Source organism: Nostoc sp. LEGE 06077 (genome assembly GCF_015207705.1).
GTDB lineage: Bacteria > Cyanobacteriota > Cyanobacteriia > Cyanobacteriales > Nostocaceae > Nostoc_B.
Window position 1 is genome coordinate 1 of the sequence record NZ_JADEWI010000018.1, and the last position, 57671, is coordinate 57671.

Genomic DNA, 57671 nt, shown 5'->3' on the forward strand with positions numbered 1-57671 from the left:
GACGATCATTTAATGTTGACTGCTGCTGGATTATGGAACTTCTACTTGATGGCAGCATAAAAATTACATCAAAAACCACAGGGATCAGAATTTCAACGCAACTCTCAGTTATTTCCCAACAACTCTATAGTCCTAACTTTTGGGAGCGGCTTTCTTTCAGCACTATTTCTCAATGATACGATCGCCCTCATCCTCACACCTCTGGTAGTCGGTATCACGCAATTACTCAATCTCAACCCTGTTCCCTACGTATTAGCATTGGCTGGTGCAACAAATCTTGGTTCTGTTGCTACCCTCAGCGGCAATCCGCAGAATATTTTAATCGGTTCTTTTTCTGGTATTGGTTATCTGGATTTTGCCAAAGCTTTGACACCACTAGCGTTTGTCAGTTTGGCAATCCAAGTAGTTTGGTTATGGTGTTTGTATCCAGAGGTGCGATCGCTGCGTCCCTATTTGAAAGTAGAATTACCCCGTTACCATATTTTCAAACCTTTGTTAGCCAAGAGTCTGCTGATTACTACAGGCTTGCTAGGAGCATTTTTGTTGGGAATTCCCACTGCGGAGGCTACCCTAGTTGCTGCTGGACTATTACTAGTCACACGTCGGCTCAAGCCAGAGCGAATTTTGCAAAAGGTGGATTGGGATTTACTACTGATGTTTTGTGGGCTGTTTATCTTGACGGAGGGTGTGCAGAAACTTGGTGCGCTGGAATCGTTTGCCCGTTTCGTTCATGATCCCTTAAGCATTCTGGGAGTAACAGTATTGTTGTCGAATCTGGTATCTAATGTGCCGGCTGTACTGCTGCTACATCACCTCATTCCTCATCCCAGTATGCAAACTTGGCTACTACTGGCGGCGGCTTCTACACTGGCAGGAAATTTGACGCTGTTGGGTTCTGTCGCCAATTTGATTGTAGCGGAGGCCGTTGCTAAAAAAGGATATCGGTTGACCTTTGGGGAGCATTTGCGATTTGGTCTCCCGTTAACTGTTGTGACTCTGGCGCTGACATATTTCTGGATTTTTTAAGCCCTAAGTAACGCAGAGGTTTTAGTTAATCAAGTTTCTGTGGTCTGCTGTAGTTCCTCAGATTGGCTGATACTGCAATATCAGGAGCTAATTGAGCATCGTTTATGGGTACAGATGCCGTTAATTTTAAAGGTATTTCGCCTGCCCATACTGGTATTTGATAATCAACTTCATCATCAATCGGCCCACCAGCGCGAATTTTAGCACTGGCTTCTGTGAGTGGGAGAGATAGTACTATTGTTTTGGCTAATTCCTGATGATTTGGCGATCGCACTTCTTGCCATCTGCCCAAAATTACGTGTTCTGTAAATGCTTGCAACGCCGCTAATTTCTGTTCTGTATCCCTGACTAGAGTTGCTTTACCAAAGATGACGACTGAGCGATAATTCATGGAGTGGTGAAACGCTGATCGCGCTAATACTAACCCATCAATTAAAGTCACTGTTACGCAGACATCAATACCTTGTTGCAGCGATCGCAACATTCGACTTGCAGGTGAACCATGAATATACAATGTATCTTCAACCCGTCCATAGGCTGTAGGAATTACAAAAGGCTGTCCGTTGGCAATAAAACCTATATGACAGACTAATCCTTCATCTAATATTTGATAAATGGTTTCGCTTTCGTAGTTAGCTCTTTGGGGTGTGCGTTTAACTGTGCTTCTTGGGCTGGGAGCTTGTGGTTGAGGCATGAATGGAACTTTCAACTCTATATCGTTAGAGTAATCAGGTAAGTGGAATGATACAAGAGCCACTTTTTAATTAAATTATCAGTCCACTTATCTTTGGCACTCGAATGGATTTTGTGATTAATATCGACCCCAAAGCCGCTTTATCTTTGCATCGTCAAGTTTACACAGAAATTCGTCAAGCAATTCTTAGCGGAAGGTTAACCCCAGGAGAAAAATTGCCTTCAACCCGTGTACTGGCTCAATTGCTTACTATTTCCCGCGCCACTGTCACCCAAAGTTATGAGATGCTCCTGAGTGAAGGCTATCTAGAAACAATTCTTGGTTCAGGTACATTTGTCTGTCGTCAACTTCCTGATGAATTACTCAACACCACACCAATTCAGGCAAAATCACAACAAATTTATGATTCCATATCTTTATCAACCTATGGCAAAAGTTTAAGTCAGGGCAAATATTTACACCTACCAGAAGCAGATGTAAGTATTAGCTTTAGTTATGGACGACCAGCTTTTGATCAGTTTCCCATCAAGTTGTGGCGTAAGCTTTTGTCTCGCCATTGTCAAGCTAATAAATATGTTCTTGATTATACTTACGACTCTCAAGGTTATCTACTTCTGCGGGAGGCGATCGCTTCTTATTTATCTCGATCCAGAGCCGTGAAATGTAATTCAGGGCAAATCATTATTGTTGGTGGTTCACAACAGGGTATTGACTTAATTACTCGGATATTAATTGATCGGGGTGATTGGGTAGCGGTGGAAGACCCTGGTTATTTAAGTGCTAGACGAGCTTTTTTAGCGCAGGGAGCTAATTTATTCCCTGTAAGTGTAGATAAATCAGGGTTAATCGTCAATCATTTAACAACAGCTATAATTCCTAAAGTTAAGCTGGTTTATGTCACGCCATCACACCAATTTCCGACAGGTGCGACATTATCTCTGGCTCGTAGATTAGAGTTATTAGCTTGGGCGCAAAAATCAAGGGTAATGATTATTGAAGATGACTATGACAGTGAGTATCGTTATGGTGAGCGACCCATACCAGCATTGCAAGGATTAGACCAAGGTAACTCAGTCATCTATGTGGGGACATTCTCTAAAGTACTCTTTCCGGCTTTGCGTCTGGGTTATTTAGTTTTACCAGCAAATTTAGTCCCAATATTTGCCCGTGGGAAATGGTTAGCAGATCGGCAATGTAATTTATTAGAACAGTATGCCTTGACTGATTTTATTAGCGAAGGACATTTAGAACGACATATTAGAAGGATGCGATCGCTTTACGATGGGCGCAGGCAAACTTTAGTGCAGTCTTTATTTCAGTATTTTGGCGAAAAAATCGAAATTCTGGGAGAAAATGCCGGAATGCACTTAATGGTAAAATTCAATACCCAACTCAGCGATGATGAAATAGTTCAGCGTGCGGCGCTTGCTGGAGTAAATATTGGGGCAGCTTATCCTCAATATTTAAAAGATAGTCCTGGTAGCGAATTTATATTTGGATATGCTGAACTCAGCAATCAGAAAATACAAGAAGGAGTACGTCGATTAGCTGAATTCATACCAATCCAAAATTAAACAGGATGTCCGCAAACATCAAACAAAAGTTACTTTTCAGCCCGTTCAAAAACTACTGAGAGATTATTGGCAGGCATTTTGTCAATCTGCTTCACAACAAGACGTTCTGCTTTAGCTACGGCTATGACATCATCTAAGTTACGCACCCCCCATTCTGGGTTTTGGGCGCGTAAATATTCATCAAAAACTGCATTACTTGGTGCTGTATGTTCTCCACCTTGTTTAAAAGGCCCATATAAATAGAGGATGCCACCAACAGGTAAGATGCGACCAGCCCCTGCCATTAATCCTAAACAAGCTGACCACGGTGAAATGTGAATCATATTAATATTGACGATCGCAGTAATTGGTGACGTATTCAGCCACTGGGTTGCTGTCTGTTTCTCAACTACCCAGACTGGTTCTTTTACATCAAGCTCCAGTGGTGAATAAATGTTTTTACACTCATAATGTTCAGTCCAGGCAACGATGCTGGCTCTGGCTTGTGGACTAACATCTGTTGGCAGCCACAGACAATTTTTGAGTTTGGATGCAAAATATACTGCGTGTTCACCTGTACCACTGGCAATTTCCAAGACTGTACCACTCCCAGGCAAGACTTTTAAAAGCACTTCGAGAATTGGTTCTCGATTGCGATCGGTGGCTGGGGCATATTGTCGTGCATCTTGTATTGTCATTTGTGTGATTTGACTAGTTTATTTCTTAAGTTCATTACATCATGTTGGATAATTTTCTTAAAATCGCTTTCCATATTCCAACGCTGAGAAAGTCAAACGAAATAGAGTGCCACTAGTACGCTCAAGCTCTAGTTTGCCCTCCAGTTGCAGAGCTAAATCGTAGGCAATCTTCAGCCCTAAAGATTTCAGTTGCTTGAGATTTAAAGATTCGGGAATACCAGCCCCATTGTCTTGAATCGTGAGAATATACTGTGAGCGAGCTTGAGATGGCGTTTTTTGAGGACGCGGTGCCTCTTGAAATGTCAATGTAGTGGCCACAGTATGTTGGGCTGCTGCGGGGAATATTTGTTTTAGAGTAATGCAAATTTCTCCTTTGCGCCCATCCGAAAAGCCATGCTTAATAGCATTGGTAATCAGTTCATTCAGCAATAACCCACAAGGCATTGCAGTTTCTAAATTGAAGACAACTGGTTGCAGGTGAAAGCGCAATTTAATTTGCTCTGGATGAATGCTACAAAATGCTAAGATACTTCTGGCTAAACGCCGGATGTAGTTATTGAAATTACTCTGCCCAATGTTGTCTTGTTGGTAAAGGGTTTCGTGAATCAGCGACATAGCTCGAAGACGATGGCGTGTGTCTTCTAAGGCCTGGGAAACTGCTGGATGATTAGTGGCCTCTGTTTGTAACCACAGCATCGATGAGATGACTTGTAGATTATTTTTGACTCTGTGGTGAATTTCTTTGAGCAGAATTTCTTTTTGAGCTAACTGATTTTCTAGTTGTCTATAAAGGCTGGCTTTTTGACTGGCAATACCGATTTGTAACCCTAGTTGTTTGAGGAGATTAATTTCATCAGGTTGCCATTGCTGGGGTGTATGACAATTATGAACCATCAGCAATCCCCACATTTGCTCGGCTTGCAAAATCGACACTCCTATATTTGCTCGCACCTGCATTTGGGCTAGAAGTTTAGCATAGCAAGGTGGGATGTCTGGAGATTGGGCATCATGGCAAACAGTAATATAACCTTGGTGATAGCGTTCCACCCAATCTTGATCAAAACAAGGATCGGCGATCGCTTGTCCGAAAAGAGACAACTCAGGTAAAGAAACAGCTTCTAGCTCCACCAAGATGTTGTAATTACTAGCAAAGCGGCAAACAAGCACCCGATCGCATTGCAAAAATTGCCGAATCTGCTCTAAGCAAGTTGCCAGAACTTCGTCTAACTTGATAGATTGATTCATCATTTGGGCGATAGTTGCTAAAAGTTGGTCGGCTTCGGCCTGACGTTGCAATCGTAGTTGCGCCTGTTTGCGATGAGTAATATCTTCGGCAAGTCCAGCAATGCGGTAAATCTCGCCTTGGGGATTGTGAATGGGAAAGTAGCGATCGCTAATCCAGCGAATTTCGCCATTGGGACGGATAATGCGATATTCTATTTCCCCTCGATGGTATTTGCGGAGAATAACTCTTTCGGCGATGATGCGATCAAGGTCTTCTGGATGCACTGCATCTAACCAGCTGTTGGAGTTTTGGTAAAGTGTATCGACAGTTTGTCCCCAAATATCTGCATAGCTAGGACTGGCATAAATAATCTGTTCGTTTTTATCTTCAATATAAAAGACATGATTGATGTTTTCGGCAATCTGGCGGAATTTTTCTTCGCTCTCTTGTAACGCCGCCGTGCGTTCTTGCACCCGTAGTTCCAATTCCCGATTTAACTGTTGCACTTGTTGATAAAGATTTGCCTGCTGAATAGCGATCGCCAATTGATCAGCAAACCAACGCGCTAAACGAATTTCATCTTCTGTTAACAGTAATGGTGGTGGTGATTTATGGGCGGAAATCGATCCCCAAACTATCCCATTCACTTCTAAAGGCAGAATGAACCAACCACAGGAAACTTGAGAAACCTCTTGAGCCACTTTTGGATTTACTCGATCAGTAAAGGTGCGTGTGTCTTCAATGATTAAGATTTCTCGTTGTTTCAACCGTTCCGCAACGGGATTATCGCGATCGCTAATCTCTAGTTCAAAGGTGGATAAACTTTCTGGACTTTGGAGATATTCTGCCAAACTTTTCCAGTACTGTTGCTCTGGTAGATATTGAATGATGGCGGCTCCATCCATTTGCAATAGTTCAGTAAATTCTTTGACAGCAGTTGTAAAAATTATCTTGATGTCAAGGGAGTTGCGAATTGTTTGAATGACTCGGTTAAATGCTAGTTCTTGGAGAGTTTGTCGTTGAAGGGTGGCTTGGATAAATTTGCGATCGCTAATATCGATCACGGTTCCAGTCATACGTACAGGCTGATTGTTATTGTCATATACAACTTGCCCGTTACTCTCAATCCAGTGAATGCTGCCGTTTGCCCAGATAATGCGATATTCATGTTGATAGAGTTTGTGTTCCTGGATGGCTTTTTGAACCACCTGCTCTAGCAATTCTCGGTCATCAGGATGGACACAATTCAAAAAGGTTTCATGTCTGCCATCAAATGTACCGGGAGTCATGCCAAAAAGGTGTTCTGTTTCCTGTGTCCAGTTTGTTTCTCCGGTCAGCATATTCCAGTTCCAGATACCCATGTGAGCAGCTTTAAGTGCTAGTTGTAGTCTGGCTTCACTTTCCTGGATTTGACATAAGTTTGTGTCACAAACAGCATTTTTTTGCCTTATCCGTTCCCAGACTATGCCCAGCCCAAAAGCGATCGCTATACCGAAGAAATATAGTCCCCGTTGCCACAGATTCTCTGATAACATTTCCCGCAAGGCTTAATACCAAGATTAACGGTTGTAAAAAGTCAAAGACAAGAATCTTTTACCTTTTGTCTTTTTTTAAAAGTGACGAAATTGTTTGGGTGCAACCCCGACAATTCGTTTGAAATGAAGTGCGAGGTGACTGGGATTGGCGAATCCGCATTCTAGGGCAATGTCAGCAATAGTGAGACTACTTGCCCTTAATAGATGTCTTGCTCGTTCCACACGCTGCTGAATTATATACTGGTGAACTGATTTTCCTGTGGATAGTTTAAACAGTCGCGCAAAGTAGTCACTTTTCATCCCAACTTGAGTTGCCAGCGTCTCCAGACTCAATTCTTGGTTGAGGTTTTCTTGAATATAGCCCAGGATGATTTTCAGTTTAGTGGGAGGTAGTCCACTTACCCCATCTGTGGACAAAATATCTGTTGGGGTGATTGATAACTCCTGTTTACCAGTCTGCTGTCGGAACAGTGCCAGTTCAATAGCCACACGCAAATCTTGTGGCGTAAAGGGTTTTAGTACATAGCCAAAGGGGTTAGTCAGTTTTGCCCGTTCTAAAGTGCTGTCATCAGCATAAGCAGTAATATAAATCACTGGAATCTGGAAGCGATCGCTAATTTCTCCCGCCAGCTTGATTCCATCTTGACTCCCTTGCAGGTTAATATCCATCAGCACTAAGTCGGGCATACTTTCTGTAACTTGCTGGATAACTGTATTGCTTGTCACAGCAATGCTGACCACTTCATATCCCATCTTGTGTAAGTGGCTTTCAATTTCCCTGGCGACTAGGATTTCATCTTCTACTATCAAAATCCTGGCACTTGCCATTCACTCTGCTCCTACTCAATAAAACCGCTGACTTCATCTTTCTTCATTATCTTCCCTAACAGTTGTATGTAGGTCAAATTAATTTGTTAAAGCAGTAATTGACTATGAAATTCCAGCACAAATTTTCCTAAAAGCTCTATTATTTTATATTTTTTGCTTAATTGATTATCGGATTATTAAACATATTCTCGACTAATGTTTGAATTCTATTTGAGCAATCTTTAGATCCAGTATATTTTCACTCAGGCAAGCACCAGATTTAATCCTCAAATTTAGTTGTATAGACGATTTTAATTCTACCAGATGCCGAATTATGGCTCCTGAATTATCTTGTCAAAATGACAAGATAATTCACACAGCTAAATTATAGTTTTGGGTTAACAACTATATTATTAGCAGAGCTTTTGAATTCATGCACTTTCTATTTTTAGATATGTGAAACTGGATTTTTTCTGGGAACAATATGTGGAAAAGCAATTCAAAGCAATTTTCCTAAAATATGTTTTAAATTGCGAGAATCTATTTTCTGTATTAAACAAATAGGAGATTCATCTGCAATATGACTACTACACTGAATTTTTCCGCGAACGCAATTGACGCATTAGAGGAATCGAATCACGGACGTAGTTTTGATGAGATTCAAGCTCATCCTAACTGCATTACAATTACAACTTCAACAGTAAATAATGTAGTTAAAATCGTTATTGCTGATAATGGTAAGGGCATGAGTGAAGAAATAAAACAAAAAATATTTGACCATTTATTTACGACAAAAGCTGTAGGTAAAGGTACAGGTTTAGGGTTGGCTATAGCTAAACAAATTGTCGAACAAACCCACGGTGGCAACTTGAAATGTAACTCAGCTTTAGGAGAAGGTACTGAATTTATAATTAAGATTCCTGTGTAAATTTTAGCTTTAACTTACAGATAAGTTCATCTATCTGGGAATACTAGATCCAGAAATTATGAAAATGAGCGCAATATGGTGAGCAATCTTGTTAGTATTCCCGGATATCACATTAGAGAAGAACTCTACAATGGTTCGAGAACACTGGTTTATCGCGCAGTCAGAGAAAGCGACTCAGTACCAGTAGTTATAAAATTGCTGAAAAATCCCTATCCCAGCTTTAGCGAACTCTTGTTGTTTCGCAATCAATACACCATTGGGAAAAATCTCAACTCACCTTTGATTATCCAAACTTATAGCCTTGAACCCGTACATAATGGCTATATGTTAGTTATGGAAGATTTTGGCGGAATTTCGCTGAAGGAGTGGAGAATTGGAAAAACCTTACCATCTCTACAAGAGTTTTTAGTTTTAGCGATCGCTATCTGCAACATCCTAGACTTACTGTACCATGAGCGGATTATTCATAAAGATATCAAACCCAGCAATATCTTAATTAATCCCGAAACCAAGCAAGTTAAATTAATTGACTTTAGCATCGCATCATTACTCCCTAGAGAAACCCAAACCCTGGTTAACCCCAATGTCTTAGAAGGAACACTCGCTTATATATCTCCAGAACAAACCGGGAGAATGAATCGCGGGATTGACTACCGGACAGATTTTTATTCTCTGGGTGTGACTTTCTTTGAATTACTCACAGGTGAGTTACCATTTTTATCAAATGATGCAATGGAATTGGTACATTGTCACATTGCTAAAGCACCACCACTAGTAAATGAGATTAATCCGCAAATCCCATCTGTACTGTCGGAAATAGTTAGCAAGTTGATAGCCAAAAATGCCGAAGACCGCTATCAAAGTGCATCAGGATTAAGATTTGATTTAGAAACCTGTTTACATCAGTTAATAGAAACTGCTGAGATTAAATCTTTTGCAATTGCCAAAAATGATGTGTGCGATCGCTTTATCATTCCCGATAAACTCTATGGTAGAGAAGCCGAAGTAGAAACCTTACTCCAAGCATTTGAGCGCGTCAGTCTTGGTGCAACAGAAATGATGTTAGTGGCTGGGTTTTCTGGAATTGGGAAAACTGCTGTCATCAACGAAGTGCATAAACCAATTGTACAGCAACGGGGTTATTTTATTAAAGGTAAATTTGATCAGTTTAATCGCAATATTCCTTACAGTGCCTTTGTGCAAGCCTTCCGCGATTTAATTGGACAATTGTTATCAGAAAGTGACTTACAGATTCAGCAATGGAAAAACAAAATATTAGATGCTGTTGGCGAAAATGCACAGGCAATCATTGAAGTCATCCCCGAACTAGAAATAATTATTGGTCAACAACCACAAGCAATAGAGTTATCAGGAACGGCAGCAGAAAATAGATTTAATTTATTATTCAAGAAATTTACTCAAGTCTTTACCAGTGGTGAACATCCCTTAGTGATGTTTTTAGATGATTTGCAATGGGCAGATTCAGCATCACTGAAGTTAATACAGCTTTTAATGGCTGATACAGGTCGTCTTTTGCTCATTGGGGCTTATCGTGATAACGAAGTTCGTCCTGGTCATATATTGCTATTGACTTTGAGTGAAATTCAAAAAACATCAGCAACCATTCAAACAATTATTTTAACGCCATTAAGTCAATCCCAAATAAATTATTTAGTTGCTGATACACTTAAATGTCAAGCACACTTGGCAGAAAATCTTTCTGCCTTAGCTTATCAAAAAACTCAAGGTAATCCGTTTTTTGCTACCCAGTTTCTCAAGGCATTACATCAAGAAAAAATTATTCAATTTGATTTGGAGTTAGGCTGCTGGCAATGTGATATTGTACAGGTAACAACTCAAGCACTCACAGATGATGTTTTGACCTTTATGGTTTTCCAATTGCGAAAACTACTGCCATCAACTCAATATATCTTGCAGTTAGCAGCTTGTATTGGCAATCAGTTTGATTTGGCAACTTTGGCAATTGTTTTAGAACAATCAGAAATTGCAACTGCTACAAATTTATGGGAAGCATTACAAGAAGGATTGATTTTACCCATTAGTGAGGTTTATAAGTTTTATCAAGATTGGTCATTAGAAAAGAGTGAAAAAATAGACACATCAGCGGCTAACAGCAGAGTAGGACAAAGCACAGCTACTTATAAATTTTTACATGACAGAGTACAACAAGCTGCATATTACCTGATTCCCGATGACCAAAAACAGATAACTCACTACCAAATCGGACAACTGCTACTGCAACAGATTAGCCCAGCAGCAAGAGAAGATCGGATTTTTGAAATAGTTAATCAGTTAAATCACGGAACTGCCTTAATTACCGAACAAACACAACGAGATGAATTAGCACAACTTAATTTAATTGCTTGTCGCAAAGCCAAAAGTTCCACCGCCTATCAAGCTGCGGGTGAATATGCCGCAGTTGGATTGTCTCTGTTAGGAGAAAAAGCCTGGCAACAACAATATGAAATGACTCTCAATTTTCATGAATTAGGCGCGGAAATTGCTTCTTTATGTGGCGATTTTGCGGTGATGGAACAATTGATTGATACCGTGATCACACAGGCGCACTCTTTACTAGAAAAAGTCAATGTCTACTGTATTAAAATTCAGTCTTATGTATTCCAAAATCAACCTATTGAAGCCCTTGATAGTGGACAGAAGCTTCTACAAGAGTTTGGGGTAATGTTTGCCGAATCACCCACACCAGTAGATATTCAACAATCAATTCAAGCGATTAACGAACTAATTGGAGATAGAGAAATTGCCGATTTAATTGATTTACCTGTAATGACAAATAAGGAAGTATTGGCAATTATTCAGATTGCCAGTAGTCTGATTCCACCAGCGTACAACTCTGGTTCTATTTTGTGTCCATTACTGATTGCATTGTCAGTCAAATTATCCATTCAGTATGGCAATACAATAATTTCTGCATTTAGTTATGCTAACTATGCTGTTATTCTCTGCAATCTTTTACAAGATATAGATCAAGCCACAAAGTTTGGTCAATTGTCACTGCAAATTATCTCGAAATTTGACGCTAAAGCGATTAAACCGGAAGTGTTTTTAGTGTTGGGAGGTTTTGTGCTGCACCGCAAATCTCACATCAAAGATATCCTCCCACTGTTGCAAGAAGGTTACGTGACTGGTTTAGAAGTTGGTAGCACAAAGTTTGCTGGATACCACGCCCGTACTTTTTGTAACGCTGCTTTTTGGGGTAATCAGCCACTTGTTAACTTAGAGCAAAATGCTCGTGCTTACTACAATGGGTTAATGCAACTCAACCAAGTGGGACTAGCTAATCATTGTCGGCTTTCTTGGCAGACTGCATTAAATTTGCTGGGTTTTGGGGAGCATCCTTGTATTTTGTCTGGGGAAGCTGCACAAGAGATGGAAATTCTGCCACAAATCATCTCTGATAATGATTTAAGTGAGTTGTATGTGTTCCATTCATATAAACTCATACTCTGCTTCTTGTTTGGAGAAATTGAACAAGCACAAAACCATGCGGTTGAGTGCCGTCGCCACTTAATAGCGGCTCAGGGACTAGTATATGAACCTTCATTTTATTTCTATGATTCTTTGACTGCTTTAGCAGCTAAGAATTTGCAAGAAACATCAGAAGTATGGCAACAGGTAGAGCAAAACCAAACTCAGCTAAAACAACACTGGGCGCACTATGCGCCGATGAATTATCAACATAAAGTTGATTTGGTGGAAGCTGAAAAATGTCGAGTGTTAGGCAAGAATTATGAAGCAGCGGATTATTACGATCGGGCAATTTCTGGAGCTAAAACTAACGAATATATTCAAGAAGAAGCCCTAGCCAATGAACTTGCTGCTAAATTTTATCTCGATTGGGGCAGACAGCGTATCGCCCAAGACTATATGATTCAAGCCTACTACGCCTATGCTCGTTGGGGTGCTAAAGCTAAGGTTATTGATTTAGAACAGCGCTATCCACAACTACTGACTTCTATATTCCAACAAACTCCTACTTCCCTCTCAATTCAAGAAACTGTCTTTCCCTTGGGAACTGTTACCTCTACCAATTCTTCCACTAGTATCTCTGATTCCCTTGATTTAGCTACTATTCTCAAAGCTTCTCACAGCCTTTCTAGCGAAATTGAACTCAAAAAATTACTTGCATCGTTGCTGCATATCGTTATTGAAAATGCGGGGGCTGATAAATGCGTGTTAATGCTCTTGCAAGACGATTCGCTCAAGGAAATCAACGATAATCGCCTGCTGATTAATGGCTTGATTACCTTGGGAACAGAACCAGTTGTGTTACAGCGCCTCCCCATTGAGGATAACCAGAACATTCCTCTCAAACTAATTTACAAAGTCAAAAATGAACAGCAGACATCTGTGCTAATAGATGCGATCGCTGATCCAGTTTTCGGGAATGATCCATATATCATCCGTCAGCAACCCAAGAGTATTTTATGCAGCCCAATTTTACATCAAGGTAAGTTGCGCGGGGTGTTATACCTAGAAAATAGTTTAGTGACAGGGGCGTTTACCAGCGATCGCCTCGAACTCCTGAATGTCATCTGTACTCAAGCCGCAATTGCTCTAGAAAATGCGCGATTGTATGAGCGATCGCAGCAATATGCCCAAGAATTAGAACAAGCGTTAGATAATTTGCAAAATGCCCAATTACAAATGATCCAAAGTGAAAAGATGTCTGCATTAGGTAACTTAGTTGCTGGTGTAGGTCACGAGATGAATAATCCTTTAGGTTTTATTGCGGCCAGTCTCCAACAAGCTAAACCTATTGTTACTGATATCGTTGAACATCTCAAACTATATCAAGAAAATTTCCCCAACAAGAGTGATCAAATTCTCAACCATGAGGTCAAAATTGATTTGGAATATACCTTGGAAGATTTACCAAAGATGATTGATGCTATGAATATGGCTTGCGACAGGCTCAAAAATATCAGCACTAGTCTCCGCACCTTCTCCCGTGCTGATCAAGATTATAAAGTGCCATTTAATATCCATGAAGGCATTGATAGCACCATTTTAATTTTGAAACATCGTCTCAAAGCTAACAACCAACGCCCCGCTATTGAAATTATTACTAACTACGGTAATTTACCTCAAGTCGAATGTTTCCCTGGGCAATTAAATCAGGTATTTATGAATATCTTAGCTAATGCTATTGATGCTTTAGATGAATCGAACACTGGGCGGGGTTTTGCAGAAATTCAAGCCAACCCCAATCGGATTACTATGACAACTTCAGTCGAAAATTCTCTAGTTAAAATTGCCATTTTGGATAATGGTAAGGGGATGAGTACAGAAGTTCAACAAAAAATATTTGACCATTTATTTACTACAAAAGCTGTAGGGAAAGGTACTGGGTTAGGTTTGGCTATCGCTCGTCAAATAGTTGAAGAAATTCATGGTGGAAAATTGAGGTGCCATTCTATTTTGGGCGAAGGTACAGAGTTTATGATTGAAATACCAGTTTGATATTTTCCCAATAGAAAAAATAGAAATATCTACACTCTTCATATCACAAACCCGTTGGTTCATCTGCTAGTCGCACAGAATTCAATTATCAATTCTGGCGACTGACTCCTGAATTATGTTTTGGTAAAAAATTACACAGGGGAGTATTTACGCCCATATATTTGGGAACAGGAAGTGTATTGTTTGCCAACTTAGTAATTGCTTACCACTATAATAAAGTGCTAATCAACCCAAAATATTCAAGGCTTGGGTTAATTTCTTAAAGTACTAGAAAATAGTTGGTTTGTAAGTATGAATGGGAGATGATGTGTCTGCCAAAATTTTAACATCTGTTCACCGACTGGTTGCGGATAGAAGTAGTGAAAAAAGTGATGTCCTTTGGAAAATTCCCAAAGATCATCTTCTGGCTTTAAATTGTTTAACCATTTTTTCAATACTGATGAATTAACAATCGGATCATTTTTACTACCACATATCATCATGGGCATAGAGACACCACCTTGGGGTAACTCAATCAACTTGAAAAGAGAATGTGATAAAGGAGTTTGATCCAAATCTCGATTTAACACAGCTATTAACTTTTTAGTAGTATTATGTGGTTGTTCACCGAACAGATGACGAACACTATTTGCTAATACCTGCTCACGACTGATGGGAAAGAATTGTCTTTGTAGATAATAGTGGACGTGCCAAGTATTTGCCGCTTGAGGAGCTACAGCCAGAATAATGAGTGATCGCACTTTTTCGGGATATCGCCGTGCATAAGTTAAGGCGATCGCACCACCCGCGCCATGACCTGCTAAATTTACTGGGTAAGCATACTCTGATAAAAACTCATCCAATAAATCCACAGCCTCATTTATTGAAGCACCTTCATCCTTACCAGGGCGATATTCCCACTGAGACACATTGGCATATTGCGATATGTATTGTAGTAAGGGTTTATCGAACCGCTGTAATACAGGACTAGAACTAATCCAAACAACATCAAGCTCATCAGACATAAAAACTCTAAAGCCTCAAAAATTCAGTAACTTTAATCACCACAAATACACATATTTTGTCTTCAACCCTTAGCGTTACTTCACGCCAACCTCTGTGACACTTTGCGTCTAAAAACGTAAGTATTCAGGAGTCAGAATTCAGGAGTCAGAAGGTTTAAAGAATCAGGAGAAATATTTGATGAATTAATTTGCTAGGCGTTGCATAAATGCGGGATGAAATCATAAAATTCTAATTTTCAAACTCTTGCTCTTTGCGCCTTTGCGGCTTTGCGTGAGACAAAAATCATCCCCTCAATCAGCAACGCCATTTGCTAATCCTATAGATATTTCTAAATTCTGGCTTCTGAACGGCAGTTGCTTTATGCCGGGAAACCCGTCCACCGCACTGCCTCCTCCTGGGTGCTGAATTCTTACCTAAAAACAAAACTCTCTGTGTGCATCTGTGGTGAATCATCAGGTATACAAATTTGTATTGCTAAAACTACAACCCAAACTCTCTTTTCAACTGAGATACCCACTCTTTTATCCGTTCATCTGTTAAATCAGATTGATTCTCTTCATCAATTGCTAATCCCACAAACTTGCCATTTTTCAACGCTATAGAATCGTTAAAATTATATCCATCCGTTAACCAATAGCCGACAGTTTTACCACCCAGTTGGGAGATTTTTTCTTCTAAGATTCCCATTGCATCCTGAAAATTATCGGCATATCCTATCTGATCGCCAGTGCCAAAATAGGCAATTACTTTACCATTAAAGTTTATGTCATCTAGTTCTGGAAGAAAGCCTTCCCAATCACTTTGCAATTCCCCAACATTCCAAGTAGGACAGCCCACAATCAAATATTCATACTCATCAAAATCAGCAGCATCTGCTTGAGAAATGTCGTGCAGTGTCACCACACCATTACCAAACTCATCCCGAATAATTTCTGCCACAGATTCTGTTTTACCAGTCTGAGTACCGTAGAATAAACCAATTTTTTTGACATTTTGACACCTGATATTTAGAAGACAAAATTGCAATGAATAATCAATAAGTATCTAGACTTGGCGATGAGAAGTCATGCCTGTATAAGCCAGTCCGCCTGCACAGACTAACAAAAAGATGATTTGATTTATCCACGCAGAGTTGCTGAGAGGATAAGGACGGAGGAGACTTCATATAGCTCATACAAGATATTGCATGGGCTATATGATTGCCCAGCTTATTGAATATCTATATCAATAAGCTTTGAGGATATCTTATCAGATTTATTGCGATATATTCTCAGTAGCTTCAGAGAAATTTTGGTAAAAATCAGGATTGGTTGAAAAATATGGCAGATAACAGGTGAGAGGTAACAAAGATTGATCGCCTTGCAATGCCCTAACTAGCGTGGCTACAGCTTATATAGGAATCCGACTTGATTATTGAAATTACTTGTGTGGGTGGGGAATAGGGAACAGGGAACCGGAAAAAAAGTTGTAGGGGCGAACAGCCGTACCCTGTGGGAACGCTAAGAGCGAACGCCCCTACGATTTCTTGTATGTGTTTCAAGATTTTAGAGAATTGGTATAACAGAGGTGTGCTGAGTTTTTTCTCCAAATCAAATATGATTCCTATATAAATAAAAACAAAGCAATTAAAATTGCACTCAAAGCAATAGCAAACATAATCGCGTATTCAACTCTACGACTAAAAAATCCTACAGCAGCTACTAGAGCGATCGCTAGTCCAATAATCCCGACATACTGACCTTTCTGTAAGTTGCGTGCAATAAGTGGGTCTTGGTTTGTTCCTGGTGGTGGAGTTTCTTGAATTGTGCGTGGAGATGGTAATTCTTGTGCTAATAACTTCATAAAATTACTCCTGAAAATACCCTAATTTTAATGAATATAATTTGTAAAAATAAAATTATAGAAAACAGCATTCTTCATTAGATGATTTCAGGATTTCATATAAACATAAAATTCTTATCACTCTTTAGTTAGATTATTGAGAGGGTATTCGTTCAGATTTTGGTAGTTTGACAAGCTTCTAGCCGTGAGAACAGCTTAGTGGATAATTGCCACCAATTAGCTGTAGCGATCGCACTATGCCATTCCCAAACGCCTAAGACTTTGACTCGCCAAACTGACTCAAAAAAGCCAAAAAACGGCAAATGTCCCATTGGTGCGTCCTCCGACCAAGTTAGGTTGTCATAACTTATCCAAGCATCTTTTAATCGCCAGCCGACAAGGTTGGCAAAATCAATGCAAGTTTCGGCTGCTGCAACTTTATTACTACCTAGCATCAAAGATAATACTGGGTCAGATGCTGTACCGGAAATACTTTGACAGATGCGTTGCTGGATACTAAAGCCGAAGCGACCGTGACTGTATTTTACCCACAGGCGATCGATAGTAAGTACATCAGCACAAGCTAAATTTTCTAAACTCGGTAAATCAAGATGGCGTTGCTGTTCTCTCCCAGCTATTTTTAACATCAGATTGGTAGTTTCTGCATCCGCCTCTAACCATCTCCCAGCTTGTAATAAATCTCGCAATTGAGAGTAATCTATCCCTAAAGATGAACTTAAATCGTCGATATCTTCAGTAGGGTGATCAAAGTTTTCATTAACAAACAAATTTGGTTCTGGGAAAACTTCAATAATACCTTGGGAACCTGATAACCAAAAATATAAGTTAACTTCGGTAGATGCTAAATTTATTTGTAATTGTGTAATCAAACTAGCAGCAGTCAGACCAAGATGTTCCCTAGATTTACTGAATATATCTAACAAAGCAGACGCAAATTTTTCACTGGCATTAGGTGGCGCAGAACACGCAATTAAACATTGTCCTGCATCTGTTCCTATTTGTAATTCTTCTACCCAATCACGAATATTACTTTCTGCCAAAGGGCAATCTAAAATAATAATCTGTTGTGCCTTAGACAAACGTAATTGTTTTCTTAACCAAGAACGATTGATGACGGTATTATCTGCCAGCACTAATACCGACTCAGCTTTGGCTGTTTCTTGAATTTGTCCACGCAGATATAAAAATATAGTTGCCGTTTCTTTGATTTCATATTCTTTGGGTGATTCAGAAAAAGATTCTGAGAGTAAGCACTTTTGAATAGCTTTGCGGACATCTGAAGTGATACTATTACCGCGCCCAGTCCAATAATTAATTTCAAAATTACCAGAGTTAGTGAGTGTTTTAATTAAAGCCGAAGCAATTTTAATTTGAGCGACTCCATCTACTATTAAACCTTTTCGGGGATGACGTGCTATTCCTTTTTGATTTGGTTTTAGTCCTAAAATTACCTCACCCATGCCTTCGACAATTCGCTTTGGTGTTTGTAAAGTATATTCTGAATGAATTTGATTGTCTCCTCTACCTTTTTTCAGTTGATTAATTACTCGCAACTGTTGATTGGCTTTATCTATATATGCTAATGTTTGATGATAAACATATCTGTATAAACCATCAGCTTCAATAATCCCTTGAGAATCAGCGGCTTCTCCTCGCAATCCGCGAATTAAATAGTAGGTAAAAACTCCGTGACCTAATTGGGGAAATTCCCAAGATTGCTGACCGCGATCGCAAGACAACAAAGCATAAAATCCCTTTCTTTTTGCCGCCCTTTGTCGCAGAATTTCTACTAATTCTTGTGTTGGATTTAGTAAAGCATTTTTATCGCCCTTTGCGCCTAAAAAAGTTAAGTCACCACTATGACAAGCATCTAACCAGACTAACTGCTGTTGCGCGGCACAATTTTCTAATATCTGTAACAATTCTTGTAATTGCAATCCAGTATTAACTAAATCCTCTTGTTGAGTATCTTGCAGACATAAAACCACCTTTTTACTAGATGGTTCTAACATCCCATGACCAGAAAAATAAACGAGAACTGTATCTATTGCTTTAGTCACAGCAGCAATTTCTTGTAGACTTTTGCGGACATTTTCTACTAAAGGTAAATGCTCACTATCATCACAATAAATTCGTAATTCTTTCTGGGGAAATCCCTCTGTTGCTGCACTTAAGGCTGCACCTAAACCCTGACAATCTTGTGCAGAATAACTTAAGCAAGGTATTCCCTCATCCTGATATTGATTGACTCCTACCAGTAGTAACCAAAGCTTTGCTGCACCAGTTTCGAGGTTACGTGTAGAGTTACTAGTCCGAACACCAACTGGACACATCTATGAAATATTCCTCAACAAGAAAGCTAAGTGCATTGTATCTAGAGAAACGGGTAAACCCTCCCTCCCAGTGTTTGATTTTAACGGCCACGCCAAGCTTCTAATTGTTTTAACTGCTCTGACTGCTGCTCTAGGCGAATTGAGAGGCGATCGCACACCAGTTCGCAGATTTCAAAAATTAATGGGTCGATGATTTCATAATAGATACTTACCCCTTTTGGCTGACGCTGAACAATTCCCGCTTGGGCCAAAATTTTTAAATGCTTGGAAACATTCGCCTGTCCCAGTCCAGTGGCTTCAACAATTTCTGAGACATTTTTGCTACCTGCTTTTAAACTGCACAAAACCTGGAGCCTGCTAGTTTCTGAAAGCACTTTAAAATAATCAGCAATTGGCCCTAGGGCAGCAGGTGAATTTTCTAACATAGATAACTGCTAAAAAGACTTTTCTACTATATTACTATATAGTATCTTTAGTATAAGCCCTGCTCGTAAAGACGTTGTAGGTTTTAGTGGTACGGTTATACACTGCTACGTTGATTATAAGGTAGTTTGGCTAGTAGCATTCCTAACGCACAGGTATCTGTAATCCCCGCAAATATTAATCCGGCTCCCACAAAACCACTCAGAAGTAAGAACCAAGGAGAAACCAATACACCTAATGATGTGCTTGTAAACACCAAAGAACCTGCGACAATTTGCACTTGCCGTATTAAACTAATTGGGGCTTGTTGGTTAATTGTGGTGGGATAACTTGCTGCTTTCCACGCTGCTATACCCCCATCAAGATGAGTTACTTCCGTAAATCCAGCATCAAATAGTTTTTGCGCTGCCATTTTTGAGCGATTGCCCGAATTACAGTAGAGAATTACTTGGGTGTCCTGATTTTGCGGAACTTTGCGCGGATCAAATTTGGATAAGGAAATCAGTTTTGCTCCGATAATATGTTCTCTGGCATACTCAGATGGTTCACGCACATCTATCAGTATGATATTTTCTTGCTTGAGCAACTGTTTGAGAGTTGGAGCATCAACGGTTTGTAATTTGTGTATATGAGAAGTTGTCATGAGTATTTACTCTTGGAAACCTAAATTTTTCAACGCAGAGATATTGCAAAAGGTAAAAACTTGATTGGCAGAATGATTTTTGCCTCACGCAGAGTCGCAAAGACACGGAGGAAATGTCTAATCTAGTATTTGAGATGCAGTAATTGGCGATCGCGCTCCACCTGTTCTAACACCAGATCAACTAAAATCACTGTGTTTGTTGTTAAATCTGCAATCAAGTAAGTATATTTATTTGTTTCACTGTCAAATAGTTGTCCGAATAACATATTGCTTATCTCAACAAAATCTTCTTTATCTATAATATAACTATATAGCAGTATAATAAAAGAGTCTACTATTTTGACAGAATATCTATTCAACAATAAAAATGAATGAACATGGATAATAGTATTTCACTCGAAAATCCATCCCTATCAAGACGGCAACTCCTCAACTTTCTGACTGGAGCAACAGTTGCTGTCACTGCTGGAGCAGCCCTCTATCCTGCTGGCAAATTCTTGATTGCTCCAGGCGAAAAAACGGGAGTAGGAGGTGCTATTTTGTCTAAAGATATTCTGGGGAAACAAATCCCCGCCTCACAAATCCTGGCTGAAGCACCGGGAACCCGTGCCTTAGTTGCAGGTTTGGTAGGAGAACCCACCTACCTGATTGTCAAAGAAGATCACACCCTGGATCGTATTGGGCTTGTGGATAACTGCACTCACCTCGGTTGTACCTTCCCCTGGAATCCCTTGGATCAGCAATTCCAATGTCCTTGTCATGGTTCCCGCTATGCCCCAGATGGTACTGTGGTGCGTGGCCCGGCTCCTCTCCCACTGAAGATTGTCCAGGTTACAGTGATGGATAACAGCATTTTAATCTCGCCGTGGAAGGAAACTGATCCTCGCACTGGAAAGAAACCCTGGTGGGTATAAGGATGAAGTGATATGGAACCGATTCGGATTTTTTACTTTTCTGATGTTTTGTGCGTTTGGGCTTATATTGCTCAGATTCGTCTGGTTGAGTTAAAAACAACCTTTGAAGACAAGATTGCGATCGCACACCACTTTGTCCCCGTATTTGGTGTTGCTCGTGAAAAACTGGAGAATCGATGGCGCGAAAAAGGGGGATTGCAAGGATACAGCGATCATGTCCAAGAAGTTGCGAAAAAGTTCGATCACATCAGCATTCATCCTGATATTTGGACTAATGTTACACCATTTTCATCGACATCCTGTCATTTGTTTCTTCATGCGATTCAACTACTAGAAAAAAAGGGTTTAGTAGAGCAAAATCAACAGATATTTGAAAAAGCAACCTGGGCATTTCGGGAGGCGTTTTTTACCCAACTGGCAGATGTTTCTGAGCGCAAAGTGCAATTTGGCATTGCAGAGGAGTTAAAACTGCCGATCGCTGCTATCCAAGCTCAAATCGATAGTGGTGAGGCTTATGCCAAACTATCCCAGGATTTTGAATTAGTTAAAGAACATACAGTTACAGTCAGCCCCACCCTAATTTTTAATGAAGGACGGCAGCGACTCAACGGCAATGTAGGCTATCGGGTGATCGAAGCCAATATTCGGGAGTTACTGCACAATCCTCCAGGAGAGCAATCCTGGTGTTAAGGATGTTGAATCCATTTCAGGAGAAATCTATGATATTTAAGAAACCCATCCAGAGCATATTACTGGGAATCGCTCTATTGTTTTGCCTCTTGCTTGGTGTTGGGCAAAATCCGATCCTAGCAGCAACTCTAACGCAAACTGAATCAATCTCTCAAGCAAGGATGCAAACTCTATCTGAACCCCGCAATCTGGAATCGGGAGTTGATAGTTTTCTCACTTCGATTCCCGCAGGTTATTACACGATCGCCTCTGTCGAAGAGTTAAAAAGCCTCTTAAAGAAGTCTCAGCCCATGTTAGTAGATGTGCGAGAACCCTCTGAGTATCAATCTGGACATATACCTAACGCAATTAACATTCCCCTGCGAACCCTGTCGCACAATCTGAATCAAATTTATCGCGATCGCCCTGTGGTGCTGTACTGTTCCTCTGGTTATCGCTCGGCAATGGGGGTAATGACACTGCACCTATTAGGTTATGAGAATGTGCAAGGTTTCCCACCTAGCTTTGCCGCCTGGAAAAACGCAAAAGAAGCGATGACCTACGGTCGGTCGAAGACCATCGCCTCCAGATAATGCACTAAAAAAATTAGAATGAAAATCCCAAATTTTCACTCTGTAATTGGCAGAAATTTTAACTTGATAAAATCTGGTGCATCATATCCTGTTTGGTCTGCCTATAATGCAATAGAGGCTACCAATATCATGTTAGAGGCTTTGAAAACACACTTACTTATAATGAGAATATAGAAAAAACTAGACTAAAAACAGGTGTAATTATGCAGGCTATTTTTTGGAGTATAGAAGAAGTTGCTCAAAGAGCCAAACAATTTTACGATCAGGGGATTCGCTCAAAGGTTGAGCATGGCGATAATATTGGCAAGATGATTGTGATTGATGCTGAAACTGGCGAATATGGAATTGATAAAAGTGGTGTTGAATCTGCATTAATGTTGAAGCAGAAAAATCCCAACGCGAGATTATTTACTATGCGAATTGGTTATGATGTTGCTGTCAGCTTTGGTGGTGCTTCTATGGAGCGTACAGTTGAATGATTTATGGAAGATTGATTGACCGCAAAGCAATAGTTCCGGTGATTTTTCGTTTACCACAACAACCAGATTTTTCTCTGGATTTTGTCATAGATACTGGATTCAACGACTATCTTACCTTACCAGTTCAAGCAGTCAATGCGATGAATATTCCTTTATATTCAAGCATACCTGCAAGATTTGCTGACGGTAATGAAGCTTTATTAGCTATACATTTAGCAACTGTTGTTTGGGATGATGTAGAAAAGGTAGTCCCTATTTTAGCTTCTGGTTATAAGCCTTTACTGGGAACTGCGATGATGGAAGGTTATCATCTTGAGATAGATTTTGAGGACAATGGCTTGGTTTCGTTAGAAAAAATCCCATCTCCAATGTTATAGATTATTAATAGATTGGTTTTAGCGTAAGTCCTATAAATTGGAGATATCTAGCTAAACTACTTACATACCTAGCGCGAGGCTCTGGCACTAACGGCGCGTTGGAGATTAGCCAAAGCCCGATTGTAATCTAAAATTGCCGTGACTCGATTACCTTCGGCTCTGGTTAAGTCGTTTTCTGCCTCAATGACTTCTGTTTGTGTACCAACACCAGCTTGATATCTAATTCGGGCAATGTTTAAGGCTTCCCTAGCTTGTTCTAAGCCTACACTGGAAGTCTGCACATTATCTAAATTAGAGCGTAGTTGAGCGTAATATTGTTCCACATTAAAGCGAATTTGGTCACGCTGATTTGCAAATTGAGTTTCGGCGATCGCAATATTAGTTCTAGCTTGCGCCGCCCTAGCGTTGGCTGCTCCCCCATCAAATAAATTCACACTGGCTTGCAGTCCAATAGAATAACCATCAGTAACGCTGGCACTATCGTTAAAGCGATCAAGTAAGTTATAACTCGTCACTAAACCGATTTGCGGTCTTACCTGGGCTAAAGCCTGTCGTCGTTGTTGTTCGGAAATATTTCTTTGGGCGATTTGTTGGCGCAATTCTGGACGATTTTGAAAGGCTTCAACAATAGTTTGTTCTAAGGTTGGTTGCCAAAGTCCCGCCACTGCAACTGTATCTGCCGCAGTGATATCTACTGTCTGCGGTAAACTCAGCAGCGTGCCAAACTGACGACGGGCAATTTGCTGATCTGACAGAGAATTAGTCAAGTCTTGTTGGGCATTAGCTAAATTTACTTGAGCTTGCAGCACATCAAATCTTGTCCCTACACCAGCACGTTCTCTGGCTTGAGCATCTTGCAAACTGGCTTGAGCATTGGCTACCGCAGATTGATTAATTCTGACTTGTTCATCTGCTTGTTGCAAATTGTAGTATTGAGTTCTGATATTAAGTTCAATTTCTCTAGATTGGTTTTCGACATCTAACTCATCTATCCGTAACTGTTCTTCAGCTTGTCTGATAATTGCTTGACGACTGCCAGATGTGTAAAGGTCATAATTTAGTTGTGCTGTACCGTTAAAGGAGGTACTAGGTTGAGAATTACTACTATTAAAGCCATTACCACTGTTAGTCACACTCCCATTAATATCCAGAGTGGGAAACAAAGCCGCTTGAGATTCTCGAAGTGCAGCGCGACTGCGTTCTAACTCTAAGATGGTGACTTGTAAATTGCGATTGTTGCGTCTGGCTAATTCTAAAGCCTCGGCCAAACTCAGAGGAACAGTTCTTTGAATCTGCACTTCTTCTCTTTTTGTCGGAAATTGGAGAGGGTTGGCACTAGGATTTAAGTTTTGTGGCGGTGTCTGCGGTGAAGGTTGAGCATTGGCGCTTTTTGGCACAGCAGAAATTAATAGGGCGATCGCCACAACAACCCAGGTAGAATGCACAGAAGACAGCATAAGGTTTAGATACTAACGAGAAAATAGGGAATGGGCAATAAAACAGAGAGTTTACGATATTTGATTGTGTCTGACTTCACCTGAACGGAGGATATCTGCATACATCTGCGGTTAATTATTCGATAATTGCCAAATTCAACCGACAATCAAACCATCCTGTACGCGGATAGTTCTTTTAGTTTGAGCCGCAATATCTGGTTCATGGGTAACAATCACAATTGTGATGCCTTGTTGGTTTAATTCTGTGAGTAAATTCATCACCTCGTAAGAAGTTTCTGTATCTAACGCACCTGTGGGTTCATCAGCCAAAACTAATGCTGGCCGATTAACTAAAGCACGGGCGATCGCTACTCGTTGTTGTTGTCCTCCAGAAAGTTGACTAGGACGGTTGAGAATGCGATCGCCTAGCCCTACTTTTGTTAAAGCATCTAAGGCTCTTTCGCGGCGTTTGCGTTTAGGCAAGTTTGCATAAACCATTGGTAACATCACATTTTCTAGTGCTGTTGCCCGTGCTAATAAATTAAATTGTTGAAAAACAAAACCAATCCTTTGATTGCGGATATAAGCTAACTCATCATCATTAAAAGTAGTTAGGTTTCTGCCTTCAAAAATATAGTCGCCATTAGTCGGTCTATCTAAACATCCTAGAATATTCATCAGTGTCGATTTACCTGAACCTGATGCACCCATAATTGCGACATATTCGCCTTCTTCAATGGCTAATTGAATCCCCTTTAAAATAGGAACACTCATTTCTCCTAATTTGTATGTTTTAGTAATAGACTCCATCCAAATCATGTTGACCATATTTTTTATTACTGATTAAAAATATCAATTATTATTTTTTACTTGTAGAATTAGTATTTTAATATCTATCTACTATAGCGATTCTAAATTATTTGTAAAATTCTTTTTCTTCTCTTTCTTTGTGTCCTTTGCGTTCTTTGCGGTTCGTTAAAAAATATTTTCCCACAACTAAGATATGATTGCTATATTAAACTTTTTCTGAAATTAATCACTCCGTAAAGCTGTAATAGGGTCTAATTTTGCTGCATTTCTAGCCGGAATAACGCCAGCAACTAAACCTACAGATAATGAAAGTCCAAAACCTGCAATTACTGAGGCAAAAGAAATCACAAAAGGAAATTTAAAAATATTGGCAGCAACAAAGGCAATTAGAATCCCACTACCCATGCCAATACCACCACCCACAATCGAAATGACAATTGCCTCTGCTAAAAATTGATTCAAAATAGCTGAATTAGTTGCTCCGACAGCTTTACGAATGCCAATTTCGCGCGTTCGTTCTACCACCGAAACCAGCATAATATTAGCAATACCGATGCCGCCGACCACCAGAGAAATTCCGGCGATCGCTACTATCATAATCGTAAATAAACCGACAACATTCGTGAATGTACTAACAATATCAGCTTGATTAGTAATCCGAAAATCATCAACTTGCGGTGGATAAATTTCGTGACGTAAGCGCAAAATATTCGTAACTTGAAATTGAGCAGCTTCTAACTTTTGGGAATTGCTAGATTTAATTAAAATTCCACTAACCGACACACCCGTTAAGGCATTATTTCCGACTAGTCTCCCTGACATACTTGTGAGGGGAATAAAAATTTGGTCATCTCGATCCATCGGCCCTTGAGCGCCTTTCGGTTCGGTGATGCCAATTACTTCATAAGTCTCTCCCTGGATGCGAATTTGTTCACCAATGACTTTAGTACTATTGCCAAACAATGTTCTTTTAACTGTCGGCCCAATCACAGCAACTTGCTTACTAGAATCGAGTTCTTCTTGATTAAAAAATCGCCCCTCTTGTGGATAAGTATTACGTGCGTCTGGATAATTTAAGTCTGTGCCGTAAATTGTGGTGGAAGTGTTTTCGCCAGCGTATACTACTTGAGCATTCCTTTGCAGATAGGCCGAAACTAAATCTACTGATGGCGCTTGTTGGGCTATAGCTTTGGCATCTTCCCAAGTCAAAGTAGTCGTAGAACCCAAACCTTGGCGGACATTTCCACTTCTAGGCGCACCCGCTAAAACTTGTAAGACATCTGTCCCTAATGCTTGGATTTGGTTCTCAACGCTTTTCTGCACTCCTTGACCAACTGAGGTAATGGCTATGACGGAAGCAATACCAATAATCACCCCTAGCATGGTCAGTCCAGTGCGTAATTTATTACTCCACAGTGTCTCTACCGCCATTGATAATATTTCTGTCAACGGTACTGTAGACTTACTGGGAATTTTGGGTATTTTGGGTATTTTCTCTAGACTCTTGAGCATAGCGATTTTGGACTAACAGCCTGAATATATAAACCTTTTACTTTTGCCTTTTGACTTTAATTAGCATTACCACCAGAACGACCACCGCCACCAGAAGAACGACCACCTCCACCGCCGACACCAGGAAATACACCGCCTCGTGGTGTAGACTGTGGTCTAGAACCAGGCGGGAAACTCAGCAAGACTTTTTCGTCACCTGTTAATCCTGACTTAACTTCTGTAAAATTATTAACGGTAACGCCTGTTTCAATCCGTGTAAATGTAGGTTGATCATTCGCGCCTAAAACATACACACCTGTGGCGCGTTCTCGCCGAACAACTGCTGCGGTGGGGACAACTAAAGCATTTTCTACTTCACCAACTTGAAATTCCATATCTACGTTCATCCCAGAACGAAGTAAGTTTTGCGGGTCAGACAAAGATGCTTTGACCTGAAAACTGGTAACGTTCTGCTCGACGGTTGCTTGAGCCGCAATTTGGCTGACTTTACCTTCAAAAACTTTACCTGGGTAAGCATCGGCTTTAATTGTCACTGGTTGACCAATGCGAATTTTGGCAATATTCGATTCTGATAAATTAGCTACAACTTGATTTGTTGAAGCTAGAGCCAAAATAGAAGAAGATGTGGCGGAAGAAACGGCGCTACCTGAAGTTGTGGGAGTGACAAAAGCGCCAGGATCAGAGAATTTTTGCGTCACCAAACCATCAAACGGTGCGCGGATGATAGTGTCATTAATTTGGGCTTGGATGTTTTGCAGTGAACCACGAGCCGATGTGACTTGGGCGCGGGCGACTTCGATATCTTCTTGACGGGTTCCAGCCTTTAACAAGGCTACAGCTTCTTGCTGCTGTTTAACTGTAGCCCTGGCTTGTTGAATATCTTCTGAGCGTGAACCTGCTTGTTGTAGGGCTAATGCTTGTTGCGCTTCATTGACTTGGGCTTGGGCGCTATCACGGGTTGAGCGTTTTTGAATGACTGTTTGCAGCGAAATAGCGCCAGAGTTGTAGAGTTGTTGATTGCGGCGTAAATCATCTTCTGTTTGCACTAGGGTAGCTTGGGCGCTTCTTAAACGTGCTTGCGCTTGGGCAATATCTTGCGGGCGATTACCTGCTTCGACTTTTTGCAGATTTGCTTCAGCTTGTGCTAGTTGCGCTTGCGCTTGGGCAATATCTTGAGGGCGATTACCTGCTTGGGCTTTTTGCAGATTTGCTTCGGCTTGTGCTAGTTGTCCTTGGGCTTGAGTCAAATTGCCTCGCAGGTTGGAATCATCCATGTAAGCGAGAATTTGACCTTTTTTGACAAAATCGCCTTCTTTAACTAGCAGTGTTTTGAGTACGCCCGAATTTTTGGGACTGACGTTAATCGAGCGTTCCGGCTTGACTGTACCATTAGCGGAAACTGCGATCGCTAAATTTTGTCTTTCTACTGACTGTGTTAAGATTTTTTGCCTAGCTTCTTGGCTCGGCATCACTGCTATTCGGTAATAAATACCATAGCCAATTCCACCCAACAGCCCTAGCATGAGAAGCCAAGGTAGCCAATTATACTTTTTTCGGGTTTTCGGCTCTGAAGGTAAAGCGGATGAATCTACAGGGGTTGATGTATCAAGTTTCATAACTGTGTCCGTTGTCCAAAATGGCTACCGAGCTAGTTCTTTAAGTTCAACCACTTGGTTGCTCATACTTGTAATTGCTTCATTTTACGTAATTACTATAGTGACTATATAAACATAAAATTTTAAATTTGCTATTTATTATCAATCAAAAAGTACCCTTTTTCTGCATGACTAAAGTCACTAATAATTCTTAATTGAAATATGACTAAAGTCACCAATTTTTATGGAATTGGGCAATTTACGCTTAAGACTTAACTTGAGTTTGATAGATTTTGGATTAATTATTATGAGCAAAGATGGCTTTTTGTCAATATCTAATTAGAAAGATAAATAAAACAAGGACGGATTTGAATTAGTGTAATTGCTTGGATATAACTCTGTTAAACCAAGACTTTCAGAGCTTAATTTGGATGTAAATTAAATAACTATATTTGATTTATCAAAAACAATTTCTTTTAATGAAATGAGCGAAATAAATTAGTGGATTAAATTTATAAAAAAGCGTCAATAAAGACAGAGAAAATTTCTCTTATTACACCAAATTAGCTATGTCAATCAACTATAACAAATCAGTGATTGAGAATTGTCGCTGGCGATCGAGTTCTTGAAGTTTGATTTTTTCGGTGTAGAATGCCTGATAATACGATCGCCACTTTTCTGGTTCTGTTTCTGGATCAGTTTCTTGCCACAGTTCTAAAAAGTAACGATAGCGTTTTTCGCGCAATACTCTTTCCATACAAGCAGTTGCAGCTTGCACAACTTGGGGAGTACGTAAGATTTCTTTTTTCCCAGTCTCATTTAAATGAAATAGATGGGAGATTAATTCTATCTCTTCTGCTAATTCTAAGTATCTGTCTTGTAAACTTGAGATTAAATTAATTGGGTCGTTTGTTACCTCTACAATCTGTCGCCACAAAGAACGATGGTGAGACAGGCTAAAATCTAAATTTCGTTCTTCCAGTTCGTGAATAATTGCTTGTCGTTGTTCGGGACAATGCAGGTATATCCGCAGTAATAAAGCTTCGGCGTGTTCTAAAAGACTGCGTTCTGTAGTGGGTATGGGAGAGGGAGATGTTTTTTTGCTACCCCATTCTCTTTTTGTGGATATTGGCTGAGAATAAGCAGCTGTAGCGGGAGCAATTTGAGTTAACAAATTTTCTGCTCTCAAGGATATCAGGTTTGTATCGCCCAAGCTGAGAATTTCAGCACAGCGCCCAACGTAATAGCTGCGCGTATCATTATTTGCAATATTTTTCAGTAATTTTACTATCTGCTGAGTTACCTGCTGGAAATCGGTTGCTTGTTTTAAGTCTCGGTCTTTAGTAACTTGCTGAATTTGCCAGTCTAACCAAAGTGGCGCATTTTTTAATAATTCCTGGTATTCTTCAGTACTATGAGTATGCAAGTATTCATCTGCATCTTTGCCATCGGGGATATTGAGAATCTTAAGTTGGACTTCACCTTGATATGCTAAATCTGCAATTTCGCCGATCGCCCGTTCCGCTGCATTTGTCCCGGCTTTATCAGCATCAAAGTTGAGAACCAACTGTTTAGAGTCGGTGTAACGTAATACCAAGCGGACTTGTTCTAAACTGAGGGCTGTACCGAGAGAAGCGACAGCATTATTAATCCCCACCGCATGAAGGGCGATCGCATCAAAATATCCTTCTACTACCACAGCTTGATCAAGTTGAGCAATCCCGCTTTTGGCTAAGTCGATGGCGAATAAGGTTTTACCTTTGTTAAATAGTTCGGTTTCTGGGGAATTGAGATATTTTGGCTGTTCCTCAGTCAATGTGCGCCCACCAAAAGCAATCACACGCCCTTGAATATCGCGGATGGGAATCATCAGGCGATCGCGGAATACATCATAATAACCGCCCCCCTCCTTACGCGGCTTAATCAATCCCGCCTTTTCTACCAACTGTACTGGGTAATGTTTATTTTCCACCAAATATCTATACAGGGTTTCCCAACCTGCGGGGGCGTAACCCAAACCAAACTGCTGAATTGTTTCTTCTTTGAGTTGGCGCTGAGAAAGTAAATACTGCATCGCCTTTTGCGCCTGAGTTTGGCGCAGGGCGTGTTGATAAAAATTTGCTGTTGCTGCGAGAACTTCATATAACTGTTCACGCAATGACATCTGACGTTGTAATTCTTGTCTTTGTTCAGGTTCGAGGGTTTGGACATTTACTTGGTAACGCCGCGCCAAATCCAGCACTACTTCGGTGAAAGACTGTTTCCCCAAATCCATCAAAAACTTAATCGCATTTCCGCCAGCTTGACAGCCGAAGCAATAATACATTTGCTTACCCTGACTGACTGTGAAGCTAGGGCTTTTCTCATTATGGAACGGACACAACCCGACAAAATCTTTACCACGCTTGCGTAAAACTACGTGTTCTGAGACAACATCTACAATGTCAGCACGTTGTTTAATTTCCTCAATTGTATCTGGGTGCAAGCGGGGAATATACATATTAGTCATTAGTCAATAGTCATTAGGCATTGGTTATTGCAAAGGACAAAGGACAAATGACTAATGACAAAATACTTCTGATAGCTATTATATTCTTGTTGCTAGGCGAAGAATTATGTATAAAATTGCTTACGCTTAACTTTTTAAGAGGAAATACTGAAGATGGGGCGTATATTTATTTCGGCGGCTCACGGAGGCAAAGAAGCAGGAGGAATTGATCCAGGTTCCATCGCCGGGGGAACCACCGAAGCTAGAGAAATGATTCTGCTGCGGGATTTAATTGTCACAGAACTGCGGGCGCGGACTTTTGAAGTTTTGGCTGTTCCTGATGATTTAAGTGCGGCTGACTCCATTGCTTGGATAAATTCGCGTGGTCGTCGGGGTGATGTCGCCCTAGAAATTCATGCTGATGCAGCCAGTAGTCCAACTGTGCGCGGGGCGAGTGTATTTTATATTGCCAATAATAATGAGCGTAAAAGTAATGGTGAACTACTGTTAGTGGGTTTGTTACGCCGCATTCCCCAATTACCTAATCGTGGAGTTAAGCCAGATACAGATAGTGGTTTAGGACGTTTAGCCTTTTGTCGTCAAACCACACTACCTTCATTATTAATGCAAGTCGGATTCCTCAGCAGCCCTGATGACCGCGCCTTGCTGCAAAACCGTCGTCGGGATTTCGCGTTAGGTATTGCTGATGGGCTGGCCTCTTGGAGTCGGGTAATTGACCCCACACCAGGAATCCCAACAGAACCAACCTATCCATCTATCAATATCAACATCAACGGTCAGAACTACTCAGAACAAGGAATATTAGTCAATGGTAACGCTTATATTCCCATTGATTTAGTAGATCGGCTGCGGATTGACTTAACAACAGCACAGAATGTCAACCGGATTACTTACCGCAGAGTAGTGTATGTTAAAGCTGTAGAATTACGAGATTTCAATATTTCCGTTAATTGGGATGGGGGAACGCGCACTGTTAACTTACGTTCCATTTTAGTGATTTGCAAAGGTCAAATGGATCAAATTATCTCCCGTGGAAATACCTCAGAAGTGCAGCTACAACTATTTTTGCGAAATAACAATGACAATGCTGTAGTTAAATTTCCAGACTTACCCAAACTCTATCGAGAAGAAGCCTCAATCGAAGGCGTGAACTACGATATTGCTTTTTGCCAAATGTGTTTAGAAACCGGATTTTTACGCTTTGGTGGTGATATTAGACCAGAACAAAATAACTTTGCTGGGCTTGGGAGTATTGGAGGTGGTGCAGCCGCAGCCTCCTTTGAAAATCCCAGAATTGGAGTGAGGGCGCATATTCAACATTTAAAAGCTTACGCCAGTTTAGAACCTTTGGTAAATGAAGTTGTTGACCCCAGATTTCGCTTTGTGACTCGCGGAATTGCGCCGTTAATTAATCAACTTTCTGGTCGTTGGTCAGCAGATTTAGACTATGGTGCGAAGATTACCGCTATGCTGCAACGGTTATATGAATCAGCCGGGTTAATGTAACTGTGAGATATCATCTATACTGCTAGACAATAGCGATCGCGTCCCTGTTTTTTAGCATTGTACAGTGCTTTATCAGCTAAGGCGATGAGTTTATTTGGCTTGATGTCTAAGGTGGGAATAACACAAGTAATACCCAAACTCACGGTGACGATATTCTTGATATCAGACTGTGCATGAGGAATCGCCAGATCATGAATTGCTTGCTGAATTTTTTGGGCTACCTTGATCGCTCCTACTAAGTCAGTATTGGGTAGTAATACCAAAAATTCTTCTCCACCGTAACGCACTACAATATCAGCCGGACGATGAACAGTCTGTTGAACGGTTTGCGCTACTCTGATCAGACAATCATCGCCTGCAAGATGACCATAGTAATCGTTGTAAAGTTTGAATTTATCAACATCAAATAAAATGAGCGACAAGGGTTGTGCGTCTCGGCTGAGGCGGTTCCATTCTGCTTGTAGTCGCCTGTCTAAGCAGCGACGGTTCGCTATCTGAGTCAAACCATCGAGATTTACCAGTTGTTCTAGTTTTTGATTTGCATCTTCGGCTGCTTCTTTTGCAATGACTAACTCTGCTGTTCTCTCTTGTACTCGTTGTTCCAAAGTTGTCAAAGATGTTTGTAACTGAAGTGCCATATTGTTAAAAGATTTTGCCAGTTGACCGATTTCGTCTTTAGAGTTGATTTTTGCGCGGATATCTAAATTACCTGCGGTAAATTGGGAAACTATATTCGTAAGGTAAATGATTGGCTGTGTTAGCAGTTGCCCAATAGCAAAAGCGATGATTGTCACCACTGAAGCGATAAATGCAAACAGAAACATTGCGTCACGAGTTTGCTTTTCTACAAGTGCTAGGGCAACAGCAAGGGGCTGTGCAAACAACACAGACCAAGGTTTATATTTTAAATGCGCGATCGCAATCAAATTCACCTGATTACCTGTTGCTGATAAAGATGCAATTAAATAAGACTGTTTATTATCTAATGCTTGCTTAAGTTGTGACTCATTAGTTGCCAATTCTTTGAGAGGAGCATTAAGTAAACGCCCTTTTCTTTGTAGTTCAGTTACAATATCCAAAGGCAAAGGCACAATTGATTTAAAAAGTAGTTCTGGTGCAGTGCTATGTGCTAAATAAATATTATTTTCATCTAAAAGAATAGCAAATGATTTTGCCCCAGCCATTTCAGTTTGTCTAGTTACTAACTGCTGAACAACAGTAGCATTATATGAAATACGCAATACACCCAATATATCTCCCTTGGCATTGCGAACTGGACTGCTAAAAAAGAGGTTAACAAGATCAGGAATGATTGGCGACTTCTTCATGCCAGAAACATAGGATAACCCAGTTTCCAGTGGTTTTTTAAAATAATTTTCCCCTGATTCATCTTTGCCAATGTTCGATGTATCTGTATCCAATACATTTTTGCCGTTTAAGTCAAGCAAAGAGTATGAGAGAATATTGAGCATATCTTTGCGACTGAGACGGCTTAATGTTTCTGTCGCCAATTGCATTTCGGGGCTATCATCTCGCTGTTGTGGAGTTAGGCTGAGGTAGCGTGCCAAACCAGGTAAAATCGCCTCTACGCGCACAGCATTGAGATTTCCATCAATAAAGGCATCTATTCTATGAGCAGTTTCGTTAGCCGCTACAGATAAGGCTTGTCGGGCGTTGTCAGTTAGTGCTTTTTGAGTTGTCTGTTTGTTGATAGATGCCAATAACAACAAAGGAATCAAAGCCACAATCAGAAACGAGGCAATCAACTTTCTACGGATGCCACCCAAAACATTCTGCTGCATGGCTTTAAACTAGGGAGGAGGATTCACGAAGGAAGAATTGAACAAACTGTTTAATTCAGGAATGCGGGTCAAGTTTCCAGCACGAATAAAAAAGTCTGCATATATTTTGGCAGCTTTGTAGATAGAGTTAGGGTTACTAGATTCAAAGAGTTTTTGATTTTCGGCTAAATTAGTTAGGTTTATTCCCTCCAAAGAGATTGTATTGCTAGGAATTTTTAACACTTTGCTGATGATCTCATTTCCTTCTTGAACATTTGCTTTCCAGTAGGCTGCGGCTTGCAGCCATCCTCGGACAAATGCACGAACATCTTCGGGGCGATCGCGGATTATCTCTTTGCGAAAGACAATCAGATCTAAAATCAAGCCAGAGGTTTGTTTGCTAGTAAATAAAATATGTCCCCCTGATTTCATAGCTTCAGAAAGATGGGGTTCCCAAGTGTGTCCGGCTTGAATAACATGATTTTTTAGACGTTGAGGAATTTCTGAAGCCTCTAATTTAACCAAGTTCACATCATCGCTGGTTAAGTTAGCTTTTTTCAACATCTCAGTCACGAAAACTTCGCTAAAACCGCCTAGATTTGCACCCAGCTTTTTACCTTTCAAGTCAGCAACGGTTTTAATTTCTGATTGGGCGACTACTACATCTGCTCCTGTTGATTCATTTACAATCATCACGCCTTGTATATCTGGATTTGTGGCACTCAAGATGATAAAACTTCCCAAAGAAGATATAACACCATCATACTTACCCGCACTGAAATTTGCTGCTTCTAATCGGATGTATCGTTTATGAGTTATTTCTACATCTACCCCTTGGGCTTTGAAGAATCCTTTTTGTTGAGCAATTACACTTGGATATTCTCCAACAAAATATCCAATTGGTATTTTTAAGGGAGGGCGTTTTAATTGAGTCGGTACTGAACCATGACAAGTAAATAGCAAACAGGTAGTAATCATAAAAATACTTATATATCTCAGTAGTTTAAGCATAAAGACTATAACCAATTCTATAAATCATAGTTATAGTTATTGTTTATACAATTAAGAAATATTAAATTGATTCAATTTATATCTAAAGACAGGTAACAGCAAGTTTTTAGTATCACCTAACTTTTTTGATCTGCGGTTATATGAGCCAGCCAAATTAATCTCAGAATTTATCAAACGCAGAGTATCGCTGAGTTTTTTTAAGAGAGTTTACGTGACTTACATTGATGGGGGAAGAATCCCCAATTGTTGCATCAAAGCCATGATATCTGCCTGTCCCCAATGTTCAGTTATTTTGCCATCAACAATCTGGTCTATGTGCATCACGGCAAATTTAACTTGCTGACCTGTGGGCGGAAAACCGAGTAATTCTCCTTGATGAGTTCCGCTGAATGTGCCACGGGTGACAACTTTATCATTCTCAACAATCACATCTGCAAATGTATGCTTCCCATCGGGAAACGCAGTACGCATCATCAACCCATACTCTATAAAGCCAGCTAAATCGAGAGGTTCGGATGCGCCTGTTGTATGGGCTGTAAAATTTGCGGCGATGATTTTTTTGGCTTGTTCAACACTGCCATTGTCAAAGGCTTGGTAGAATTCCAGGGCAACGGCTTTGTTTTGTGCGGTAGACATGGTTAGCGTACTGACAGGGTATTAAGCATTTAAATACCCTTATATTTACTCATAGTCAAGCGTAAACACTATTAAAATCGCTGACCTATACCTAGATGCACTTTACTTTCTCCTTGGTCGTTAACGCCGTAGTCAGCCCGAATTAACCCCAGTGGGGAATCTAAACGCACACCTGCACCATAACCAAAGCCGTAGCCTGGTTTATCACGCGCACCCGCCGGATCTCCTAAAACGGTGCTACCCGAACCCAAGTCTGAGCCGAAGTCAGCAAATAACACACCGCCAACTATGGGTAGGATGGGAAAGCGATATTCTGCGGAAGCTAAAACGTAACTGCGTCCACTCCCAACCTTCCCGCCATCGTAACCGCGTATGGAGTTGGAACCACCTAAATTAAAGGCTTCGTACGGTGGTAAATCCCCAATGACTGTACCCGCTTGGACGTTTAAAGCAAATACTTGCGGTTGCTTACTATCGAATACTTTGACTGGTACATATTGGCTGAAATTAGCTGTGACGCGGTTGAGGGAAATATTACCCTGACCGACGGGGATAGATTGTTCTGTACTCAATTTTAGTAAGGAACCTTGAGTTGGGTTGAGTGGGTTATTTCTGTTATCTTTGGCGGCGGTGAAAGATACGGTAGTCAAGTCATCAATACCTGTACCACTGGCGGATAGGGGGTTATTTTGGGCATCCGTTGGCGTAACATTACCTTGGCGATCGCGGATTGTTGTCCTGGTATAATTCAATCCTAAAGAAGCATCCCAACCATCAATCGGTCTTTGCAAGCTGACACTACCGCCAATCTGTCCTTCTCGCACTTTATCGCCGTTGGCTAATTTGATGGTGTCGTCAAAGGTTTCAGAAAGTTCTTGGCGACGGAAGCCGTTAACGGTGTAACCTAGGCGATCGGGATTGTTGGGACGATAAGGATTGATTAATTTCCCGTCAAATTGCAAATCACGACTACTTAAACCCACATTTAAATTTAATATATTGTTCTTTCCGGCAACATTTTGGTCTTGATAATTAACAGTACCAATTAATCCTTGATCGGCGTTATAACTCCCACCTAAGTTAATTGCCCGTGCGCCATTTTCTTTGAGTTCATAAACTAAATTTAAATTTGTCGCATCGCCTTCTAATGCAACATTCACGCTGGAAAATAAGCCTGTGCGATATAGTTGCTGAATATCTTGCTGAACTAATTTTTCTTGAAAGATTTGCCCAGATTTGAGTTGAATTTGCTGGCGTAAAAAGTCTGGTTTGGTGCGTCCACTTATAGGATTACCTTTGCTATCAACGGTTTGACCTTCGTCGTTGACAAAGCGAAATCTAATCTCACCTACTAAACCTTCCGCTACGTTGATATTCAAAATTCCCTCACGGCTAGGTTTAATGGATAGTACCCGCGCCAAGTTATAACCGTTGTCGGTGTACCATTTGTTGACTTGTTCTACAGCTTTTTGCAATCCCGCGGGACTGATGGCGCTATTGAATTGGGGCTGGAATCGTTCGAGAACGACTGGATAAGTTAGTACCTTTGCGCCAGAAAGTTGCAGCGATCGCACTATGACTGGTTGCACTTGATAAGTTACACTCAACCCTGTGGCTGTGGTGCGGCTGTTGACGTTGGCAGTGGTAAATAACCCAGTCTCTAAAATTGCGGCGACATCTTGTTGTAACTGGTTTTGGCTGGTGTCTCCCCCTGTTTGGGTTTTGATAACTCGGCGGACAATTTCTTGTAATTCGGGAGTTGCGCCTACTACCTGTACATCTGTTGCTGTGAGGACTAAATTATTATCTGTTGGTAAAGATGTAGGGAGTTTAACGGTAGTATTAGCCTGATTGACTGGAGTTAGTACTACTGGAGAATTTTTATTAATACCTTTGGTATTTGCGGAAAACTGTGGCACGATGACAGTTTCTGGTGCTGAAATAGCTTCTGTGCGTGTGGGAGTTTCTTCAATTACCGGAACTACTACATCTTTTTTAGTTTCGTTGGCTGAGGTAGTTGGTGCAGCTAGTGCTTGTTGAGTCACATTACTAGCCGCTAAAGTAGCTAAAGTTAAAATTGCTGTTTTAGAAATTTGCATAACAAATAATTACTAATTCGTAATTCGTAATTGAAGTATGCAAGCCTAAGCCACCACTTGCTTTGATTGGGTTTTACCCCAAACCATTGTGGTTCCCTCAATTTATTGACGGAAGTAATAAGCTTCAAGCCCTAGAACACCAATTCAGTAATCCTGGAAGAACCTCTCCCCCGACCCCTCTCCGCGCCGGAGAGGGGAGCTAATCTACCCCCTTCCCTACTAGGGAAGGGGGCTGGGGGGTTAGGTTTTTCATTAGGAAATCGATGTTCTAGCTAACTTCTATGGGTTAATTACGAATTATCAATTACAAATTATCTTGACAGTTAATATTGATCATTTGTTTCTTATGAGTAATTCACCATCGACAAATTCTCGGTTACGCTTACTGGTTTTAAGTAACGGTCATGGCGAAGATATAATTGCAGTGCGAATTGTGCAAGCATTCCAGCAACAATCAAACCCACCAGAAATTTTTGCTTTACCGTTGGTGGGGGAAGGACACGCTTATCAAAATTTGGGTATTCCTTTAATTGGTTCAGTGCGGACGATGCCTTCTGGTGGTTTTATATATATGGATAACCGTCAACTGATGCGGGATGTGCGCGGTGGGTTAGTACAGTTGACTCTCAGTCAAATTCAAGCAATGCGGCGGTGGGTGAGTTCGCAAAAAAAATCAGGTAAGCCAGCGGGGATTTTAGCAGTGGGTGATATTGTTCCGCTGTTGTTTGCCTATTTTAGTGGCGCGAATTATGCTTTTGTCGGCACGGCGAAATCTGAGTATTATGTACAGGATGAAACAGGATTGTTACCACGCAAATCAAAATCTGCCCGTTGGGAAAATTTCTCTGGTTCAATTTACCATCCTTGGGAACGTTGGTTGATGAGTCGTCGCCCTTGTCGGGCGGTGTTTCCCAGAGATGCTTTGACTACGGAGATATTAAAACAATGGCAGATTCCGGCGGTTGATGTGGGGAATCCCATGATGGATGGTTTAGCGCCTAGCTTTGGGCTACAACGATTTTATACGGCGGATGTCCAACAACAAGAATTAGCACGACCATTGGTTGTGACGTTGCTTCCTGGTTCTCGTCCACCAGAAGCTTATCAAAATTGGCTAGTGATTCTGGAAGCTGTATCTGCGTTATTGGCAAGTTTTCCAGAGCGTGATGCAGCAGGGCATACTTCTGGTAATGTGGTGTTTTTAGCAGCGATCGCACCCAGTCTTGATACCAGTCAATTAACGTCTAGTTTACAGGTTCAAGGTTGGCGACCCCACACGGAATCTCCGATTTCTTTACCTGATGCCAATACTTTAATTTTTAAACAACGCCATGCTTATTTGCTGATCTCCCAACAAGCTTATAACGATTGTTTGCATTTAGGAGATGTGGCGATCGCAATGGCGGGGACAGCTACGGAACAATTTGTTGGTTTAGGTAAACCAGCGATCGCCATTCCTGGACAAGGGCCACAATATAATTATGCTTTTGCTGAAGCCCAAAGCCGTCTTTTAGGAGATTCTTTGATTTTAATTGAACAGCCGTCCCAAGCAGCGAAGGTGATGCGATCGCTGCTCCAAAATCCTGACAGGTTACAAATCATCGCTGAGAATGGCTTACGGCGGATGGGTCAACCTGGGGCTGCACGACGAATTGCTGATTGTTTAGCCGAAAGATTAGTTTTAAGAAGCAAAAAGTAAAAGATTCTCTTATTTGAGACTAAAGTGCTGATTTTTGAACATCAATAATCTAGTAACTACAGCTATAACTTTTGCCTTTTGCCTTTTAACTTTTAACTTTTCTATGCAACTAATCCAGAACGCAATGCACGCACGGCGGCTTGGGTACGGTCATCAGCACAGAGTTTGTTTAAGATGTTGCGGACGTGGGTTTTAACTGTACCAACGGTGATGTAGAGTTTCTCGGCAATTTGACCATTGCTACATCCAGCAACGATTAATTCTAAAATTTCTAATTCTCGTTGGGTTAGGGGATAGGTTTCTAGAACTTGCTCGTATTCTGTGGCTAAGGCTTCAATTTTCACGGTCTTGGGCTGATCACCTTTTTGGTTTTCCCCTGGTATACCTTGACGCATTTTGCGTAATACTACATTAGCGATCGCCGGATCAATCCAGGAGTTACCACCATGAGTTGCTTGGATGGCCTCTGTTAACTTGCTAATGCTGGTCTCTTTCATGTAATAAGAGTCTGCACCTGCGGCAAAAGCTGCTAATACTGCATCCTCTGTGTGATCCATTGTCAAGATCAGGATTTTGGTAGCTGTTTGTCCTGTCTCGGCTTGATAACGTCTATATTTGCGGGTGAGTTCAATTCCATCCATGTCAGGTAAGCCAATGTCTATCACGGCTACATCTGGCTTGGCTGTTTCTAATAGTTTCATACCTTGGGTGGCATTTGCTGCTTCCCCAATTACTTTTAATCCGCTGTGAGACTGCAATGCAGCCTTCAGACCCATTCTGGTTAAATCGTGATCCTCAATTAAAATAATGCTGATTTCGTTCATTGCTCCACTCACTCTTCATTGATTGCGTCTTTTTAAGTACCGCTTTTGTAAGCCACTTTATTTATGTTTTCCCAAACCAAAGATAGATGATCTTGCAAAGGGCTTGCATCCACCGATAGAAGTAGGATTTTTCAATTTTTTCAAATAGATAGATTTAAATATCTAGCCTGGGATATATAGATATTGCCCAACCAAATATGGAATATTTGTGGCAATTTATCGCTTTTAGCAACTTTTAGTGATGATGCACAAATTAGTAAATTACTCCAATATTTAACCATAATTAATAGCTGAAAAACTGCACAAAATGGATAAATTAGAAAAACTTAAAATTGCTTTAGCCAATAGTCAATGCTCTTCATTAATCAAATATATTTTGCCTGAAACTATCAAATTCATTGGATTAATGCAACCGGAGGGCAACCTTCTCGAAATTAATCAGTCACCGTTACATTTTAGTGGATTGACTAGCAGTGAGGTAATTGGCTGTCCTTTATGGGAAGTTCCTTGGTGGCATAAGTCAAAGCCAACTCAAGCAGCAATCAAAACAGCCGTTGCTTGTGCCGCAGCCGGTGAATCTGTAGATTATGAAGTTGAAATATTGGGGGTAGGCGATCGCTTATTAACCTTTCATTTTTCCATTAAGCCGATCACCAATCAACAAGGAAAAATTATTTTTTTAATTTTACAAGGGGAAAATCTGCCTGACCCCCAAACTGATGGTGATGAATTGATTACCTCTGCTTTTTCCTTACCGCATCACTCACCAGAAATTGCCGAGCGCCAGTTGTCAGAACAAAAATTACGAGAAAATGAGCATCGCTACGCCTCCTTAGCACAAATGTCACCAGTCGCCATATTTCGCACAGATTTGTCAGGTAACTACCTTTATGTGAATGAGCGGTGGTGTGAATTAGCTGGTCGTTCGGCTGAATTGTCCCTCGGTCAAGAATGGCGGAGGGCGATTCACCCCGATGATTTGGCACTTGTAGATCAAGCATGGCGGCGCAGTGTCCCAGATTTACAACCCTTGCGGTGTGAGTTTCGCTTTCGCCATTCTCCAGATAAAGTTGTGTGGGCGTTTTGCCAAGCTGTGGCAGAAACTCAAGCTAACGGTGCAGTGATTGGCTATATCGGCACAGTGATTGATCTGACTGAACCACAACCCACCCAGCAAGCCATAGAAGAAAGCGAAGCCAGATTTCGCATCATGGCAGATACCGCACCTGTGATGATTTGGATGTCTGGTATGGATAAGGGCTGTACATTTTTTAATCAAGGCTGGTTAGAATTTACTGGCCGCACAATGATTCAAGAGTTAGGTAACGGCTGGGCAGAAGGAGTTCATCCAGAGGATTTAGAACGGTGTATCAATATTTATACAACGGCTTTTGATGCCCGCAACTCATTTGTGATGGAGTACCGCCTACGTCGATTTGATGGGGAATATCGCTGGATTTTAGATACAGGTACGCCAAGATTTTCTCGATATGGTGCGTTTGTCGGGCTTATTGGCTCATGTATTGATATTAGCGAGCGCAAACAAATCGAACTATCACTCCAAGAGCGCACAGCGGAACTGACTTACTTAAATACCATCTTGACCCAAACCACAGCTACTTTACAAAAGCGCAATCAGGAATTAGATCAGTTTGCTTATGTCGCTTCTCATGATTTAAAAGCACCACTCAGAGCGATCGCTAATCTCTCACAATGGTTAGAAGAAGACCTTAATGATCAACTCCCTCCAGAAAACCAGCAACAGTTAAATTTGTTGCGTGGTCGAGTCCGGCGGATGGAAGGATTGATTAATGGTTTATTGAAATATTCGCAGATTGGGCGCATTCATCCAGACTTGTCTTTAGTAAATGTCAACGAATTACTCCAAGAAGTAATTGATGCTCTCGCTGCACCAGCAACTTTTAAGATTGAAGTTGCATCAAAAATGCCTACCTTGATGACTAAGCGGATGCTACTACAACAAGTATTTACCAACTTGATTGAAAATGCGATTAAGTATCACTCACGCCTGGATGGCCAGGTAAAAATTTCTGTACAAGACCAAGGTAGTCATTACAAATTTACTATTGCCGATGATGGGCCTGGTATTGCCCCAGAATATCAGCAGAAAGTGTTTACCATGTTCCAAACTTTAACAGCCCGCGATCTCCAGGAAAGTACAGGCATTGGTTTGGCGATCGTCAAAAAAATTGTCGAAACAGAAGGGGGTACGATCAGTTTAGATTCAAGCTTAGGTATTGGCAGCAGTTTTCACTTTACTTGGACTAAATAATCAGGCGAATAGAATTGCTCAAGCTTAGGGTGCAAAATATTTGTTTACAACTCTCACTAATGGCTGAGGACAGGTATTATCATGCTCATTTACAATAATAGTGAGCTTAATCAAGCTTTGGTCGTTGTATGATTATTCAGTTATTAATTACTAACTTTAAAAATATCATAAGTAATTAAATGCTAATAATCCAATTGATTTTAATAAGTGATTTATTTGACGAAAACAAAAATTCAGATTATTTCATAAAAACATTATGGAAAGAGTTATTAACATATTACTAGTGGAGGACGATGAAGTTGATGTCATGAATGTCAAGCGAGCATTTAAAAAAGTTAATATTACCAATCCCCTTTATCTAGCGAGTGATGGTTTAGAAGCCCTAGCAATATTGCGGGGTAATCCTGATAAATATCCCCAGTTACCACCTGAGCGACGCTTAATTTTACTAGATTTAAATATGCCCAAAATGAACGGCATAGAATTTCTGCAAGAATTGCGTGCTGATCCAGAACTATGCACAACTCCTGTAGTTGTCATGACGACTTCCAATCAGGATCAAGATAGGGTTCAAGCCTATAACTTAAATGTTGCAGGATACATTCTCAAACCTTTAACTTTTACTAAATTTGTGGAGTCCATGACAAACTTGAAAAAATACTGGATATTGTGTGAAATAACTTAATTTCCTCAAATTCGATAAGGAATGTGTAAAAGTCAAGAGAAAGCAAAAATAATTTAAGCTAAAGAATCTTAAGTAAGATAATTTCCAAATCGGGATATTATTAATGAATAGACGAATGTCCCCAAGATATAATATTTTTTGAAATTCCTATATCCAAACTACTAACTTAACTCTCAAACTTTTTATTTGGATAGCTTAAAAATAAAAATGATCTACATTAAATCGCATTGGACAGCGAAAATAAAAGCAAATGGAAGAAACGCTGAGAATTTTGGTTGTAGACGATGATGAAGTAGACCGGATGGCAGTACGCCGCGCCTTGACGCAAGCAGGTGTCAAAATGGAACTGTTGGAGGCTGGTAATGGCCATGAAGCACTACTCGCTTTGGCAAATACCACATTTGACTGTGTTTTCCTTGATTATCGCTTACCCGATCAAGATGGCTTGACACTGATTCACAGGGTACATACATCAGAAATCAAAGTTCCTTTAGTCGTTCTGACCGCGCAAGGAGATGAACAAATTGCTGTCGAATTGATGAAAGCTGGTGCTACAGACTATCTTTCTAAATCACGCGTATCTTCAGAAACATTAGCACAAGTTTTACGCAATGCTATGCGGGTATATCGTGCCGAAATGCAAGCAAATTTAGTACTCCAACAGTTGAAAGAAAGTCACGATCAACTGATCCGTAAAAATCAAGAACTCGAAAAACAACGGCAACAAATTCAACTACAAAACTTAAAATTAATCGAAGCCTCAAGACTAAAAACTCAGTTTTTGGCAACTATGTCTCATGAATTGCGGACACCAATGAATGCAATTATTGGGTTTTCGCAAATATTATTGCGGCCAAAATTCGGTCAGCTAACGCCTCAACAAACTGATATGATTGAGCGAATTCTAAATAATGGTAAGCATTTATTAATGTTATTAAATGAAGTTCTCGACTTTTCTAAATTAGAAGCGGGAAGACTAGACTTAAAATCGGAATTATTTGATTTAACGACAGTAATCAATTCAACTGTTAGCGAAATGCAATCCCTCGCAGAAGCGAAAAAATTAACTTTGCGAGTACAGTTGAATTTAGAAAATCCTTGGGTATTTAATGACTCAGTAAGATTACGGCAAATATTAGTGAATTTGCTATCGAATGCGATTAAGTTTACAGAAACAGGTAATATTTGGTTAGAAGTTCAAGAACTACCGGGAAATCGTCTGGCGATCGCAGTTCGTGATACAGGTATTGGCATAGCTCCCAAAGATTTTCAACATATTTTTGAAGCCTTTCGCCAAGTCGATCAAAGTCTAACGCGCAAATATCCGGGTACCGGATTGGGTTTGGCAATTGTCGATTCTTTAGTCAGAATGATGCGTGGCACAATCTTTATCGAGAGCGAATTGGGAGTTGGTTCGATGTTTAAAGTTGAGCTACCACGACAAATATTAGCCAAAGATGGAGCCGGAAAAATCCCGGCTTCAAATGTTGATGGTGAAAATATTTTTTTCTCGGCTCATAATCCTCATCAATCTTCTCCTCCATCCCGTCGCTCATCGATGAGGTATCCTCACCTAAAACTATAAATCCTTAGCACAAAAGTAGATTAATCATGTCTGTAGTGGAAAAGTCCAAAGTTGATCGGATTCTGGCTGTTGATGACACTAAAGATAACCTCATTTTGGTTCAAACAATTTTAGAAAGTGAAGGATATCAAATAGACTTAGTTTCCGATGGTAAGTCAGCGTTACAATACGTTGAACAATCTCCACCTGATTTGATTCTGCTTGATGTGATGATGCCAGGGATGGATGGTTATGAAGTTACCCGTCGCATTCGTCATAACCCAGAGATTAAAAGTTATATTCCGATTCTACTGATTACAGCCTTTCATGAATCTAGTGTGGTGGAAGGATTGGATAATGGTGCTGATGATTTTATTCGCAAACCTTTTGATACAGATGAACTATTAGCGAGAGTGCGATCGCTTTTGCGGCTCAAGCACAGTTTAGACGAACAGCAAAAAATGGCTCGTCAGCGAGAAGACTTTGTATCTCGTCTCACCCATGATTTGCGTACCCCCTTAGTCGCGGCTGATCGAATGCTGGGTTTGTTTCAAGACGAAACATTCTGCAAAATTTCGCCGGAAATGAAACAAGCGATCGCCGTCATGATTCGCAGCAACCAAAACTTAATGCAAATGGTTAATACCTTGCTAGAAGTTTCTCGTTTAGATGCTGGGAAAAAGACCTTCAACGATGAAGTCTGCAACTTACCAGAAATACTTCAGGAAGTCGTGAGCGAATTAGCACCACTGACTGGTGAGAAAAATTTAACCGTAGAAGTAGACACTAGTAGTTTAACGTCAAATACAGCAGATCCCGGTACTGTCATGGGTGATGCTCTAGAACTACGCCGAGTGTTCAATAACCTCCTCGGTAATGCCATCAAATTTACCGATACAGGGGGAATTACAATTCGATTTGCGGAAGAATCAGACAAAACTCCCGGTAAAACTTGGGTAATTATTGCATTTGAAGATACAGGGTATGGTATCGCCCCAGAAGACCAAGGAGGAATTTTCGAGCGATTTCGTCAAGGCCGAAATAAGCGCTCTGGTAGCGGTTTAGGCCTACATCTCTCCTATCGAATTGCCGAAGCGCACGGTGGTAATATTACAGTTACCTCTGAACTTGGTAAAGGCAGTGTATTCACAGTACGACTACCAAAAAGTATGTATTGAAAGTGCTGAGTGCTGTAAAGCCCTGTGGGCATGGCTGCGCTTAGAGCGGTAGCGGGAGTTGAGCAGCGTGCTGAGTATAAATACTAGCCTCTAGCTTCTAGTTTCTAGTTTCTCATCATTTGAATGCGGTTCTAGTTTTCCTCGTAGTAGACGGCGAACTACCGTTTCTAAATCCTCAATGAAGAATGGTTTGCTGATGTAGTCATTAAATCCAGCTTTGAGAATGCGTTCTCGATCTTCTGTGGTGGCTAAAGCTGTGACTGCAAGTACCGGAATTTTGTAAGTTAGCTGATCTTGCTTGAGATAATTTACAACTTCAATTCCACTGAGACTAGGTAACAAAATATCTAACATGATCAAGTCTGGCTGATACTCTTTAGCTACCAAAAACGTTGAGGAACTGTCTGATTGACAGATGAATTGACAGCCTAACGACTCAAGAGCATAACTAATCAGCAGGAGATTATCATCATTATCTTCCACTGCTAAAATTAAAGGTTTCTGAGAGTTCTGCTGCTTGCCATCACTGATGAATGAATGTGCTAGATACATCTTTTCTCCAGAAAAATCAATGGGGATTTATCGTCTTTTTTGATATACCAGACGAACCATCCCACAAGGGATAGGATGGAGGGGATTGAGAATTAAGTTTTATTTTAATTTTTTACAGTTTAGTGTAAATAGAAAAAATCTAATGCTTATAGCTTTTGCAGACACTTTTCGATTATACGCAAAATTACATAATTTTTTGGCAAAACTTTATCATAATTTGATATAAAAAAATCTAATTTATCCTATGGTCTATTTTGGGGCGATCGCCAACAGAGTTAAAGATACAAACCCATAAGTATAGTTGCTTGGTAAACTGATCCACGATCGCCATTAATCAGCTACAACACATTAATTATTCTCGTGAGCCTTTCCTAGTCAGACTGAGAAGATTTAGTACATTTTCTACTTAACTTTCTTCAATATTATTTCTTAGCTATTCAAGATAGAAACATTCCTAAAAGGGATGTCTGCTTTTAGCAAATGTCCCTTATCCATAAGTATAACAATCTAATTTTATTTAAAGAATGAAAAACTGACCAATAATGCACAATGAGTCATCTAAACCAGCAATACCAAACTATTGAAGAAATTAAAAACTTGATCACAACGTTTGATCAATGCACTCTACCACATTCTGAATGGAATCATTCGGCACACTTAACAGTGGCGATATGGTATCTAACTCAGTACGAGGAAATACAAGCGATCCATTTGATTCGTCAAGGTATTCAGCAATACAACGCAGCAATGAATATCCAGACTACACTTAACAGTGGCTATCATGAAACGCTAACACTGTTTTGGATTTACATAGTACGTAATTATTTAGCTGTTGTGGATAGAAAGATTCCCATAGTGGAATTAACAAACAAACTAATCTATAAGTTACAAGATAAAAATATACCCAAAAATTATTATAGTCAGGATGTAATCATGTCTTGGGAAGCTCGTAATGCTTGGATTGAACCAGATTTACAACCTTTAGATGTATTTCCAGATATTTAATATTACTCTTGGTACAGTCAGGATTGCGGCGATCGCACCTGATCTCGCCAAATTGGCAAACTCCTAAAAACTATGGTGATCAGGATGGATAAACCGCAGATCAAGCTAAAATGACCAAATATCTTATTGCTATATAGCTTTCGAGGGGATACTTCATGACTATTTGGGTAAATGAGCAAATTGATCCATCGGGGATGATTTATGCCTGTATTGCCTGTTGTAATGAGTCTCAAGCCAAAGATTGTCATGATTCGTTTGCCAAGAATTTGACTGAGAAACAAAAAGCAGCCGGTTGGACAGCAATATTACGGATAGTTGAATCTTGGGATGACGTACCAGTTAATGCCTTAAAACTCGATTAATGCCTTTTGGACTAAGGGCAGATATTTTAAGGTTAAAATAATCAGGCTTCTGAGAATCTTTCTCTCAGCAACCGCATTTTGCCTGTGACAGATAACATTTATATATGAATGCTACACAAGAACAATTAAAAAGAAAATTTGAGCAGGCAATGGTTGCTGCTTTTGGTGATGAATACGCCACAGTAGATCCAATTTTGGTTCCGGCGGGTAATCCGAAATTTGGTGATTATCAAGCAAACGTGGCTTTATCCTTGAGCAAAAAATTAGGACAGCAACCAAGAGCGATCGCCTCTGCTATAGTCGAAAAATTAGATGTCTCGCAAATCTGCGAACTACCAGAAATTGCTGGCCCCGGTTTTATCAACCTCAGACTCAAAACAGCGTACCTAGAAGCACAACTCAAAGCCATTTACCCAGACTCCAGATTAGGCGTTCCCCAAGCGAAAACACCACAGCGAGAAATCGTTGATTTTTCCAGTCCGAATATTGCCAAGGAAATGCACGTCGGACATTTGCGTTCCACAATTATTGGTGATTCCATCGCGCGGATTCTGGAATTTCGCGGACATGATGTTTTGCGGTTAAATCATGTAGGTGATTGGGGTACGCAATTTGGAATGCTCATTGCTTACCTGCGCGAAGTTTACCCCCAAGCTTTAACCACCGCCAACGCCTTAGATATCGGTGATTTAGTTACCTTTTATCGCCAAGCCAAACAGCGGTTTGATGCTGATGAAACCTTCCAAGAAACAGCACGCCAAGAAGTTGTCAAATTACAAGCAGGTGCAGCAGATACCCTTCATGCTTGGAAACTGCTGTGTGAACAATCCCGCCAAGAATTTCAAGTTATTTATGACTTGCTAGATATCAATTTAAATGAACGCGGCGAATCTTTTTACAACTCCTTGTTACCCACAGTTGTTGAAGATTTAGCCAAATCCGGTTTACTAATAGAAAACCAAGGTGCAAAAGTCGTTTTCTTGGAAGGGTATACCAATAGAGAAGGTGAACCTTTACCTTTAATTGTCAAAAAATCTGATGGTGGTTACAACTACGCCACTACAGACTTAGCCGCCTTACGCTACCGCATTCAACAAGATGCAGCAAAACGTATCATTTATGTAACTGATGCAGGACAGAGTAATCACTTTGCTCAATTTTTCCAAGTCGCACGCAAAGCAGGTTGGATTCCAGATGATGTGGAATTAGTTCATGTTCCCTTTGGTTTAGTATTAGGGGAAGATGGCAAAAGGCTCAAAACCCGTTCTGGGGAAACTGTGCGCTTACGAGATTTACTTGATGAAGCAATTATCCGCGCTCGTGCTGACTTAGAACAGAGATTACAAGCAGATGAGCGTACAGAAACAGAGGAATTTATTGCTCATGTTGCCCAAATAATGGGTATTAGTGCAGTTAAATATGCTGACTTGAGCCAAAACCGCACTAGTAACTACGTCTTCAACTTTGACAAAATGCTAGATCTCAAAGGTAATACTGCGCCTTATATGCTTTATGCTTATGCACGGATTCAAGGTATTAGTCGTAAGGGTGGCATTAACTTTGAAGAATTGGGCAATAATGCTCAAGTCATATTAGAGCATGAAACAGAATTTGCCCTAGCAAAGTATTTACTACAATTGGGTGAAGTTGTTAGTACTGTGGAACAAGACTTGTTACCCAATCGTTTATGTGAATATCTATACGAATTGAGTAAAAAGTTTAATGTCTTCTACGATCGCAATCACGGTGTTCGTGTACTAGATGCAGAAGAGCCGCAACGTACATCCCGCTTGGTTTTGTGCGATTTAACAGCTAGAACCTTGAAACTCGGATTATCGTTGTTGGGAATTCAAGTCTTGGAAAGAATGTAACTCAGAAAGGGCGTAGGGAGTGGGGAGTAGGAAATAAACCTTGTTAATGTTTGCCAGAAAAAGGACGTTTTAAAAGCGTAAATGTCCGCAGCCGGAAAATTTTCACCTTCTGCCTCTGGTTGGTGAGCGTAGCCGAACCACTACCTTCTGCTTCACCTAATTTTCAAGATGCAATGTGTGAGCCTACTGTATCATGAAAAAGACCAAGCTGTAGCTATGATAGGGAGACTTTCTAACTTCGAGAGCCATATATCTGCTCATTCAGGATTCAGGACTCAAAACGCAAAACATCTATGTTAGCAGGCAAAATTTTGCAGGGTGGAAAATATACCCTCACCCAAGAAATCGGACACGGTGGCTTTGGTATTACGTTTAAAGCTACGCATCACTACCTAGGTCAAGATGTAGTGATGAAGACTATTAACGAACGCTTGCGGCAACATCAAGATTTTGCCAAGTTCGAGCGCCAATTCCAAGATGAAGCCAGACGACTAGCTACTTGTATCCATCCCAACATTGTCAGGGTCAGCGACTTTTTTATTGAAGAAGGGCTACCTTATATGGTGATGGAATACATTCCGGGGGAAACTTTGGGCAATGCTTTTGTCCTCCCAGGGATACCCTTACCGGAAGCCACAGCAATTCATTACATCCGCCAAATTGGTGCAGCTTTACAGGTAGTCCACAATAATGGTTTGCTGCACCGCGATATTAAACCCGATAATATTATTCTTCGCCAAGGAACTCAAGAGGTCATATTAATTGATTTTGGCATTGCGCGGGAATTTAATAGCGGTGTCAAACAAACTCACACAGGGATAGTTTCTGAAGGCTACGCACCAATTGAACAATACTTGACACAAGCGCCGCGCACCCCGGCTACAGACGTGTATGGTTTGGCAGCAACCTTGTATGCTTTGTTAACAGCACAGGTTCCTATGCCAGCATTATTGCGCGATCGCGAAAAAATGGCTTCCCCCAAGGAACTACAACCCCACCTCAGTGCAGCAGTCAATCAAGCCGTGATGCGGGGTATGGCGGTTGATTCTCGCTTCCGTCCTGGGACAGTGGCAGAATGGTTACAACTATTGCCCAGTAGTGAAGTAAATAGCGTACTCCAAGGCGTAGCAACTAATACAGTCGCCACAGTAGATTTATCATCCCAGCCAAGACGAGGTGTTTTCGGGAAAAAACACAAGCAAGCGCGTTTAAATCCGGTTACAGCATTTACCAAACAACTAACTGGTTCTAAAGCCTTAATTGGTGTAGGTGTAGCTTTAGTTGCAGCTACCGCAGGTTTTGGCATCACTAGTCTATTTTCCTCAAATACACAGCCAGAGTCATCTTCCAAGCCACTGTTTGCTAACCCAATCACAAAAACAGGGGGCAACAATACCAATCCCCAAGGTTCACAGTCAACAGTAGAAGAAGCCACTAACCCCGACAAAAATTCTCCAACCACAGATGTCACGGAATCAGCGTATACCCCAAAACGACGTAAACGCAACCGTTCTGCACCCATACCAGAACCAACAAATAACAGCAAAACTTCTTCAGACAATACTTCATCTACCGATACTAAAACTTCTCCTAATCAAAACCCTGAACAAGCGGCGGTTGCACCTAATACCTCCCCATCACCATCACTAGTAGATAAACTAAGGGCCTACCGTACTGACCGGGAAGGTACTGCAAAGCGATCTGATAATACCTCGCCGGCTACCAGTAATCAAGCTACACCAAATCCACCCAGCAAGCGATCGAATCCTGTAGTCATCCCAGTACCACCACCAACTACAGAATCAAAAAGCTCTGATTCTTCAGCTGTAGTCGTCCCAACTATCGAACGTAAGCAAAATTCTTCTAGTGACAGTCCATCTTCCAAAGATGAAAAGCCACCAATGGATAGTAATACTAGTAACTAAGTAACCTAGGGTCTTAACGTAAAAACGCTATCGTCTGGTGATGTTGTAGGTAGAGGGATAATGAATGGTAACATCTCTGGTTCAGCCGTAGTCGCAGCATTGGATGGTTGCAACTGTCCAAAGCGAATGAAAATACCAATTCCCAAGCCAAAACAAAAGCAAAAACTAATAAAACCAAAGGAAAGTAATTGCATCAATTTTTGGTTTCCCATCATGCACTCCTCACAAGATGGTATTAGTTTACTGCAACAAAACTGAAACAGGCTATTGCCGACTAACAGGTTTAGGTCGTCGTCATGAACTGCATACACCAAGTAGAGATGAGTCTTGTTCCTCTACACGCTGTTCAACTCCAGCTACCGCTAAGAGTATTTTGCTATACAAGAACTGTTGCAATCATTTATTTTTAAAATTGGTGTAAAAAATTAATTAGGTTGATGGTGGATAGAGATGTTAAGAGGTGATGGTTTCGTATTTCTCACAAAACAAGAGTATGTTTTTAATGTTCTGATGTTAAATGCTGCTCTAAATTCAATGGCGGAAATTTCGGGAACGCCAGTTGAACAAATATTTAACTACATCCGAGAAATGACAAGTGAACAGTATCAACAGCTCACGGTGGAACAAATTGAGCAAATAATTGCTGTGAATGAAGAAAAACGAGAATAATTTAATAAATTCTCTTAGTCAAGATTTAGTAGGGTTTGTTACGGCTACATCTCGCTGTAAGAGTTGGGAAGAATCATCAATAGCCGTAACGCACCATGTTTTTGGTTAAATTTAAGCAACAAAGGCAACTGGATAGTAATCAACGGAGAGGGGGGGATTTGAACCCCCGAAGAACTTACATCCTTAACGCATTTCGAGTGCGCCGCATTCAACCACTCTGCCACCTCTCCAGGTATTTGCATAAAAATGCCAGCATAGCCCTTAGTTATGATAACATCCCGATACGAAGAGCGATCGCTTGTGTCGGAAATCATCATCGTTTGATGCTGATTTAAAATTTATGTGAAACTTCAGCGTTAGGCAAAACGTCAGTGTTTGAGCCATCACTTATCCCAAGCTATTCCAGATTGTAGAGGTTATCGCTGGAGAAAGTACTTGAGATAATGAGTATACAATCGGAAATCCTGAACCCCAAATTTCTATGAAGCCCTGCAATCAATTGCTAACATCACAACTGCGTCACTTTGGTCTAGCCTTGGTACTACCCGCAGCACTCTTGGGCGCGTTGACCTTTCCTAGCCAAACCCAAACAGCAACGGCGCAATCTGCTGCGGGTAATCGCCCTTTAACCATCCGCTCTGATATCCAAGAATATGATGCTAAAAGTCAAATTATCACAGCCCGTGGTAATGTCCAAATGTTGTATCCAGCCCGACAAATCCAAGCAACTTCGGCTCAAGCCCAATACTTTAGCAAAGAACGCCGGATAGATTTCAGTGGCAATGTTTATATTTTGCAACAAGGCGGCAATAGTATTCGCGCTGAGAAAGTGACATATTTAATTGATGAAGGACGGTTTGTGGCTTTACCCCAAGGCAATCGCCAAGTAGAGTCGATTTATATGGTAGAAGACTCAGAACTAGGTGGACAAAACACTACACCAGCCCCCAAAACACCAAATCTTAAGCCTGCCAATTAATATTTAAGTAGAACTGCTGAGAATAATCTTCTGGATTATCCTCATGCTCATAATGATGCGGGTTAAATTACTTAGTATTAAAGAAACGCAGATAGTGAAAATTGTTTTAGAGAATATTCACAAATCTTACGGCAAACGAGCCATTGTCAATCGTGTCAATCTTTCCGTGATTCAAGGTGAGGTCGTTGGTTTATTAGGCCCCAATGGCGCTGGTAAAACCACGACCTTTTACATTGCGACAGGTTTAGAAAGACCAAATCAGGGGCGCGTTTGGTTAGACACTCAAGATATTACTGGTGTAGCAATGCACAAAAGGGCGCGTTTGGGTATTGGCTATTTAGCCCAGGAACCCAGTATATTTCGCCAACTTTCTGTGCAAGATAATATACTTTTGGTGTTAGAGCAAACAAATGTCCCCAAACGAGAGTGGTCGAAGCGATTAAATACTTTGCTGCGGGAGTTTCGGTTAGAAAAAGTGGCGCACAGCAAAGGAATTCAACTTTCTGGTGGTGAACGACGACGGACGGAATTAGCCAGGGCTTTGGCGGCTGGGCGAGAAGGGCCAAAGTTCTTATTGTTAGATGAACCATTTGCAGGGGTTGATCCCATTGCAGTGGCAGAAATTCAAGAAATTGTGGCAGGACTGCGCGATCGCGGTATGGGAATCTTAATTACAGATCATAATGTGCGTGAAACCCTAGCCATCACTGACCGCGCCTATATTATGCGTGAAGGACAAATTCTCGCTTCTGGCACAGATGACGAACTTTACAGCAATCCTCTGGTAAGGCAATACTATTTAGGTGATAATTTTCACGTTTAAATATTTAAATTCATAAATTACTAGGACTTACGCACGAGTTACGGAATAACGTAGACGCGATAGCGGCTTGCCGCAGGCTACCACTCCAGACGCAGAGGACACGGAGGAATGAGAGTTTGAGAGGTTTTTTGCGTAAGTCCTAATTACGAATTACACATTAACCAGGATTGAACCATTCAATTTTGTTTGCTTATGATTGCCACAAAGCAGAAGTCTTTTTATAGTATTAATTCACTGCTGCCATTTACGATTATGGATCGTTATTTGCTCAGTGAGTTAATCCCGCCATTTTTATTTGGAGTTGGGGCATTTTCCTCAATTGGTGTAACAGTTGATGCTGTATTTGATCTAATTAGAAAAATTGTTGAATCTGGTCTACCTGTAGGCATCGCCATTCAAGTTTTCTTGTTAAAGATGCCATATTTTATTGTGTTAGCTTTTCCCATGTCCACGCTGTTGGCTACTTTGATGACTTACAGTCGTCTTTCTAGCGAGAGTGAACTAATTGCCCTACGTGGTTGTGGAGTGAGTGTCTATCGGATGGTTCTACCTGCTGTGATGTTAAGTTTGGTAGTCACCGGTATGACATTTGTCTTTAACGAACAAGTTACACCAACTGCTAATTATCAAGCCAATAGAATTCTAGACAGCGCCCTGAAATCAGACAAACCAATTTTAAAACAGCAAAATATTTTTTATCCAGAATACCGCGATCTCCAAGAGAAAGATGGCACAAAAAGCAAGATACTGGCACGCTTATTTTATGCTGACCAGTTTGATGGTAAACGCATGAAAGGTTTAACAATTATTGATAGATCTACAGAAGGTCTCAATCAGGTTGTTGTGGCAGAATCGGCGCAATGGAATGGTTCGCAAAGTGTCTGGGATTTTTACAATGGAACTATTTATTTAGTTGCTCCCAATGGGTCATATCGCAATATTTTACGATTTGAACAGCAACAACTCAAACTACCCCGCACACCACTGAGTCTGGTAGAAAAAAGCCGTGACTACGGTGAGATGAATATTTCGGAATCATTAGAACAGTTAACAGTGGAAAAATTGGGAGGCGATCGCCAAAAAATCCGCAAACTGCAAGTGAGAATTCAGCAGAAAATTTCTTTACCCTTTGTTTGTTTAGTTTTTGGCTTAGTCGGCGCAGCAATGGGAACCGTACCTCAACGTACTGGTAGAGGTACAAGTTTCGGGGTGTGTGTCATTGTTATTTTTAGTTACTATTTACTGTTTTTTGTTAGTGGGGCGATCGGCCAAGCAGGTATTATCTCTCCCTTTTTGGGTGCTTGGTTGCCTAATTTTATTTTCTTATTTATAGGTTTATTCTTGTTAATACGTGTAGCTAGGCGATAATCACACTTGGAATGTGAAAGTGGGACAAGGGAAAACTGATGGCTATGTTCACCTAAGACTTCAAACCTGTGTCCAAAGTCAGCAAAGTATAGATAAAAGAAGGGAAAAGGGAAAATGAGCAACAACTTGGTAGAATCCTACTAGCCGATCAAAAAGAGAGAGAGAAAAGGGTAAAGAAACATGGCGACGCAAAGACGCTTTAGCTGTTGTTTTTGCTGCTGTGTTTCTCCCTTCACAAAAGTTTGCATTTGTAAGTTTCCCGTTATAAGTTCTAAATTTTCAATTTTTGCGACAATTTTCTCATGACAACAGCAATTTCTGATCAAAATACTGCCGATTTAGCCGCTGATGATTATGTCGTTATTGGCTTGGCAACCTGTTTTATTAAAGAAGATGGGGAAGTTTATCAAGTTGAAGTAATTGAGCCAATTCCCTCTGCATCTTTAGAAGCATTGATGAAAGATATTCCCACTTCTTACAAACTAGCTTGTGCGACAACCTTGGGGGCGGTGTTAGATGGTGATACACCATTATTACCCCCAGGCTTTCCCACATCGGCGCAGTTTGGGGAAGAATTTGCTCAACGGGTGTTTGCAGCAGTGCGTACCTATAAACGCACCGAAAGCAGCAAAAATCTGATTCCTTTGGGGACAACTTACACTGATTTTAAGTATTCCATTGAACGCAAACGCGTGTTAAATGCTGCCAGAGTTGTGAATAAAGAAGACAATGTGAAACAGCATTCACACACACACAAAGTTCTTTAAATACAAGTAGTTATGCTAAAACTTTACGGTGGTGCTTTTAGTCGGGCGGCGATCGCCAAATGGTATCTAGAAGAACTCGAAATTCCCTATCAGTTTGTTCAACTAGATATGCAGGCGGGGGAACATCGTCAGCCAGAATATTTGCAGATTAACCCAATGGGTAAAGTCCCGGCAATAGTTGATGGAGATTTTCAACTTTGGGAATCTGGAGCAATTTTGCTGTATTTGTATGAGAAGTATGGCAAATCTTCAGCTTCCCTAGAGAAACGTGCAGAAATATTTCAATGGGTGTTGTTTGCTAACTCTACACTATCAGCAGGAATTTTTACAGAATCTACCAGAGAGCGAGAAGTACCCCTATTGTTAACTCCGCTAAATGAGATTTTTCAACAACAACCCTTTATCCTGGGTGATGAATTTAGCGTTGCGGATGTGGCTGTGGGATCAGTTCTTGCTTATATACCCATGATGCTGAAACTAGATCTCAGCGTCTACCCAGCAGTTCTGGAATATATCAACCGCATATCTGAACGTCCAGCGTTTAAAAAAGGAATTGGTGGAAAGCCTTAAAAGTAAAAAGTAACAGGTAAAAAGTTAATCCCCATAAATAAATTTAAAATTTAGGGGATTTTGAGGATACTTTTAAAGTATCCTCTAAGGCAATTTTCTTTACTTTTGCCTTTTAACTTTTGCTTTTTCCCTCGTTAACCTGTGATTTTAGCCAGTGCTTTGTCCAAAGCTTGCAAAGCTTGGTCAATTTCAGTCTTAGTCACAATTAGCGGTGGAACAAAGCGCACAACTTTTGGCCCGGCGGGGACAAGTAATAAACCTTCAGCAATGGCGGCGTTGACAACTTCACCAGCAGTTAGCGCAATGTCATCTGTCAACTCCATCCCATTGATTAAGCCCCAACCCCGCACCTCAGAAACATAATTAGGGTATTTGGTGGCGATCGCTCTTAAT

At 40.7% G+C, this 57671-nt stretch carries 47 protein-coding genes, 1 tRNA gene and 2 pseudogenes (1 of these 50 running past the window's edge); 25 read left to right on the plus strand and 25 right to left on the minus strand.

The window, feature by feature from the left end:
* Positions 1-126: 126 nt before the first annotated feature.
* Positions 127-1026, plus strand: a pseudogene (locus IQ244_RS14155) (anion transporter); the annotation flags it as partial.
* A 25-nt stretch (positions 1027-1051) separates the two neighbouring features.
* Here IQ244_RS14155 and IQ244_RS14160 read toward each other — a convergent pair.
* Positions 1052-1720, minus strand: coding sequence for a pyridoxamine 5'-phosphate oxidase family protein (locus tag IQ244_RS14160; protein WP_193895001.1), 669 nt, complete (start codon positions 1718-1720; stop codon positions 1052-1054).
* 104 nt (positions 1721-1824) lie between these two features.
* Between IQ244_RS14160 and IQ244_RS14165 the strand changes: the two genes are divergently transcribed.
* A complete protein-coding gene (locus tag IQ244_RS14165; protein ID WP_193895003.1) occupies positions 1825-3294 on the plus strand; it encodes a PLP-dependent aminotransferase family protein in 1470 nt (489 codons plus the stop codon).
* 29 nt (positions 3295-3323) lie between these two features.
* Here IQ244_RS14165 and IQ244_RS14170 read toward each other — a convergent pair whose 3' ends face one another.
* The 3 genes from IQ244_RS14170 to IQ244_RS14180 all read right to left on the minus strand — a co-directional run bounded on the left by IQ244_RS14170 (position 3324) and on the right by IQ244_RS14180 (position 7559).
* Entirely contained in the window at positions 3324-3971 is a 648-nt protein-coding gene (locus IQ244_RS14170; RefSeq protein ID WP_193895005.1) for a DUF938 domain-containing protein, read from the minus strand.
* 57 nt (positions 3972-4028) lie between these two features.
* A complete protein-coding gene (locus IQ244_RS14175) occupies positions 4029-6731 on the minus strand; it encodes a PAS domain-containing protein (RefSeq protein WP_193895007.1) in 2703 nt (900 codons plus the stop codon).
* Positions 6732-6806: 75 nt separating this feature from the next.
* On the minus strand, positions 6807-7559 hold the full coding sequence (locus IQ244_RS14180) for a response regulator transcription factor (protein WP_193895009.1): 753 nt from the start codon (positions 7557-7559) through the stop codon (positions 6807-6809).
* Between the two features lie 571 nt (positions 7560-8130).
* Between IQ244_RS14180 and IQ244_RS14185 the strand changes: the two are divergent.
* Together IQ244_RS14185 and IQ244_RS14190 are read left to right on the plus strand one after the other, a co-directional pair.
* Positions 8131-8466, plus strand: a pseudogene (locus IQ244_RS14185) (sensor histidine kinase); the annotation flags it as partial.
* Positions 8467-8541: 75 nt separating this feature from the next.
* Positions 8542-13971 carry an ATP-binding sensor histidine kinase gene (locus tag IQ244_RS14190; protein WP_193895011.1) on the plus strand — a complete coding sequence of 1810 codons (5430 nt, stop codon included), beginning with the start codon at positions 8542-8544 and terminating at the stop codon, positions 13969-13971.
* Positions 13972-14222: 251 nt separating this feature from the next.
* On the opposite strand, the gene IQ244_RS14195 is transcribed toward IQ244_RS14190, so the two are convergent.
* The 7 genes from IQ244_RS14195 to IQ244_RS14225 form a co-directional block, all read right to left on the minus strand.
* Entirely contained in the window at positions 14223-14975 is a 753-nt protein-coding gene (locus IQ244_RS14195; protein ID WP_193895013.1) for an alpha/beta fold hydrolase, read from the minus strand.
* A 481-nt stretch (positions 14976-15456) separates the two neighbouring features.
* Entirely contained in the window at positions 15457-15981 is a 525-nt protein-coding gene (gene fldA, locus IQ244_RS14200) for a flavodoxin FldA (protein ID WP_193895157.1), read from the minus strand.
* A gap of 597 nt (positions 15982-16578) precedes the next feature.
* Positions 16579-16818 (minus strand): hypothetical protein, encoded by a 240-nt coding sequence (locus IQ244_RS14205; protein WP_193895015.1) that lies wholly within the window; start codon positions 16816-16818, stop codon positions 16579-16581.
* 152 nt (positions 16819-16970) lie between these two features.
* Complete coding sequence (locus IQ244_RS14210) at positions 16971-19151, minus strand: GUN4 domain-containing protein (RefSeq protein WP_193895017.1); 2181 nt, start codon at positions 19149-19151, stop codon at positions 16971-16973.
* Between the two features lie 80 nt (positions 19152-19231).
* Positions 19232-19576: an ArsR/SmtB family transcription factor gene (locus tag IQ244_RS14215; RefSeq protein ID WP_193895019.1), complete on the minus strand. Its 345-nt coding sequence runs from the start codon at positions 19574-19576 to the stop codon at positions 19232-19234.
* 95 nt (positions 19577-19671) lie between these two features.
* Positions 19672-20217, minus strand: a complete 546-nt coding sequence (locus IQ244_RS14220; RefSeq protein ID WP_193895022.1) for a rhodanese-like domain-containing protein — start codon at positions 20215-20217, stop codon at positions 19672-19674.
* Between the two features lie 122 nt (positions 20218-20339).
* Positions 20340-20483 carry a hypothetical protein gene (locus IQ244_RS14225; protein WP_416209776.1) on the minus strand — a complete coding sequence of 48 codons (144 nt, stop codon included), beginning with the start codon at positions 20481-20483 and terminating at the stop codon, positions 20340-20342.
* A gap of 111 nt (positions 20484-20594) precedes the next feature.
* Here IQ244_RS14225 and petC point away from each other — a divergent pair, with 111 nt between their 5' ends.
* The 5 genes from petC (at position 20595) to IQ244_RS14250 (ending at position 23249) form a co-directional block, all read left to right on the plus strand.
* Positions 20595-21131 (plus strand): cytochrome b6-f complex iron-sulfur subunit, encoded by a 537-nt coding sequence (gene petC / locus IQ244_RS14230; protein WP_193895024.1) that lies wholly within the window; start codon positions 20595-20597, stop codon positions 21129-21131.
* Between the two features lie 12 nt (positions 21132-21143).
* Positions 21144-21821, plus strand: a complete 678-nt coding sequence (locus IQ244_RS14235; protein WP_193895032.1) for a DsbA family oxidoreductase — start codon at positions 21144-21146, stop codon at positions 21819-21821.
* Between the two features lie 161 nt (positions 21822-21982).
* The gene (locus IQ244_RS14240; protein ID WP_228058923.1) at positions 21983-22393 is read left to right on the plus strand and encodes a rhodanese-like domain-containing protein; all 411 of its coding nucleotides are present in this window, start codon (positions 21983-21985) and stop codon (positions 22391-22393) included.
* A gap of 203 nt (positions 22394-22596) precedes the next feature.
* On the plus strand, positions 22597-22872 hold the full coding sequence (locus IQ244_RS14245; RefSeq protein WP_193895036.1) for a hypothetical protein: 276 nt from the start codon (positions 22597-22599) through the stop codon (positions 22870-22872).
* On the plus strand, positions 22869-23249 hold the full coding sequence (locus tag IQ244_RS14250; protein ID WP_193895038.1) for a clan AA aspartic protease: 381 nt from the start codon (positions 22869-22871) through the stop codon (positions 23247-23249). The genes IQ244_RS14245 and IQ244_RS14250 overlap by 4 nt, the downstream gene beginning before the upstream one ends.
* A 68-nt stretch (positions 23250-23317) precedes the next feature.
* On the opposite strand, the gene IQ244_RS14255 is transcribed toward IQ244_RS14250, so the two are convergent.
* The 5 genes from IQ244_RS14255 to dnaG form a co-directional block, all read right to left on the minus strand.
* Positions 23318-24706, minus strand: a complete 1389-nt coding sequence (locus IQ244_RS14255) for a TolC family protein (protein WP_193895040.1) — start codon at positions 24704-24706, stop codon at positions 23318-23320.
* A 135-nt stretch (positions 24707-24841) separates the two neighbouring features.
* The gene (locus tag IQ244_RS14260) at positions 24842-25513 is read right to left on the minus strand and encodes an ABC transporter ATP-binding protein (protein WP_322746066.1); all 672 of its coding nucleotides are present in this window, start codon (positions 25511-25513) and stop codon (positions 24842-24844) included.
* 204 nt (positions 25514-25717) lie between these two features.
* Complete coding sequence (locus tag IQ244_RS14265) at positions 25718-27007, minus strand: ABC transporter permease (RefSeq protein WP_193895042.1); 1290 nt, start codon at positions 27005-27007, stop codon at positions 25718-25720.
* A gap of 56 nt (positions 27008-27063) precedes the next feature.
* On the minus strand, positions 27064-28623 hold the full coding sequence (locus IQ244_RS14270) for an efflux RND transporter periplasmic adaptor subunit (RefSeq protein WP_193895044.1): 1560 nt from the start codon (positions 28621-28623) through the stop codon (positions 27064-27066).
* Positions 28624-29182: 559 nt separating this feature from the next.
* Positions 29183-31102, minus strand: coding sequence for a DNA primase (dnaG, locus tag IQ244_RS14275; protein ID WP_193895161.1), 1920 nt, complete (start codon positions 31100-31102; stop codon positions 29183-29185).
* Positions 31103-31264: 162 nt separating this feature from the next.
* Here dnaG and IQ244_RS14280 point away from each other — a divergent pair, with 162 nt between their 5' ends.
* Positions 31265-32617, plus strand: a complete 1353-nt coding sequence (locus IQ244_RS14280; RefSeq protein WP_193895046.1) for an N-acetylmuramoyl-L-alanine amidase — start codon at positions 31265-31267, stop codon at positions 32615-32617.
* 14 nt (positions 32618-32631) lie between these two features.
* Here IQ244_RS14280 and IQ244_RS14285 read toward each other — a convergent pair whose 3' ends face one another.
* The 4 genes from IQ244_RS14285 to IQ244_RS14300 form a co-directional block, all read right to left on the minus strand.
* Positions 32632-34419 carry a diguanylate cyclase domain-containing protein gene (locus IQ244_RS14285; protein WP_193895056.1) on the minus strand — a complete coding sequence of 596 codons (1788 nt, stop codon included), beginning with the start codon at positions 34417-34419 and terminating at the stop codon, positions 32632-32634.
* Between the two features lie 9 nt (positions 34420-34428).
* A complete protein-coding gene (locus IQ244_RS14290) occupies positions 34429-35409 on the minus strand; it encodes an ABC transporter substrate-binding protein (protein WP_193895058.1) in 981 nt (326 codons plus the stop codon).
* Positions 35410-35625: 216 nt separating this feature from the next.
* Positions 35626-36045, minus strand: coding sequence for an ester cyclase (locus IQ244_RS14295; RefSeq protein WP_193895060.1), 420 nt, complete (start codon positions 36043-36045; stop codon positions 35626-35628).
* A 71-nt stretch (positions 36046-36116) separates the two neighbouring features.
* On the minus strand, positions 36117-38144 hold the full coding sequence (locus tag IQ244_RS14300; protein ID WP_193895062.1) for a BamA/OMP85 family outer membrane protein: 2028 nt from the start codon (positions 38142-38144) through the stop codon (positions 36117-36119).
* 346 nt (positions 38145-38490) lie between these two features.
* Here IQ244_RS14300 and IQ244_RS14305 point away from each other — a divergent pair, with 346 nt between their 5' ends.
* Positions 38491-39843: a lipid-A-disaccharide synthase-related protein gene (locus IQ244_RS14305; RefSeq protein WP_193895064.1), complete on the plus strand. Its 1353-nt coding sequence runs from the start codon at positions 38491-38493 to the stop codon at positions 39841-39843.
* Positions 39844-39944: 101 nt separating this feature from the next.
* Here the strand turns inward: IQ244_RS14305 and IQ244_RS14310 are convergent, their stop codons facing one another.
* Positions 39945-40667 (minus strand): response regulator transcription factor, encoded by a 723-nt coding sequence (locus IQ244_RS14310; protein WP_193895066.1) that lies wholly within the window; start codon positions 40665-40667, stop codon positions 39945-39947.
* Between the two features lie 307 nt (positions 40668-40974).
* On the opposite strand from IQ244_RS14310, the gene IQ244_RS14315 reads away from it, so the two are divergent.
* The 4 genes from IQ244_RS14315 (at position 40975) to IQ244_RS14330 (ending at position 46387) form a co-directional block, all read left to right on the plus strand.
* Positions 40975-42960, plus strand: coding sequence for a PAS domain-containing sensor histidine kinase (locus IQ244_RS14315; RefSeq protein WP_228058924.1), 1986 nt, complete (start codon positions 40975-40977; stop codon positions 42958-42960).
* A 253-nt stretch (positions 42961-43213) separates the two neighbouring features.
* A complete protein-coding gene (locus IQ244_RS14320; protein ID WP_193895165.1) occupies positions 43214-43645 on the plus strand; it encodes a response regulator in 432 nt (143 codons plus the stop codon).
* Positions 43646-43895: 250 nt separating this feature from the next.
* Positions 43896-45230 carry an ATP-binding protein gene (locus IQ244_RS14325; RefSeq protein WP_193895068.1) on the plus strand — a complete coding sequence of 445 codons (1335 nt, stop codon included), beginning with the start codon at positions 43896-43898 and terminating at the stop codon, positions 45228-45230.
* Positions 45231-45256: 26 nt separating this feature from the next.
* A complete protein-coding gene (locus IQ244_RS14330) occupies positions 45257-46387 on the plus strand; it encodes a hybrid sensor histidine kinase/response regulator (RefSeq protein WP_193895070.1) in 1131 nt (376 codons plus the stop codon).
* 90 nt (positions 46388-46477) lie between these two features.
* On the opposite strand, the gene IQ244_RS14335 is transcribed toward IQ244_RS14330, so the two are convergent.
* A complete protein-coding gene (locus IQ244_RS14335; protein WP_193895072.1) occupies positions 46478-46939 on the minus strand; it encodes a response regulator in 462 nt (153 codons plus the stop codon).
* Positions 46940-47488: 549 nt separating this feature from the next.
* Here IQ244_RS14335 and IQ244_RS14340 point away from each other — a divergent pair.
* From IQ244_RS14340 to IQ244_RS14355, 4 genes are all read left to right on the plus strand, one after another.
* A complete protein-coding gene (locus IQ244_RS14340; RefSeq protein WP_193895073.1) occupies positions 47489-47944 on the plus strand; it encodes a hypothetical protein in 456 nt (151 codons plus the stop codon).
* Positions 47945-48099: 155 nt separating this feature from the next.
* Positions 48100-48306 (plus strand): glycogen debranching protein, encoded by a 207-nt coding sequence (locus IQ244_RS14345; RefSeq protein WP_193895075.1) that lies wholly within the window; start codon positions 48100-48102, stop codon positions 48304-48306.
* Positions 48307-48410: 104 nt separating this feature from the next.
* Positions 48411-50177, plus strand: coding sequence for an arginine--tRNA ligase (gene argS / locus IQ244_RS14350; RefSeq protein ID WP_193895077.1), 1767 nt, complete (start codon positions 48411-48413; stop codon positions 50175-50177).
* Positions 50178-50470: 293 nt separating this feature from the next.
* Positions 50471-52102, plus strand: coding sequence for a serine/threonine protein kinase (locus IQ244_RS14355; RefSeq protein ID WP_193895078.1), 1632 nt, complete (start codon positions 50471-50473; stop codon positions 52100-52102).
* Positions 52103-52107: 5 nt separating this feature from the next.
* Here the strand turns inward: IQ244_RS14355 and IQ244_RS14360 are convergent, their stop codons facing one another.
* Positions 52108-52317, minus strand: coding sequence for a capsule biosynthesis protein (locus tag IQ244_RS14360; RefSeq protein WP_228058926.1), 210 nt, complete (start codon positions 52315-52317; stop codon positions 52108-52110).
* Between the two features lie 235 nt (positions 52318-52552).
* Here IQ244_RS14360 and IQ244_RS14365 point away from each other — a divergent pair, with 235 nt between their 5' ends.
* Positions 52553-52771: a hypothetical protein gene (locus IQ244_RS14365; protein WP_193895080.1), complete on the plus strand. Its 219-nt coding sequence runs from the start codon at positions 52553-52555 to the stop codon at positions 52769-52771.
* Positions 52772-52914: 143 nt separating this feature from the next.
* On the opposite strand, the gene IQ244_RS14370 is transcribed toward IQ244_RS14365, so the two are convergent.
* Positions 52915-53001, minus strand: a tRNA-Ser gene (locus tag IQ244_RS14370).
* A 251-nt stretch (positions 53002-53252) separates the two neighbouring features.
* Between IQ244_RS14370 and IQ244_RS14375 the strand changes: the two genes are divergently transcribed.
* From IQ244_RS14375 to IQ244_RS14395, 5 genes are all read left to right on the plus strand, one after another.
* Positions 53253-53750 carry an LptA/OstA family protein gene (locus IQ244_RS14375; protein ID WP_193895082.1) on the plus strand — a complete coding sequence of 166 codons (498 nt, stop codon included), beginning with the start codon at positions 53253-53255 and terminating at the stop codon, positions 53748-53750.
* A gap of 94 nt (positions 53751-53844) precedes the next feature.
* Positions 53845-54573 carry an LPS export ABC transporter ATP-binding protein gene (gene lptB, locus IQ244_RS14380; RefSeq protein ID WP_193895084.1) on the plus strand — a complete coding sequence of 243 codons (729 nt, stop codon included), beginning with the start codon at positions 53845-53847 and terminating at the stop codon, positions 54571-54573.
* Positions 54574-54825: 252 nt separating this feature from the next.
* Entirely contained in the window at positions 54826-55941 is a 1116-nt protein-coding gene (locus tag IQ244_RS14385; protein ID WP_193895086.1) for an LptF/LptG family permease, read from the plus strand.
* A gap of 302 nt (positions 55942-56243) precedes the next feature.
* Entirely contained in the window at positions 56244-56708 is a 465-nt protein-coding gene (locus IQ244_RS14390) for a hypothetical protein (RefSeq protein ID WP_193895088.1), read from the plus strand.
* Between the two features lie 12 nt (positions 56709-56720).
* Positions 56721-57278: a glutathione S-transferase family protein gene (locus IQ244_RS14395; protein WP_193895090.1), complete on the plus strand. Its 558-nt coding sequence runs from the start codon at positions 56721-56723 to the stop codon at positions 57276-57278.
* A 134-nt stretch (positions 57279-57412) separates the two neighbouring features.
* Here the strand turns inward: IQ244_RS14395 and IQ244_RS14400 are convergent, their stop codons facing one another.
* Positions 57413-57671: the 3' portion of an aspartate aminotransferase family protein gene (locus IQ244_RS14400; RefSeq protein WP_193895092.1), read on the minus strand. Its footprint extends 1025 nt past the window's final position; the window shows 259 of its 1284 coding nt (coding positions 1026-1284); the start codon falls outside the window, past its right edge; the stop codon is at positions 57413-57415.

Excerpts from the sequence above, each read along its gene's own strand:
- IQ244_RS14160 (WP_193895001.1), bottom strand. The coding sequence starts at position 1,720 with ATGCCTCAACCACAAGCTCCCAGCCCAAGAAGCACAGTTAAACGCACA.
- IQ244_RS14165 (WP_193895003.1), top strand. The coding sequence starts at position 1,825 with ATGGATTTTGTGATTAATATCGACCCCAAAGCCGCTTTATCTTTGCAT.
- IQ244_RS14170 (WP_193895005.1), bottom strand. The coding sequence starts at position 3,971 with ATGACAATACAAGATGCACGACAATATGCCCCAGCCACCGATCGCAAT.
- IQ244_RS14175 (WP_193895007.1), bottom strand. The coding sequence starts at position 6,731 with ATGTTATCAGAGAATCTGTGGCAACGGGGACTATATTTCTTCGGTATA.
- IQ244_RS14180 (WP_193895009.1), bottom strand. The coding sequence starts at position 7,559 with ATGGCAAGTGCCAGGATTTTGATAGTAGAAGATGAAATCCTAGTCGCC.
- IQ244_RS14190 (WP_193895011.1), top strand. The coding sequence starts at position 8,542 with ATGGTGAGCAATCTTGTTAGTATTCCCGGATATCACATTAGAGAAGAA.
- IQ244_RS14195 (WP_193895013.1), bottom strand. The coding sequence starts at position 14,975 with ATGTCTGATGAGCTTGATGTTGTTTGGATTAGTTCTAGTCCTGTATTA.
- IQ244_RS14205 (WP_193895015.1), bottom strand. The coding sequence starts at position 16,818 with ATGAAGTTATTAGCACAAGAATTACCATCTCCACGCACAATTCAAGAA.
- IQ244_RS14210 (WP_193895017.1), bottom strand. The coding sequence starts at position 19,151 with ATGTGTCCAGTTGGTGTTCGGACTAGTAACTCTACACGTAACCTCGAA.
- IQ244_RS14215 (WP_193895019.1), bottom strand. The coding sequence starts at position 19,576 with ATGTTAGAAAATTCACCTGCTGCCCTAGGGCCAATTGCTGATTATTTT.
- IQ244_RS14220 (WP_193895022.1), bottom strand. The coding sequence starts at position 20,217 with ATGACAACTTCTCATATACACAAATTACAAACCGTTGATGCTCCAACT.
- IQ244_RS14225 (WP_416209776.1), bottom strand. The coding sequence starts at position 20,483 with ATGTTATTCGGACAACTATTTGACAGTGAAACAAATAAATATACTTAC.
- petC (WP_193895024.1), top strand. The coding sequence starts at position 20,595 with ATGGATAATAGTATTTCACTCGAAAATCCATCCCTATCAAGACGGCAA.
- IQ244_RS14235 (WP_193895032.1), top strand. The coding sequence starts at position 21,144 with ATGGAACCGATTCGGATTTTTTACTTTTCTGATGTTTTGTGCGTTTGG.
- IQ244_RS14240 (WP_228058923.1), top strand. The coding sequence starts at position 21,983 with ATGCAAACTCTATCTGAACCCCGCAATCTGGAATCGGGAGTTGATAGT.
- IQ244_RS14245 (WP_193895036.1), top strand. The coding sequence starts at position 22,597 with ATGCAGGCTATTTTTTGGAGTATAGAAGAAGTTGCTCAAAGAGCCAAA.
- IQ244_RS14250 (WP_193895038.1), top strand. The coding sequence starts at position 22,869 with ATGATTTATGGAAGATTGATTGACCGCAAAGCAATAGTTCCGGTGATT.
- IQ244_RS14255 (WP_193895040.1), bottom strand. The coding sequence starts at position 24,706 with ATGCTGTCTTCTGTGCATTCTACCTGGGTTGTTGTGGCGATCGCCCTA.
- IQ244_RS14260 (WP_322746066.1), bottom strand. The coding sequence starts at position 25,513 with ATGGTCAACATGATTTGGATGGAGTCTATTACTAAAACATACAAATTA.
- IQ244_RS14265 (WP_193895042.1), bottom strand. The coding sequence starts at position 27,007 with ATGCTCAAGAGTCTAGAGAAAATACCCAAAATACCCAAAATTCCCAGT.
- IQ244_RS14270 (WP_193895044.1), bottom strand. The coding sequence starts at position 28,623 with ATGAAACTTGATACATCAACCCCTGTAGATTCATCCGCTTTACCTTCA.
- dnaG (WP_193895161.1), bottom strand. The coding sequence starts at position 31,102 with ATGTATATTCCCCGCTTGCACCCAGATACAATTGAGGAAATTAAACAA.
- IQ244_RS14280 (WP_193895046.1), top strand. The coding sequence starts at position 31,265 with ATGGGGCGTATATTTATTTCGGCGGCTCACGGAGGCAAAGAAGCAGGA.
- IQ244_RS14285 (WP_193895056.1), bottom strand. The coding sequence starts at position 34,419 with ATGCAGCAGAATGTTTTGGGTGGCATCCGTAGAAAGTTGATTGCCTCG.
- IQ244_RS14290 (WP_193895058.1), bottom strand. The coding sequence starts at position 35,409 with ATGCTTAAACTACTGAGATATATAAGTATTTTTATGATTACTACCTGT.
- IQ244_RS14295 (WP_193895060.1), bottom strand. The coding sequence starts at position 36,045 with ATGTCTACCGCACAAAACAAAGCCGTTGCCCTGGAATTCTACCAAGCC.
- IQ244_RS14300 (WP_193895062.1), bottom strand. The coding sequence starts at position 38,144 with ATGCAAATTTCTAAAACAGCAATTTTAACTTTAGCTACTTTAGCGGCT.
- IQ244_RS14305 (WP_193895064.1), top strand. The coding sequence starts at position 38,491 with ATGAGTAATTCACCATCGACAAATTCTCGGTTACGCTTACTGGTTTTA.
- IQ244_RS14310 (WP_193895066.1), bottom strand. The coding sequence starts at position 40,667 with ATGAACGAAATCAGCATTATTTTAATTGAGGATCACGATTTAACCAGA.
- IQ244_RS14315 (WP_228058924.1), top strand. The coding sequence starts at position 40,975 with ATGGATAAATTAGAAAAACTTAAAATTGCTTTAGCCAATAGTCAATGC.
- IQ244_RS14325 (WP_193895068.1), top strand. The coding sequence starts at position 43,896 with ATGGAAGAAACGCTGAGAATTTTGGTTGTAGACGATGATGAAGTAGAC.
- IQ244_RS14330 (WP_193895070.1), top strand. The coding sequence starts at position 45,257 with ATGTCTGTAGTGGAAAAGTCCAAAGTTGATCGGATTCTGGCTGTTGAT.
- IQ244_RS14335 (WP_193895072.1), bottom strand. The coding sequence starts at position 46,939 with ATGTATCTAGCACATTCATTCATCAGTGATGGCAAGCAGCAGAACTCT.
- IQ244_RS14340 (WP_193895073.1), top strand. The coding sequence starts at position 47,489 with ATGAGTCATCTAAACCAGCAATACCAAACTATTGAAGAAATTAAAAAC.
- IQ244_RS14345 (WP_193895075.1), top strand. The coding sequence starts at position 48,100 with ATGACTATTTGGGTAAATGAGCAAATTGATCCATCGGGGATGATTTAT.
- argS (WP_193895077.1), top strand. The coding sequence starts at position 48,411 with ATGAATGCTACACAAGAACAATTAAAAAGAAAATTTGAGCAGGCAATG.
- IQ244_RS14355 (WP_193895078.1), top strand. The coding sequence starts at position 50,471 with ATGTTAGCAGGCAAAATTTTGCAGGGTGGAAAATATACCCTCACCCAA.
- IQ244_RS14360 (WP_228058926.1), bottom strand. The coding sequence starts at position 52,317 with ATGATGGGAAACCAAAAATTGATGCAATTACTTTCCTTTGGTTTTATT.
- IQ244_RS14365 (WP_193895080.1), top strand. The coding sequence starts at position 52,553 with ATGTTAAGAGGTGATGGTTTCGTATTTCTCACAAAACAAGAGTATGTT.
- IQ244_RS14375 (WP_193895082.1), top strand. The coding sequence starts at position 53,253 with ATGAAGCCCTGCAATCAATTGCTAACATCACAACTGCGTCACTTTGGT.
- IQ244_RS14385 (WP_193895086.1), top strand. The coding sequence starts at position 54,826 with ATGGATCGTTATTTGCTCAGTGAGTTAATCCCGCCATTTTTATTTGGA.
- IQ244_RS14390 (WP_193895088.1), top strand. The coding sequence starts at position 56,244 with ATGACAACAGCAATTTCTGATCAAAATACTGCCGATTTAGCCGCTGAT.
- IQ244_RS14395 (WP_193895090.1), top strand. The coding sequence starts at position 56,721 with ATGCTAAAACTTTACGGTGGTGCTTTTAGTCGGGCGGCGATCGCCAAA.